The sequence below is a fragment of the Exiguobacterium sp. SH1S1 genome (assembly GCF_004337245.1).
In the GTDB taxonomy this organism is placed as follows: Bacteria; Bacillota; Bacilli; order Exiguobacteriales; family Exiguobacteriaceae; genus Exiguobacterium; species Exiguobacterium aurantiacum_A.
The window spans coordinates 171,609-227,690 of record NZ_SJUZ01000003.1; the positions used below are offsets into that span (position 1 = coordinate 171,609).

The 56,082-nt window shown below is 53.2% G+C and carries 60 protein-coding genes, 1 pseudogene and 1 other annotated feature (2 of these 62 running past the window's edge); of the genes and pseudogenes, 4 read left to right on the plus strand and 57 right to left on the minus strand.

The window, feature by feature from the left end:
• The 9 genes and pseudogenes from EVJ23_RS08565 to gmk form a co-directional block, all read right to left on the minus strand.
• Positions 1–62, minus strand: the 5' end (the start) of a protein-coding gene (locus EVJ23_RS08565) for a Stp1/IreP family PP2C-type Ser/Thr phosphatase (RefSeq protein ID WP_070327528.1). The gene continues 673 nt to the left of window position 1, outside the view; 62 of the gene's 735 nt are visible here — the first part of the coding sequence; it begins with the start codon at positions 60–62; its stop codon lies beyond the left edge, outside the window.
• Between the two features lie 8 nt (positions 63–70).
• Positions 71–1,156, minus strand: coding sequence for a dual-specificity RNA methyltransferase RlmN (gene rlmN / locus EVJ23_RS08570; RefSeq protein ID WP_131465304.1), 1,086 nt, complete (start codon positions 1,154–1,156; stop codon positions 71–73).
• A 2-nt stretch (positions 1,157–1,158) separates the two neighbouring features.
• On the minus strand, positions 1,159–2,487 hold the full coding sequence (gene rsmB, locus EVJ23_RS08575) for a 16S rRNA (cytosine(967)-C(5))-methyltransferase RsmB (RefSeq protein WP_131465306.1): 1,329 nt from the start codon (positions 2,485–2,487) through the stop codon (positions 1,159–1,161).
• Between the two features lies 1 nt (position 2,488).
• Entirely contained in the window at positions 2,489–3,460 is a 972-nt protein-coding gene (fmt, locus tag EVJ23_RS08580; RefSeq protein WP_255417542.1) for a methionyl-tRNA formyltransferase, read from the minus strand.
• Positions 3,446–3,874, minus strand: a pseudogene (def, locus tag EVJ23_RS15340) (peptide deformylase); the annotation flags it as partial. The pseudogene def and the gene fmt, both read right to left, overlap by 15 nt.
• Before the next feature lie 11 nt (positions 3,875–3,885).
• Positions 3,886–6,210 carry a primosomal protein N' gene (gene priA, locus EVJ23_RS08585; protein ID WP_131465308.1) on the minus strand — a complete coding sequence of 775 codons (2,325 nt, stop codon included), beginning with the start codon at positions 6,208–6,210 and terminating at the stop codon, positions 3,886–3,888.
• Positions 6,207–7,397 (minus strand): bifunctional phosphopantothenoylcysteine decarboxylase/phosphopantothenate--cysteine ligase CoaBC, encoded by a 1,191-nt coding sequence (gene coaBC, locus EVJ23_RS08590; protein WP_131465310.1) that lies wholly within the window; start codon positions 7,395–7,397, stop codon positions 6,207–6,209. Before coaBC ends, priA begins: the two co-directional genes overlap by 4 nt.
• A gap of 59 nt (positions 7,398–7,456) precedes the next feature.
• Positions 7,457–7,666 (minus strand): DNA-directed RNA polymerase subunit omega, encoded by a 210-nt coding sequence (rpoZ, locus tag EVJ23_RS08595; protein ID WP_070327533.1) that lies wholly within the window; start codon positions 7,664–7,666, stop codon positions 7,457–7,459.
• Positions 7,666–8,313: a guanylate kinase gene (gene gmk / locus EVJ23_RS08600; protein ID WP_070327534.1), complete on the minus strand. Its 648-nt coding sequence runs from the start codon at positions 8,311–8,313 to the stop codon at positions 7,666–7,668. The genes rpoZ and gmk overlap by 1 nt, the downstream gene beginning before the upstream one ends.
• A gap of 131 nt (positions 8,314–8,444) precedes the next feature.
• On the opposite strand from gmk, the gene EVJ23_RS08605 reads away from it, so the two are divergent.
• Positions 8,445–10,133, plus strand: coding sequence for an Rqc2 family fibronectin-binding protein (locus EVJ23_RS08605; protein ID WP_131465312.1), 1,689 nt, complete (start codon positions 8,445–8,447; stop codon positions 10,131–10,133).
• Positions 10,134–10,165: 32 nt separating this feature from the next.
• Here the strand turns inward: EVJ23_RS08605 and EVJ23_RS08610 are convergent, their stop codons facing one another.
• The 36 genes from EVJ23_RS08610 to EVJ23_RS08785 form a co-directional block, all read right to left on the minus strand.
• Positions 10,166–11,101: an FUSC family protein gene (locus EVJ23_RS08610; RefSeq protein WP_070327536.1), complete on the minus strand. Its 936-nt coding sequence runs from the start codon at positions 11,099–11,101 to the stop codon at positions 10,166–10,168.
• Positions 11,098–11,928 (minus strand): DUF4097 family beta strand repeat-containing protein, encoded by an 831-nt coding sequence (locus EVJ23_RS08615; protein WP_070327537.1) that lies wholly within the window; start codon positions 11,926–11,928, stop codon positions 11,098–11,100. Before EVJ23_RS08615 ends, EVJ23_RS08610 begins: the two co-directional genes overlap by 4 nt.
• Positions 11,929–12,020: 92 nt before the next feature.
• Complete coding sequence (gene pyrE / locus EVJ23_RS08620; RefSeq protein ID WP_071399571.1) at positions 12,021–12,647, minus strand: orotate phosphoribosyltransferase; 627 nt, start codon at positions 12,645–12,647, stop codon at positions 12,021–12,023.
• A complete protein-coding gene (gene pyrF / locus EVJ23_RS08625; protein WP_070327539.1) occupies positions 12,631–13,335 on the minus strand; it encodes an orotidine-5'-phosphate decarboxylase in 705 nt (234 codons plus the stop codon). The genes pyrE and pyrF overlap by 17 nt, the downstream gene beginning before the upstream one ends.
• Positions 13,310–14,236 (minus strand): dihydroorotate dehydrogenase, encoded by a 927-nt coding sequence (locus EVJ23_RS08630; protein ID WP_071399570.1) that lies wholly within the window; start codon positions 14,234–14,236, stop codon positions 13,310–13,312. Before EVJ23_RS08630 ends, pyrF begins: the two co-directional genes overlap by 26 nt.
• Positions 14,233–14,952 (minus strand): dihydroorotate dehydrogenase electron transfer subunit, encoded by a 720-nt coding sequence (locus EVJ23_RS08635; protein ID WP_071399569.1) that lies wholly within the window; start codon positions 14,950–14,952, stop codon positions 14,233–14,235. The genes EVJ23_RS08630 and EVJ23_RS08635 overlap by 4 nt, the downstream gene beginning before the upstream one ends.
• Entirely contained in the window at positions 14,949–18,152 is a 3,204-nt protein-coding gene (gene carB / locus EVJ23_RS08640; RefSeq protein WP_131440321.1) for a carbamoyl-phosphate synthase large subunit, read from the minus strand. Before carB ends, EVJ23_RS08635 begins: the two co-directional genes overlap by 4 nt.
• Before the next feature lies 1 nt (position 18,153).
• Positions 18,154–19,236, minus strand: coding sequence for a carbamoyl phosphate synthase small subunit (locus EVJ23_RS08645; protein ID WP_071399567.1), 1,083 nt, complete (start codon positions 19,234–19,236; stop codon positions 18,154–18,156).
• The gene (locus EVJ23_RS08650) at positions 19,214–20,494 is read right to left on the minus strand and encodes a dihydroorotase (RefSeq protein WP_131465314.1); all 1,281 of its coding nucleotides are present in this window, start codon (positions 20,492–20,494) and stop codon (positions 19,214–19,216) included. Before EVJ23_RS08650 ends, EVJ23_RS08645 begins: the two co-directional genes overlap by 23 nt.
• A complete protein-coding gene (locus EVJ23_RS08655) occupies positions 20,491–21,396 on the minus strand; it encodes an aspartate carbamoyltransferase catalytic subunit (protein ID WP_131465316.1) in 906 nt (301 codons plus the stop codon). Before EVJ23_RS08655 ends, EVJ23_RS08650 begins: the two co-directional genes overlap by 4 nt.
• Before the next feature lie 130 nt (positions 21,397–21,526).
• The gene (locus EVJ23_RS08660) at positions 21,527–22,828 is read right to left on the minus strand and encodes a uracil-xanthine permease family protein (protein ID WP_131465318.1); all 1,302 of its coding nucleotides are present in this window, start codon (positions 22,826–22,828) and stop codon (positions 21,527–21,529) included.
• A gap of 49 nt (positions 22,829–22,877) precedes the next feature.
• On the minus strand, positions 22,878–23,411 hold the full coding sequence (pyrR, locus tag EVJ23_RS08665; RefSeq protein ID WP_070327547.1) for a bifunctional pyr operon transcriptional regulator/uracil phosphoribosyltransferase PyrR: 534 nt from the start codon (positions 23,409–23,411) through the stop codon (positions 22,878–22,880).
• A gap of 192 nt (positions 23,412–23,603) precedes the next feature.
• The gene (locus EVJ23_RS08670; protein WP_070327548.1) at positions 23,604–24,515 is read right to left on the minus strand and encodes an RluA family pseudouridine synthase; all 912 of its coding nucleotides are present in this window, start codon (positions 24,513–24,515) and stop codon (positions 23,604–23,606) included.
• Positions 24,515–24,988 carry a signal peptidase II gene (gene lspA, locus EVJ23_RS08675; RefSeq protein WP_131465320.1) on the minus strand — a complete coding sequence of 158 codons (474 nt, stop codon included), beginning with the start codon at positions 24,986–24,988 and terminating at the stop codon, positions 24,515–24,517. Before lspA ends, EVJ23_RS08670 begins: the two co-directional genes overlap by 1 nt.
• A 59-nt stretch (positions 24,989–25,047) precedes the next feature.
• A complete protein-coding gene (gene ileS, locus EVJ23_RS08680; RefSeq protein WP_131465322.1) occupies positions 25,048–27,774 on the minus strand; it encodes an isoleucine--tRNA ligase in 2,727 nt (908 codons plus the stop codon).
• Positions 27,775–27,822: 48 nt separating this feature from the next.
• Positions 27,823–28,043: a binding site (T-box leader), on the minus strand.
• A gap of 2 nt (positions 28,044–28,045) precedes the next feature.
• Positions 28,046–28,591 (minus strand): DivIVA domain-containing protein, encoded by a 546-nt coding sequence (locus tag EVJ23_RS08685; RefSeq protein ID WP_016509011.1) that lies wholly within the window; start codon positions 28,589–28,591, stop codon positions 28,046–28,048.
• An 18-nt stretch (positions 28,592–28,609) separates the two neighbouring features.
• Positions 28,610–29,380, minus strand: a complete 771-nt coding sequence (locus EVJ23_RS08690) for a YlmH family RNA-binding protein (protein WP_070327551.1) — start codon at positions 29,378–29,380, stop codon at positions 28,610–28,612.
• Positions 29,381–29,653: a YggT family protein gene (locus tag EVJ23_RS08695; RefSeq protein ID WP_070327552.1), complete on the minus strand. Its 273-nt coding sequence runs from the start codon at positions 29,651–29,653 to the stop codon at positions 29,381–29,383.
• Positions 29,654–29,657: 4 nt separating this feature from the next.
• Positions 29,658–30,125 carry a cell division protein SepF gene (locus tag EVJ23_RS08700; RefSeq protein WP_070327553.1) on the minus strand — a complete coding sequence of 156 codons (468 nt, stop codon included), beginning with the start codon at positions 30,123–30,125 and terminating at the stop codon, positions 29,658–29,660.
• Positions 30,126–30,148: 23 nt separating this feature from the next.
• Positions 30,149–30,802, minus strand: coding sequence for a YggS family pyridoxal phosphate-dependent enzyme (locus EVJ23_RS08705; RefSeq protein WP_070327554.1), 654 nt, complete (start codon positions 30,800–30,802; stop codon positions 30,149–30,151).
• Positions 30,799–31,560, minus strand: coding sequence for a peptidoglycan editing factor PgeF (pgeF, locus tag EVJ23_RS08710; protein ID WP_131465324.1), 762 nt, complete (start codon positions 31,558–31,560; stop codon positions 30,799–30,801). The genes EVJ23_RS08705 and pgeF overlap by 4 nt, the downstream gene beginning before the upstream one ends.
• 55 nt (positions 31,561–31,615) lie before the next feature.
• Complete coding sequence (gene ftsZ / locus EVJ23_RS08715; protein WP_070327556.1) at positions 31,616–32,761, minus strand: cell division protein FtsZ; 1,146 nt, start codon at positions 32,759–32,761, stop codon at positions 31,616–31,618.
• A 47-nt stretch (positions 32,762–32,808) separates the two neighbouring features.
• Complete coding sequence (gene ftsA, locus EVJ23_RS08720) at positions 32,809–34,098, minus strand: cell division protein FtsA (protein WP_070327557.1); 1,290 nt, start codon at positions 34,096–34,098, stop codon at positions 32,809–32,811.
• Between the two features lie 228 nt (positions 34,099–34,326).
• The gene (locus EVJ23_RS08725) at positions 34,327–35,097 is read right to left on the minus strand and encodes a cell division protein FtsQ/DivIB (protein WP_131465326.1); all 771 of its coding nucleotides are present in this window, start codon (positions 35,095–35,097) and stop codon (positions 34,327–34,329) included.
• 13 nt (positions 35,098–35,110) lie between these two features.
• The gene (gene murG / locus EVJ23_RS08730; protein ID WP_131465328.1) at positions 35,111–36,187 is read right to left on the minus strand and encodes an undecaprenyldiphospho-muramoylpentapeptide beta-N-acetylglucosaminyltransferase; all 1,077 of its coding nucleotides are present in this window, start codon (positions 36,185–36,187) and stop codon (positions 35,111–35,113) included.
• Positions 36,184–37,521 carry a UDP-N-acetylmuramoyl-L-alanine--D-glutamate ligase gene (murD, locus tag EVJ23_RS08735; protein ID WP_236633737.1) on the minus strand — a complete coding sequence of 446 codons (1,338 nt, stop codon included), beginning with the start codon at positions 37,519–37,521 and terminating at the stop codon, positions 36,184–36,186. The genes murG and murD overlap by 4 nt, the downstream gene beginning before the upstream one ends.
• A 15-nt stretch (positions 37,522–37,536) precedes the next feature.
• Positions 37,537–38,496 carry a phospho-N-acetylmuramoyl-pentapeptide-transferase gene (gene mraY / locus EVJ23_RS08740; RefSeq protein WP_131465332.1) on the minus strand — a complete coding sequence of 320 codons (960 nt, stop codon included), beginning with the start codon at positions 38,494–38,496 and terminating at the stop codon, positions 37,537–37,539.
• A gap of 21 nt (positions 38,497–38,517) precedes the next feature.
• On the minus strand, positions 38,518–39,822 hold the full coding sequence (locus EVJ23_RS08745) for a UDP-N-acetylmuramoyl-tripeptide--D-alanyl-D-alanine ligase (RefSeq protein ID WP_201739231.1): 1,305 nt from the start codon (positions 39,820–39,822) through the stop codon (positions 38,518–38,520).
• A 58-nt stretch (positions 39,823–39,880) separates the two neighbouring features.
• Complete coding sequence (locus tag EVJ23_RS08750; protein ID WP_236633738.1) at positions 39,881–41,989, minus strand: penicillin-binding transpeptidase domain-containing protein; 2,109 nt, start codon at positions 41,987–41,989, stop codon at positions 39,881–39,883.
• Between the two features lie 38 nt (positions 41,990–42,027).
• Positions 42,028–42,390 carry a cell division protein FtsL gene (gene ftsL / locus EVJ23_RS08755; protein ID WP_084813098.1) on the minus strand — a complete coding sequence of 121 codons (363 nt, stop codon included), beginning with the start codon at positions 42,388–42,390 and terminating at the stop codon, positions 42,028–42,030.
• Positions 42,391–42,413: 23 nt separating this feature from the next.
• Positions 42,414–43,346: a 16S rRNA (cytosine(1402)-N(4))-methyltransferase RsmH gene (gene rsmH, locus EVJ23_RS08760; RefSeq protein WP_131465336.1), complete on the minus strand. Its 933-nt coding sequence runs from the start codon at positions 43,344–43,346 to the stop codon at positions 42,414–42,416.
• Positions 43,347–43,514: 168 nt separating this feature from the next.
• Entirely contained in the window at positions 43,515–45,047 is a 1,533-nt protein-coding gene (gene bshC / locus EVJ23_RS08765; protein ID WP_236641227.1) for a bacillithiol biosynthesis cysteine-adding enzyme BshC, read from the minus strand.
• Positions 45,048–45,095: 48 nt separating this feature from the next.
• Positions 45,096–45,455, minus strand: a complete 360-nt coding sequence (locus EVJ23_RS08770; protein WP_131465340.1) for a DUF3397 domain-containing protein — start codon at positions 45,453–45,455, stop codon at positions 45,096–45,098.
• Positions 45,449–46,288, minus strand: coding sequence for a ketopantoate reductase family protein (locus tag EVJ23_RS08775; RefSeq protein WP_131465342.1), 840 nt, complete (start codon positions 46,286–46,288; stop codon positions 45,449–45,451). Before EVJ23_RS08775 ends, EVJ23_RS08770 begins: the two co-directional genes overlap by 7 nt.
• Positions 46,289–46,397: 109 nt before the next feature.
• Positions 46,398–46,571 carry a 50S ribosomal protein L32 gene (gene rpmF / locus EVJ23_RS08780; RefSeq protein ID WP_081338944.1) on the minus strand — a complete coding sequence of 58 codons (174 nt, stop codon included), beginning with the start codon at positions 46,569–46,571 and terminating at the stop codon, positions 46,398–46,400.
• Positions 46,572–46,593: 22 nt separating this feature from the next.
• A complete protein-coding gene (locus tag EVJ23_RS08785) occupies positions 46,594–47,121 on the minus strand; it encodes a YceD family protein (RefSeq protein ID WP_070327567.1) in 528 nt (175 codons plus the stop codon).
• A gap of 157 nt (positions 47,122–47,278) precedes the next feature.
• Here EVJ23_RS08785 and EVJ23_RS08790 point away from each other — a divergent pair, with 157 nt between their 5' ends.
• On the plus strand, positions 47,279–48,409 hold the full coding sequence (locus tag EVJ23_RS08790; RefSeq protein ID WP_236633740.1) for a tRNA(Met) cytidine acetate ligase: 1,131 nt from the start codon (positions 47,279–47,281) through the stop codon (positions 48,407–48,409).
• Here the strand turns inward: EVJ23_RS08790 and EVJ23_RS08795 are convergent.
• The 5 genes from EVJ23_RS08795 to EVJ23_RS08815 are packed head-to-tail and all read right to left on the minus strand — an operon-like array spanning position 48,388 to position 51,195.
• Positions 48,388–49,380, minus strand: a complete 993-nt coding sequence (locus EVJ23_RS08795; protein WP_131465346.1) for a SepM family pheromone-processing serine protease — start codon at positions 49,378–49,380, stop codon at positions 48,388–48,390. The genes EVJ23_RS08790 and EVJ23_RS08795 overlap by 22 nt on opposite strands.
• Complete coding sequence (coaD, locus tag EVJ23_RS08800) at positions 49,377–49,871, minus strand: pantetheine-phosphate adenylyltransferase (RefSeq protein WP_016509015.1); 495 nt, start codon at positions 49,869–49,871, stop codon at positions 49,377–49,379. The genes EVJ23_RS08795 and coaD overlap by 4 nt, the downstream gene beginning before the upstream one ends.
• Before the next feature lie 4 nt (positions 49,872–49,875).
• Complete coding sequence (gene rsmD, locus EVJ23_RS08805) at positions 49,876–50,442, minus strand: 16S rRNA (guanine(966)-N(2))-methyltransferase RsmD (RefSeq protein WP_070327570.1); 567 nt, start codon at positions 50,440–50,442, stop codon at positions 49,876–49,878.
• A gap of 53 nt (positions 50,443–50,495) precedes the next feature.
• Positions 50,496–50,759, minus strand: coding sequence for a YlbG family protein (locus tag EVJ23_RS08810; protein ID WP_016508973.1), 264 nt, complete (start codon positions 50,757–50,759; stop codon positions 50,496–50,498).
• Positions 50,743–51,195, minus strand: coding sequence for a YlbF/YmcA family competence regulator (locus tag EVJ23_RS08815; RefSeq protein WP_070327571.1), 453 nt, complete (start codon positions 51,193–51,195; stop codon positions 50,743–50,745). Before EVJ23_RS08815 ends, EVJ23_RS08810 begins: the two co-directional genes overlap by 17 nt.
• A gap of 121 nt (positions 51,196–51,316) precedes the next feature.
• Between EVJ23_RS08815 and EVJ23_RS08820 the strand changes: the two genes are divergently transcribed.
• Positions 51,317–52,072: an ATP-grasp domain-containing protein gene (locus EVJ23_RS08820; RefSeq protein ID WP_201738980.1), complete on the plus strand. Its 756-nt coding sequence runs from the start codon at positions 51,317–51,319 to the stop codon at positions 52,070–52,072.
• Between the two features lie 102 nt (positions 52,073–52,174).
• A complete protein-coding gene (locus EVJ23_RS08825) occupies positions 52,175–52,534 on the plus strand; it encodes a YugN family protein (RefSeq protein WP_070327573.1) in 360 nt (119 codons plus the stop codon).
• A gap of 76 nt (positions 52,535–52,610) precedes the next feature.
• On the opposite strand, the gene EVJ23_RS08830 is transcribed toward EVJ23_RS08825, so the two are convergent.
• From EVJ23_RS08830 to EVJ23_RS08860, 7 genes are all read right to left on the minus strand, one after another.
• Complete coding sequence (locus tag EVJ23_RS08830) at positions 52,611–53,102, minus strand: cysteine hydrolase family protein (protein WP_131465350.1); 492 nt, start codon at positions 53,100–53,102, stop codon at positions 52,611–52,613.
• Between the two features lie 145 nt (positions 53,103–53,247).
• The gene (locus tag EVJ23_RS08835) at positions 53,248–53,520 is read right to left on the minus strand and encodes a hypothetical protein (protein WP_035386138.1); all 273 of its coding nucleotides are present in this window, start codon (positions 53,518–53,520) and stop codon (positions 53,248–53,250) included.
• Positions 53,521–53,525: 5 nt separating this feature from the next.
• A complete protein-coding gene (locus EVJ23_RS08840; RefSeq protein WP_131440363.1) occupies positions 53,526–54,140 on the minus strand; it encodes an SCO family protein in 615 nt (204 codons plus the stop codon).
• 20 nt (positions 54,141–54,160) lie between these two features.
• On the minus strand, positions 54,161–54,622 hold the full coding sequence (locus EVJ23_RS08845) for a DUF420 domain-containing protein (protein ID WP_016509532.1): 462 nt from the start codon (positions 54,620–54,622) through the stop codon (positions 54,161–54,163).
• A 23-nt stretch (positions 54,623–54,645) separates the two neighbouring features.
• A complete protein-coding gene (locus tag EVJ23_RS08850) occupies positions 54,646–55,569 on the minus strand; it encodes a cytochrome c oxidase assembly protein (protein ID WP_070327576.1) in 924 nt (307 codons plus the stop codon).
• 136 nt (positions 55,570–55,705) lie between these two features.
• A complete protein-coding gene (locus EVJ23_RS08855) occupies positions 55,706–56,035 on the minus strand; it encodes a cytochrome C oxidase subunit IV family protein (RefSeq protein WP_083273975.1) in 330 nt (109 codons plus the stop codon).
• 1 nt (position 56,036) lies between these two features.
• Positions 56,037–56,082: the 3' portion of a cytochrome (ubi)quinol oxidase subunit III gene (locus EVJ23_RS08860; RefSeq protein ID WP_070327577.1), read on the minus strand. 581 nt of this gene lie beyond the right edge of the window; 46 of the gene's 627 nt are visible here — the last part of the coding sequence; its start codon lies beyond the right edge, outside the window — the gene reads right to left on this strand; it ends in the stop codon at positions 56,037–56,039.

Here is a 56,082-nt window from a genome sequence, read left to right on the forward strand (position 1 = left end):
AAGACGGCATCTTCGTTTTGAGCCCTCACCTGCCCACGGTCGGTTCGGTATGCTAATTCCATCTTCCTGATTACCTCGTTTCTTTTTCGCGCTCCTTCGCTCGAAGCTGCCCACAAGCCGCATCGATATCCGAACCTTGTTCGCGACGAATCGTCACGTTCACTTTTCGATCTTTGAGCACTTTTTCAAAGGCAAAAATTTGGTTACGTGGCGTGCGCACATAGTCGCGCTCAAGCACATGGTTGACTGGAATCAAGTTGACGTGGCATTTGACGCCTTTCAACAAATCGGCAAGCTTGTGTGCATCTTCTTCTGTATCATTGACGCCACCGAACAAACCGTATTCAAACGTGATACGACGTCCACTCTTCTCCGTGTAATAGTTGACGGCTTCCATCAACTTGTCCAAGTTGTAGGCACGGTTGATCGGCATGAGACGTGTCCGAACTTCCGTCGACGCCGCATGAAGTGAAATCGCAAAGTTAATGCGCATCCCTTCGTCGGCGAACTTGTAGATTTTCGGCACGATCCCGCTCGTTGAGACGGTGATGTGGCGTGAACCGATGTTCAAACCGTCATCGTGGTTGACCGTGCGCAAGAAACGCATCAATTCGTCATAGTTGTCAAACGGTTCGCCGATTCCCATGACGACGATCGAGTCGACACGTTCACCGCTCACGTCGAGCGCCCGTTGAACATCTAATACTTGAGCCGTGATTTCTCCGGCTTCAAGGTTACGTTTCAACCCGCCGAGCGTCGATGCACAGAACGTACAGCCGATGCGGCAGCCGACTTGTGTCGTGACACAGACCGAGTTGCCGTATTCGTGGCGCATGAGTACCGTCTCGATCGAGTAACCGTCTTGGAGCTCGAACAAGAACTTGATTGTTCCGTCTTGTGATTCCTGGCGGACGAGTTCTTTTAACGTCGTCAACTGGAACGAAGCATCGAGTTTTTCACGAAGCGGTTTCGACAAGTTCGTCATATCATCGAATGACGTCACCCGTTTGACATACATCCAGTCATATAACTGTTTCGCGCGGAACGCCTTTTCTCCTGCATCGATGAGCCATTGTTCGAGTTCAGGGTATGTGAGCGAATATAAAGACGGCTTGGCGCCGACTAATGGGGTTTTTTCAACTGCTTTTGGATTCATGTTTATACCTCTTTCTTAAATGCGGCGATGTAGAAGCCGTCAGTTCCGAACGTCGTCGGAAGTAGTTTGAGTTCGGCGCGGTCCGATGACACCATCGGGCGTAACACTTCAGGAAGACGATCTCGGAGTGTTTCATCCCACGTCAATCCGTTCGACAATATATAGTCGGCCTGCCGTTCATTTTCAGACGGGTCGATTGTACATGTCGAGTACACTAGCGTACCACCTTGCTTCAGTAGTGGCAAGACAGCGTCAATAATTTCACGTTGGATGATCGGCAGTCCAGAAAGGGATTCTTTGTCCTTCGTCCATTTAATATCTGGCTTGCGGCGAATGACACCTAGACCCGAGCACGGGACATCGAGCAAGATGCGGTCAAAGCTCTCACGTTCGAACTCATCTCCGGCGTCTCTTGCATCGAGGGCTAGTGCGGTCACTCCATCGATTTGCAATCGCTTCACTTGTCGTTCGATCAGTTTTGCCTTATGAGGGTGAAGGTCGAGCGCCACGAGCGTCCCGCCGTCCATCCGTTCGGCGGTGTGCATCGCTTTACCGCCTGGCGCGGCACACGCGTCGAGCACGCGTTCGGTCTTCTCGGCACTGAGCGCGTCGGCGACGATCATCGAGCTCTCGTCTTGAATCGACAAAAGTCCTGCGTCGATAAACGGCGTCGTATGAACGTTTCCGGACTCGATGACGAGACCGTCTGACGATAGCTCAGAACGTGACGCTTGTATGCCTGACTCGGCGAGGCGTTCGATCATCTCCTCGACCGTGATTTGTTTGCGGTTGACGCGAACTGTCACCGGGGCCGGCTCGTTGTTCAACTTGCACATCGCCTCGGTCGCCTCAATCCCGTACGTGTTGATCCAATCCGCGACGAGCCAGTCGGGATGACTGTGCTCGATCGCGATCCGTTCGGCGTCAGGAAGCCCACTCAAATCTGGGAACCCGTCACGAGTGACGTTGCGCAACACGCCGTTGACGAACTTGCCGATGCCGGAGTGCCCACGTTTTTTGGCGATCTCGACCGCCTCGTGTAAGACGGCCCGGTCCGGCACTTTGTCTAAATAGAACAGTTGATACACGCTCATCCGCAGGAGCGGTAAGACGAAACTGTCTAGTTTTTTCGGGTTTTGGACACGCTTCTCCAATATATAATCAAGCGTTCGCTTCCGCCCGAGCGTTCCGTAGACGAGCTCTGTGTAAAGTCCCACGTCTTTTGAAGCTAGCTTTTTTTGGTTTAATAAATCGTTGACCGCGATCGTCGAATAGGCTCCGCCTTGTTCGATTTTGATCAGCGTATCAAGCGCTGCTTGTCTTACGTTCATGTCACCCTCCTAATTGGTCGCCCACTTGCAGCTTTTGTCCGGCACCGCGCATGAACGTGGCACCGTCCATCCGTTTTTTTCCGGCCGGCTGTAACTCTGTCACTTTGATGGCGACGTCATTTCCAGTCGCGACCACAAACCCATCCTCTTCAAGCCGGACGATTGTGCCCGCCTCACCGCTCCCGCTCGTCTTCTCGCTCGCGAACACTTTCACCCGCTCGCCTGCGATCAATGTATACGCCGTCGGGAACGGGTTCATGCCACGAATGTGGTTGAAGATCGATGCACCCGGCTGCGACCAGTCCAGCTGTTCGCGGTCCCGGCTAATGTTCGGTGCGAACGTGACGTCACGTTCGTCTTGCGGTACCGCTTCGATCCAGCCTTCTAAAAAGGCTGGCAACGTCTTGATCAACAGATCAGACCCTGCGACGGCAAGTTTGTCGAACAGCGTACCGACCGTGTCTGTCTCTTCGATCGGGACGATCGTGTTCGCGATCATGTCACCTGCATCCAATTTATCGACCATGTACATGATCGTGACGCCCGTTTCTGTCTCTCCGTCCAAAATCGCTTGATGGATCGGTGCGCCCCCCCGGTATTTTGGAAGGAGCGAGGCGTGCACGTTGATCGCGCCATATGTCGGCGCCTCTAACAGTTCACTCGGCACGATTTGCCCGTAAGCCGCCGTCACAATCAAATCCGGTTCAAGCGCCAAAATATCCTCGTAATCGGTGCGGACTTTGATCGGCTGCAATACCGGGATGTTATGACGGAGCGCACACTCTTTGACCGGTGTCGGTTTGAGCTCGCGCTTGCGACCGACCGGTTTGTCCGGCTGCGAGACAACACCTACGACATTGTATCCTTCTTCGAGCAAGCGCTCAAGTACGGATACGGCAAACGCCGGTGTGCCCATGAAGACGATGCGCTTGTCGGTTCCTGGCTTAGGAACGGCGAGTTTATCGGTGAACAGGACGCCGTCTAAATGGTCGATCTCGTGTTGGATGGCACGCGCGAAGAAGCCGCTTGCCTTCACTTCTTGAAAGCGCCCTTTCATGTCTTGCGTCTTGACGACGATCGACTCATGTCGTTCGACGAATCCGAACTCACCCGGGATGCTCAAGCAACCTTCTAATCCGACGGCTTTGCCTGCGGTCGAAATGATCTCTGGATTGATCAATACGAGCGGACCTGTTTCGTCGTCAGTATGGACGACGGCAAGGCGCTGGTTCAAATTGACTTGCGGCGCGGCCACACCGACGCCATCATACTCATACATCGTGTCAAACAGCCGGTCGACCGTCTGGCGCAACTTCTTGTCAAACTTTGTCACCGGGTCACAGTTGACCCGCAAAATCTCATTTGGAATTTCGACTACTTTATACATTTCGTTCCACCTCACATGAAGACGTATGGATTTACATCTATACTCAATTGATATTCTTTTTTGCTGATTGCTTTCGCCCGCGCTTGTTGCAGCATGGCGAGAACGGGATATAACGCTTCCGGTTGTTTCGTCTTGATAAACAGCTGGTAGCGATACAAGTTTTTAAGTTTCGATAACGGTGCCGGCATCGGTCCGTTCAGCCGGGACTGCTCGACGTGCGCTGCCGCGAAATCGGCGGCGAACAGGTCGGCCTCGGCTTGCGCGACGAGCGGATTTTCAGCCGCGAACGTGACGAGCGTCACGTACCAGTAAGGCGGATGGTTGCCGACTTGTCTGAGTTTCATCTCGCGCTCGAAAAACGACTCATAATCATGCCCACTCGCCGTCTCGATGACATAATGGTCCGGATTGTACGTCTGGACGTACGCCTCACCCGGTAAACTTCCACGTCCGGCTCGTCCGGCGACTTGGGTGACGAGTTGGAACGTGCGTTCGGTCGCCCGAAAGTCGGGCATGCCGAGCGTCGCATCGGCCGCGAGCACGCCGACGAGCGTGACGTTCGGAAAATCGAGCCCTTTGGCAATCATCTGGGTACCGAGCAGAATGTCGGCCTCGCCGTCCTCAAACCGTTTCAACAGCTGTTCGTGCGACCCTTTACGCGACGTCGTATCCTGGTCCATGCGAATGATCCGTGCTTCCGGGATTCGGTTCAACAGCTCGGTCTCGATCTTTTGCGTGCCGGTGCCGAACTGTTTGATTTTTTTACTGTCGCACGTCGGGCATTTCGGCGGCATTCCGATCTCATAGCCACAATAGTGGCATTTGAGCCGGTCGCCGTGCTGATGATACGTCAAGTTGACGGCGCAATGCGGGCAGGTCAGCCCTTCCCCACAATCACGGCACATGACGAACGTCGTGAACCCGCGGCGATTGAGCAAGATGACACATTGTTCTTTTTTCGCAATCCGGTCATTGATGGCCAGAAATAAATCTTCCGAGAACATCGTCGTGTTCCCTTTCGCGAGTTCGCGACGCATATCGACAATATGGACGGGCGGCATCTTGCCACCGTAGCGTTCACTCAAATGCAAATAGCGATAGACGCCTTTTTGGGCGCGGGCGAATGACTCGAGCGACGGTGTCGCGCTTCCGAGCACGACCGGACAGCCGTGATAACGGGCGCGCCAAATTGCGACGTCGCGCGCATGATAGCGCGGGTTCTCTTCTTGTTTATACGTCGTCTCATGCTCTTCGTCTAGGATGAGCAGGCCGATGTGTTCGAGCGGAGCAAAGATGGCCGATCGGGCACCGACGACGACGTCGACTTCTCGTCGCTTGATTTTCCGCCACTCATCGTACTTCTCGCCTTGCGACAAGGCGCTATGGAGTACGGCGACGCGGTCGCCAAAACGGCGTTTGAACCGTTTGACCATCATCGGTGTCAAGCTGATCTCTGGGACGAGCAAGACGGCTTGCTTCCCGTCATCGACGACTTGGCCGATCGACTCGAGATACACTTCGGTCTTTCCGCTTCCGGTCACGCCGTGGAGCAACAACGTCTCACCGGCTTCGGCCTCGCGAATCGCGCGCACTGCTTCCGTTTGACTGTCATTCAGTTGGACATCATCGATCACTTGTTCGATTGAAGCGTACGGGTCTCGATTCAATTCGACTTCGGTCACTTTGACGGCACCGAGCGTCTCGAGCTTTTGCAGCTGGGACCGCGTCAATCCGATTTGACGGAGCGACGACCAGTACATACGAGGCACGTCTTCAAGTAGACGGACCGCCTCGAGCTGTTTTTTGGCACGCGCCGGGACGACGCTCGCATCCTTCAACTCGATCAACAAGTCGGTTTTGACCGTTCGTTTCTCTTTTAGCACCGGTGAAAGCGACAAGTCCCCTTTTTTGGCCATGGCCAAAATCAACGACTGGACTTCTTTTGGGTACTCGGACAAGTGTGTGCCGGCCCGAACACCCTCAGGAAGTGACTCCCCTTTGATCGCTTTATCGTAACTGACTTTCAGCGCCGCCGGCAACATGGCGAGCAGTGCCGACGAGCGGAAGCAAAGCGTTGTCTGTTTCACGTGCGTCGACAGTTCGAGCAACTCTTCGGTCAAAGACGACTCTTCGTCAAGAAGTGCTTCGAGCGGTTTTAACCCTTCACGTGTTCCGTCCGATACCCCTGTCACGATGCCGAGTAACCGTCTCGATCCGAACGGTACCGATACGCGCATACCTGGCTCGATCAACGACTCGAACTGGACCGGGACCTCATAGTCAAACGGTCGGTCGATCGTGATGACCGGAGCATCGACGTGGACGTGGGCAATCATCGTAAACCTTCCTTAAAGTAGGCGAGTAACTCGTGGGCGAGACGTTGTTTACTCTGCCGTGGCAGACGGACAGATGAGCCATCCGCTCGGAATAAGACGACTTCGTTGTCGTCAGACCGGAAACCGATGTCTCGCTTCGACACGTCATTCGCGACCAAGAAGTCGACGTTTTTACGCTCGAGTTTAGCCCGGGCATGGTCTTCAAGCTGCTCTGTCTCGGCAGCGAATCCGACGAGGAGCTGATGCGTCTTCTTCGTTCCGAGCTCTTTTAAAATATCGGTCGTCTCCTCGAGCTCGATCGTCAACGGGCCGTGGACTTTTTTATGTTTCTCGATGTGGACCGTCTTCGGACGATAGTCAGCGACCGCCGCCGACTTGATGACGATGTCTTGCGTCGCAAATCGCTCGAGCACGGTCTCGAGCATCTGTTGTCCCGACTCGACCGCGATCGCGGTCACCCCGTCTGGGACCGGGACTTGGAGCGGGCCGTGGACGAGTGTCACATTCGCGCCCATATCTCGCGCCGCCTCAGCAAGGGCGACTCCCATCTTCCCGGATGAATCGTTGGATAAAAACCGGACCGGGTCGATACGTTCGACCGTCGGACCAGCCGTGATCAAGACGTGCTTTTCAAGCAAGTGTTTCGGGACGAACTGGCTCGCGATGATGCGGACGAGATCTTCCGGTTCGGGCAGACGTCCGCCGCCAATCCAGCCGCAGGCCAGATTGCCGATACCCGGCTCGATGATTTGATAGCCGTATGATTTGAGCGTCTCGATATTTCGGCGGGTCGCCGGATGTTCGAGCATATTGACGTTCATCGCCGGAGATACGATGACGGGACATTTCGCTGCTAAGATCGAGGTCGTGATGAAGTCGTCGGCGATTCCGTTAGCAAGTTTAGCGATGATATTCGCCGTCGCCGGGGCGACGACGATTAAATCACTCGTATCAACGACATCGATGTGGGCGATCTTCGTCGGGTCGTGCTCTTCGAACACGTCCGAATAGATCGGATTGCGACTGAGTGCTTGAAACGTCGCCTTTCCGACGAACTGCTCAGCTGATGCTGTCATCGCCACGCGGACGTTCGCGCCTGCTTGAACGAGTTTTGACGTGAGTGCGCACGCCTTATATGCAGCGATACCGCCGCTCACACAAAGCAAGATGTTCCGGTCGTTCACCATTCACATTTCTCCCCTTTATAGACAATGAGACCCAAGTCGTATCCGACTTGGGTCACACTTCATCCGTTGTTCTTTTCGTTCACGATGATTGTCGTGTCACCCGAGAATATTTCTTCTAGCGCTTGACCGACCGGTTTATACGATTTTGGCGCAGCGATTTTTGGTGCTTTTCCGTCTTGGATTTGGCGGGCACGCTTGGCGGCCACCGTCACGATTGTGTATTTCGACGGGATGATACGTTGTAAGGCATCAATCGAAGGGTATAACATTAAATGACCTCCATCATAGCTTTTTTATAGAGAGACGCGACACGTTCACGTTTACAATGCTCGGCCGTCACGATCGCTTTGATCCGGTCGATCGCTTTATCGACTTCGTCGTTTGTGACGACGTAATCGTAAGCATCCATCAACTCGATTTCTTCACGGGCGACGAGCAAGCGTTGCTTGATGACTTCTTCCGATTCAGTGCCTCGACCGACTAAACGGTTTCGAAGTTCTTGCAGGCTCGGCGGTGCGAGGAATAAAAAGACGGCTTCTGGGAAGCGTTCCTTTACTTGGAAAGCTCCTTGGACTTCAATCTCTAAAATGACGTCCTTGCCACTTTCAAGCGTCTCGCGCACCCATTCGACCGGTGTCCCATAATAGTTGCCGACGAATTCTGCATGCTCAAGCAGTTGATCGTGTTCAATCATGTCTTCAAATTGCTCTCTCGTCTTAAAGAAGTAATGCACTCCCTCAACTTCGCCTTCACGTGGTTTTCGAGTCGTTGCCGACACCGAATACTGAAGGTTGTTGTCCGCCTCTTCACGGAGCACTCGGCAAACAGTACCTTTGCCGACACCGCTTGGACCAGACAAGACGATTAATAATCCTCGTTCTTTAAAATTCAATGCAAGCCCTCCATCTTCTAACATCACATTACATTATAATAGCAGTCCTTTAATTGTTACGGCAAGAAGAAGTTCGGATTTCCTACTTCATCGTACCATATTTTCTGTGAATCTGATAACGTAGAGACAGAAAAAGGACAAAGGTGATGAGACTAATGGCATATGATGGATTAATGACATATCGTGTCGTAAAAGAACTACAACCGCTCGTTGGCGGTCGAATCAATAAAGTGCATCAACCGTATGCGCTCGACTTGATGATTCAAGTCAGATCGAACCGACAAAGCGTCTCGTTGCTCGTTTCAGCGAACGCGATGTATGCGCGACTTCAATTGACGGACACCCCGATCAAGAACCCGCAAGAGCCTCCGATGTTTTGTATGATGCTGCGGAAGCATATCGAGGGCGGCTTTATCACAGCGATCGAACAAGTCGGCCGCGACCGCGTCATCGTCTTCTCGGTCAGATCGCGTAACGAGCTCGGTGATGAAGAAAACAAACGCGTCTATGTCGAACTGATGGGACGTCACTCGAACGTCGTCTTGACGAACGAAGACGGCAAGATTTTAGACGCGATCAAACACCTTCCCCCGTCTCAAAACACGTATCGGACGATCATGCCAGGCAGCGAGTACATCTTGCCGCCGGCGCAACAAAAGTCCGATCCGTTGACGGAACGGGAAGCGGGATTGAAACGAATCGATTGGAACGCAGGTATGCTCGACAAGCAGCTCGTCGCTCACTTTTCCGGGATGAGCCCGCAGATCGCCCAAGAGATTATGTATCGGGCCAAGACGCCGAACCGTACGAACTTAGAGGCGGCGTTTGACAGCGTGATGGCGGATCTTGACGGCGCTTATGTATTCCAACAGCTCGCCTCCGGGAAGGAACGGTTCAGTCCGATCGCGCTCACGTCAGGCGATATCGTTTCTGAAGAACGCTACGACTCGAGCCGGGAAGTGCTCGACCGCTTTTACTATGAGAAGGCGAACCGTGACCGGGTCAAGCAGCAAGCCCATGACGTCGAGCGTCTGCTCAAGTCAGAGCTCGAGCGCAACCAATTAAAACGGAAACGCCTGCTCGAGGATATGAAAGCGACGGAACGATCGGACGAGCTCCAAAAATACGGTGAGCTGTTGACGACGTATTTGTTCCAACTCGAGAAAGGGATGAAAGTCGCCCACGTCGTCGACTATTATGATGAGGACGGCGCCATGATCGATATCCCGCTCGATCCGCTCAAAACACCGAACGAGAATGCGCAACGTTACTATAAGAAATACAACAAACTAAAAGTTGCCAAAATCGAGGTTCAAAAGCAAATTGAACTGAACGAGACCGAAATCAGCTATTTAGAGACGCTCGTTGCCCAACTCGACGTCGCCGCGCCGCGCGATATCGTCGAGATTCGCGAAGAGCTGGCCGAAGGCGGATACATCCGACAAAAACGTCAGAAGAAGAAACAAACGGCCAAAGTCGCGCTCGAAGGCTACACATCTTCGACCGGTGTCGAGTTTTACGTCGGCAAAAACAATACGCAAAACGACTACTTGACGTTCAAGTTCGCGCGTCGCGACGAAGTTTGGCTTCACGTGAAAGATATCCCCGGTTCACACGTCATCATCCGGTCAACCGAACCGGACGAGACGACGCTCCTCGAAGCAGCGACCGTCGCCGCCTACTTCTCGAAGGCACGTGCCTCGAGCGGGGTGCCGGTCGACTATACGAAAGCCCGTTACGTGAAAAAACCGAGCGGCGCCAAGCCGGGATTCGTCATCTACACCGATCAGCAGACGGTATACGTGACTCCGGACGAGCAGCTCGTCAAATCGCTTAAACAATGAACGAAGGCCACGTCATTCGACGTGGCCTTTGTTTATTTCGGATTATGTTTGAACGCCTCGAGCTGTTCATGATAGTCGAGCAGATGTCCGTGTAAAATTTCAGAAACAGATAAGTCTTCATGCTTCAATTGGAAGAGCGAGTACGGTTTGTCACACGTGTAGAGAATGTCGTGATGGTGGGCGAGCAGGAATAAAAACTCGGACTCGAACGCGTGGCGTTCGTCCTCGGTCATCATGAGTAACGCTTCCCGGTGCTCAGCGAGACTCTCGAGCAGCAAGACCAATTTATCCTCTAAATGAATCAATAACCGATATTGCTTGATCGTCAAATGCTTCAACTTAACCTTCGTCACTTGCATATCCTCTTGCAACATCATATGGAGCTCTTGATGGCCGAGGATACGGGCGCGCGTCTCGAGCAGTTCTGCCGGGGAGCCGATCAGTTCGCGCCAATGATGGAACATATACGCCGACGTCTTCCGAATCTCGCCAAGCAGACGCTCTTCATAACGCGGTGGCATGAACGCATAGTTGACGCCGAGCGAGACGAACACACCGACCGCCGTCAATAGCGAACGCGTCCACGCGTAGTGGAAAAAGTCGGTCGTCGGGTTTTCAAGCATGAGCACAATCGCGAACGCCGCATACGTCGACATGTGCGTCTTATCGAACGTCGTGTTGAGCGTGAGCGCGACGATGACGGCAAGACCGATCGAAATCGGGTTCACCCCGAACGCATAGACGATCAACAAGCCACACATGAGGCCGACAATCGTGCCGAATATACGGCTAAAGACGATTTTCGACGACCGTTTGACGGTCGGTTGCATCGCGACGACGGCGGCGATGGCACCCATCCCCGAATAAATGCCGAAGACGTACCATGACAAGGCGATCGTGATGGCGACGGCGATCCCGGTCTTAAACGTTCGCAGTCCGACTTTAGGAATGTAGCGTTTGTTGATCATTTCAATTCGACCTTCCCTGTCTCAGAGATCAGTTCCACGTTCGGACGATTCGAGTTCGAAAGATGGTACACACCGTTGCTGATTTCTTTAAAGCGCTCAGCCGCCGCGATGTTTCCTGTTGTCGTGACGGTCACTTGTCCGGTCGCGTTTCGCGGCTCATACATGAGCGCCCCGGCCTCTGTCTGGACGGTCAGCGCTTGGTTGACGACGACGTCACGGATTGTCGCGTCCCGATACGACCGGATGTCACCCGTGACGACACGAACCGTCTCAAACGTGGCATCGCTTCTCGTCTCGACTCGAAGCCGGTCGCTTTCAAGTTTCTTCAGATTGACCGCGTTGGCATCGAGAACGATGGTTTTCGCGACCAGGCCTTGTCCGGTCACTTGCTCAGCCGTCACTTCGATCGATGTCATCGAACTTGGCAACGCGACCCGGATTTTATAACGGGACGGCTCCGCGCTTGCCCGACTCCCGAACTGGCTCATCGGTCCATACCGTTCGACGACGGAAATCGTGTCCCCGACCGACTTCACTTTAATGCGACGTTCTTTCGAATTCGTCTGCAGTACTTCGATCTGAACTTTTTCATTCGTGCTCCGGATAAATTCAACATTCCCATGCGCCGTCTCAAGCCGAAGCTTTTTCATCTGATAACGGTCCTCATACTTGTCCCCTAGCGCCAATATGTGGCTGAATACGAATAAATTCACGAAAAATAATAAAGGTAACACCGTGAGGACGAGACCGAATGCGATTTTGCGATGTTTAGGGATGTTTTGAAACCGTGCTTTCAATGACTGTCCTTTAATTCTAGAATACGCCATAGTTCTCTCCTTTTTCGACTACTTTCCCTATTCTAACACGTTCAGTATCACATGTTGCCAAATGAAAAAGAATCCGCCCGGAGGTGGATTCTTCAGCGTGTCACTTGTTTGCTCCAAACGGTTGGGCTTTCTTGCCAAGCTGTGAGCGAGATTGCTTCGTTCTCAGAAATCACGTCTTGGTTCCGAGCAACTTCAATCAGTTCAGCGAACGTCGTCAGTGACGAGGCGGTCAAGTTCGCCTCGGTCAAATTCACGCTCAAGCTGTCTAGACCGTATGAGAAAACGGCTTGAATCAGAACGACTTCGCCTCCGGCCGCTCGAATCGCCTGAGCCGCTTCAATGCTCGATTTTCCAGTCGAGAGCAGGTCTTCGATGACGACGACGCGCGCTCCTTTGTCGAATCGCCCTTCAATCTGGTTGCCTTTCCCATGCCCTTTCGCACCCGACCGGACGTAGACGAGCGGTAGACCGAGTCGGTCGGCTAAGAGCGTCGCATGGGGAATCCCTGCCGTCGCCGTTCCCGCAATGACGTCGGCGTCGAGCGGACGGACGGCGTCGACAAGTGCATCGATAATCTGTGAACGCACTTCTGGATAACTGAGCGTCAGTCGGTTATCACAATAAATCGGGCTTCTTAACCCGCTCGACCATGTGTACGGTTCATTCGGTGATAAAGTGACGGCTTCAATCGATAATAATGCCTCAGCGATTTGTCTCATACGTTTGGCTCCATTCCTTCATAAAGTATTCGTAAGCTGCGTTCGGGTCGGCTGCCCGGGTGATCGGGCGCCCGACGACGATAGCTGACACACCGGCGTCAAAAGCGGCTTGCGGTGTCGCGACCCGGACTTGATCGTCTGTCGTTTCGTTGATTCGGATGCCGGGCGTCACCGTCAAAAACTGTGAACCGAGCGCTTGTCGAATCGCGCGGGCTTCGTGAACGGACGCGACGACCCCGTCGAGTCCTGCTCGTTTGGCAAGTCCCGCTTGGCGCAAGACGGCCTGCTCGAGACTTCCGCCAATTCCGAGTTGTTCTGACAGCATCCGCTCGTCGGTCGATGTCAGTTGGGTCACCCCGATCAATGTGGTCGTGTCGTTCACATCACGCAACCCATCCAATGCGTAGCGCATCATCGTCTCACCGCCGAGCGTATGAACGTTCGTCATTTCAACGCCGAGCCGGCCGATTTGGCGGAGCGTCCGCCTTGCCGTCTCCGGGATGTCATGAACTTTGACGTCTAGAAAGACCGGGTAACCGCTCGCGACGAGTTCTTCGACGAACCGTCCACCTTCACGGTAGAAAAGTTCCATGCCGACTTTGACGGCCGGGCGTTGGTCAATTTTTTTCAAGAGTGAAAACGCTTCGTCACGTGTTTCGACATCAAGCGCGAGATACAACCTGTTCATACGCCTTCCCCCTAACGTCTAAAATATGATCGATGCCGAGTTCATCGAGCCGGCCTGGCAACGCCTCGATGATTTCCTGGCATACGTATGGGTTTTCAAAATTGGCAGTCCCGACCGCGACCGCCGATGCACCCGCATAGATAAATTCGAGCACGTCGTCGACCGTCCGCACACCGCCCATGCCGATAATCGGGATATTGACCGCTTGGGCGACTTCGTACACCATCCGGATGGCGACCGGCTTGATGGCCGGACCGGATAATCCGCCGATTCGGTTCGCTAAGATCGGTTGACCGGTCGCAATGTCAATCCTCATGCCGACGAGCGTATTGATCATCGTGATGCCGTCGGCGCCGGCCGCTTCGACCGCACGTGCCATCTCCGTGATTGACGTGACGTTCGGGGATAGTTTGACGTATACCGGTTTCGTCGACGCCGCCTTGACGAGGCGCGTCAGTTCGGCCGCCATCAAAGGATCGGTCCCGAACTGCATGCCGCCACACTTCACGTTCGGGCACGAGATGTTCAGCTCGAGTGCTTTCACGCACGGGTCGGCGCTCATTTTCCGCGCGACGTGGATGTATTCTTCTGGGGTCGAACCCGCCACGTTGGCAATAATTTCAGTGTCAAACTTGGCGAGGAATGCCAACTTGTCTTCAACAATCGCGTCGACACCCGGATTTTGTAATCCAATCGCATTCAACATTCCTTGCGCCGTCTCGGCGACACGCGGTGTCTCGTTCCCGAACCGCGCCTCCCCGGTCGCCGCTTTGATCATGATGCCCCCGAGGATCGACAAGTCGTACAGCTTGGCGAACTCTTCGCCGAATCCAAAACAACCGGACGCCGGCATGATCGGATTTTTTAACGATAAGCCGGGTAGTTCGATGTGTAATCTCATAACGTCACCTCTTCTGCCCGAAATACCGGTCCGTCACTGCACACTTTCACGTAACCGTCCGGTGCTTTGCACACACAGGCGAAGCACGCCCCGATGCCGCAACCCATCCGGTTCTCGATCGAGATGTAGCGTTCATTAATATGCGACGCGGCGACCGCTTTTAACATCGGCTCCGGACCACAGCTGAACAAGACGTCGGCGTCGATTCTAGCGAGCGGCCCGGTCACGAACCCCGCCTCTCCATACGTTCCGTCGACCGTCGTGATGATCGTCTCGCCGAGTTCGCGGAACTCGTCTTCATAAAATACACTCGCTTCTGAATCAAACCCGAGAATCGCCACCGTTTCGATTCCGCGCGCGGCGAGCATCCGGCGCGTGTAATAGAGTGGCGGCACCCCGATCCCCCCGCCGACGAGAACGACGCGCTTGCCGTCTTTTGCGAGCGGGAACCCGTTACCGAGCGGACCGAGGACGTCAAGTTCGTCCCCGGCTCGTCTCGTCGCGAGTTCGGCCGTCCCGGTCCCGACCACTTTGTACAGAAACGTGACGACGTCTGCTTCGACGTTTGCGACCGACAGTGGCCGGCGCAACAGTTCGGACGTCTTCACATGGAAAAACGTCCCCGGTGCGATTGTTGCATCACCGATTCGCACTTTCATTTCCATTGTCGCTTTCGCGATCTCCAAGTTCGATAAGATGGTCGCCCGTTGTCTCATACAGTCACCCCGAATTCGGTGAACGCCGGCAGGCTCGTCGTCTGGAACGATAGGCTCTCGATGACTTGCAAGAGCGCCTTCACCGTGTCGAGCGACGTCAAGCAGAGCACACCTTGCTCGGCCGCGGCCCGGCGGATAATGAATCCGTCTTTCGTCGCCAAGGCGTCGCGTGTCGTCGTATTCAAGACGATGTCGACATCGCCCCGCTCGATGACGCTCAGCATCGTCTCACCCGCTTCATGGATCTTCCCGACTTGTCGGACCGGCAACTCGGCTGCCGTAAGTGCCGTCGCCGTGCCTGACGTTGCCATCAGGCGGAAGCCGAGCCGGTTGAAGCGACGGGCGATGTCGAGCGCTTCGTCTTTGTCTTGATCGGCGACCGTCAACAAGACGTTTCCTTTCAAGGCGATCGTCATCCCGGCAGCGACGAGTCCTTTATAGAGCGCTTTTTCAAGCGTTCGGTCCGTCGCCATGACTTCCCCCGTCGATTTCATCTCTGGCCCGAGTGACGGGTCGACTTCTTTTAGTTTCGCAAAACTGAACACCGGCACTTTGACCGAGATGGCGTCAGATTCTGGGTGCAAGCCCGTTCCGAGGCCGAGCTGTTTCAACGTCGTCCCGAGAATCGTCTGCGTCGCGATGCGTGCGACCGGCAGTCCCGTCACTTTCGAGATGAACGGCACCGTCCGGCTCGCCCGTGGGTTGACTTCGATGACGTACAAGTCGTCCGCATAGACGAACTGAATGTTGAGCAACCCTTTGATGCGGAACGCTTTGGCGAGTTTGATCGTGTAATCGACGACTTTTTGTTTTAACGCCTCGCTCAGCCGTTGCGGCGGATAGACGGCGATCGAATCGCCAGAGTGGACCCCGGCCCGTTCGATATGTTCCATGATGCCCGGGATGTAGACGTCCGTCCCGTCGCAGATGGCGTCGACTTCGATCTCGATCCCGGTCAAGTAGCGGTCGATGAGGACGGGACGATCTTTCGAGGCGACGACGGCGTGGCGCATATACCGCTCGAGCTCCGAACGCTCATAGACGATCTCCATCGCCCGGCCGCCGAGGACATACGATGGGCGGACGAGTACGGGATAGCCGAGCATGTCGGCACAAGCGACCGCTTCCTCGACCGTGACCGCGGTCTTGCCCGGTGGTTGGGCGAGCCGTTCTTTCGTGAGCGTCGCCTCGAACGCTTTCCGGTTTTCGGCCCGGTCGATGTCTTCAAGTGACGTCCCGAGAATTTGGACGCCGTTCTCTTCGAGCGAGGCGGCCAAATTGATTGCCGTCTGCCCGCCGAACTGGACGATGACCCCGAGCGGTCGTTCATTGCGAACGACTTCTAATACGTCTTCTGTCGTGAGCGGTTCAAAGTAGAGACGGTCTGAGATCGAGAAGTCGGTCGATACCGTCTCCGGGTTGTTGTTGACGATGATCGCCTCATATCCGGCGTCACGGATCGTTTGGATCGAATGGACGGTCGCGTAGTCGAACTCGACGCCTTGCCCGATCCGGATCGGGCCTGAACCGAGTACGAGGATGGACGGTTTATCCGTTTTCACCGCTTCGTTCTCGACTTCGTACGTGCCGTAAAAGTACGGCGTCTCCGAGGCGAACTCGGCGGCACACGTGTCGACCATCTTATACACTGGCCGAACGTTCCACTCATCGCGTAACGACGCGATCGTCTCGACGGCTTGGTCCGTGATGCGGGCGATCATGCGATCACTGAACCCACGTTGCTTCACTTCGCGCAACCGTTCCTCTGTCAACGGCTCGTCGCGCAACGCTTCTTCCTCACGCCAAATCCGATCGAGTTTTGATAAGAAGAACCGGTCGATTTTCGTCAAGCCGTGAAGCTGTTCTGTCGAGTAGCCGCGGCGAAGCGCTTCGTACAGCATCCACAACCGTTCGTCGGTCGGTGTCGTCAGTTCTCGTTCCAGTTGTTCAGCCGTCAATTCGGAAAGGCGTGGTACGTATAAGTCTTCCGTACCGAGTTCGAGCGAACGAACGGCTTTCAAGAGCGCTTCTTCTAAATTCCGACCGATGGCCATGACTTCGCCCGTCGCTTTCATTTGTGTGCCAAGACGACGGTCCGCGGTCTCGAACTTGTCGAACGGGAAGCGCGGGATTTTAGCGACGACGTAGTCGAGCGCCGGCTCGAACGAGGCGTAACTCGTCTCCGTCACCGGGTTTTTTAGTTCCGACAACTTGTAGCCGACCGCGACTTTCGCGGCGAGCTTGGCGATCGGGTATCCCGTCGCTTTTGAGGCGAGAGCCGAACTCCGCGAGACGCGTGGGTTGACCTCGATCACGTAGTACGTGAAGCTGTCCGGGTCGAGCGCGAACTGGATGTTACATCCGCCTTCGATGCCGAGCGCCCGGATGATGTCGAGCGAGACGCTGCGGAGCATTTGATAATCACGGTCAGACAACGTCTGGGTCGGGGCGAACACGATCGAGTCACCGGTATGGACACCGACCGGATCGAAGTTTTCCATGGCGCAGACGATGATGGCCTGGTCGCTCGAGTCGCGCATCACTTCATATTCGACTTCTTTCATGCCGGCAATCGACTCTTCAAGCAGCACTTGCGTCACCGGACTCGCCTTGAGTCCCGATTCGACAATCTGCTCGAACTGTTCCCGGTCGTGGGCGATTCCCCCACCGGTTCCGCCGAGCGTATAAGCCGGACGAATAATGATCGGATAGCCGATCCGGTCAGCGAAGCTCCAGGCGGCGTCGAGTGAATGGACGATATCGCTGTCTGGGACGCCGTGACCGAGCTTGTACATGAGGTCGCGGAACTGTTCCCGGTCTTCTGCCTGCTCAATCGCCGACAATTTCGTTCCGAGCAGTTCGACGCCGCAGTCGCGGAGCACGCCGCGTTTATCGAGCTCGACCGCCAAGTTCAGTCCGGTCTGCCCCCCGAGTGTCGCGAGAAGCGCGTCCGGACGTTCTTGACGGATGATCCGCTCCACAAATTCCGGTTCGAGTGGTTCGATATAGACGCGGTCCGCCGTCGACGGGTCAGTCATGATCGTCGCCGGGTTCGAGTTGACGAGGATGACTTCGTAGCCCTCTTCTTTTAAGGCAAGACACGCCTGGGTACCAGCATAGTCAAATTCTGCCGCTTGTCCGATGACGATCGGGCCGGAGCCGATCACAAGGATTTTCTGAATATCTGGTCGTTTTGGCATGTCACATTCCTACTTTCTGTCTGTTTTCGTTGACGAGTGTCATAAAGCGGTCGAATAAGTCGTTGGCGTCATATGGTCCTGGCGCTGCTTCCGGATGATATTGCACCGAGAACGTCGGATGATGTAAATGTTTGATGCCTTCGATCGTCCCGTCGTTGACGGCGCGATGCGTCACGATGAGCGGCGTCTCAAGGAGCGACGTCTCGTCGACGGCGTAGCCGTGGTTTTGTGACGTGATCGTCACAGCACCGGTCTCAAGCTCGAGGACAGGATGATTGGCACCACGATGCCCGAACGGAAGCTTGAACGTGTTGGCACCGCTCGCGAGCGCAATCAACTGATGGCCGAGACAGATCCCGAACATCGGGAGTTTTGGCATGAGTGCTTCGATCAGCGGGAGCGCTGTCGGTACGTCTTTCGGGTCGCCTGGTCCGTTCGAGAGCATGACCCCGTCCGGCTCATAGCGCATCACTTCTTCAGCCGTCACGTCGTGCGGCAAGACGACGACTTCACAGTCGCGCTTCAACAATTCGCGCATGATCCCGAGTTTGGCCCCGAAATCGATGAGGGCGATCCGGCGGCCGCTCCCGGTGCTGACGTAAGCCCGTTTTGTCGAGACACGTGCCACTTGATCGGTCGGGAAGCTCGCTTCAAAGCGCATCGAAACGTCTGCCCACGTCGACTCACCGTCGATCAACACGCCGCGCATGACGCCGCGTGAACGAAGGTGACGCGTCAACATGCGCGTATCGACACCTTCTAGACCTGGTATTCCGAAGCGTTCGAGCGTCTCCGGCAACGTCGCCGTCGAGCGGAAGTTCGACGGCAGATCACAAGCTTCTTTGACGATGAGCGCTTTTGCCATCGGGACGGTCGTCTCAAAATCTTCACGGTTGACGCCATAATTTCCGATGAGTGGATTCGTCAACACGATGAGCTGGTCACAATAAGACGGGTCCGATAAAATCTCTTGGTAGCCGGTCATTCCCGTTTGAAAGACGACTTCCCCAATCGTCTCGGCGTTCGCGCCGAACGCCTTGCCTACAAATGCTGTCCCGTCTTCAAGCCATAATGTTCGTTTCATCGAATCTCCCCTTATATACGATTTCTCCGGCCACGATCGTCACGACCGGCCAACCTGTGAGTCTTTTCCCAGCGAACGGTGTGTTCTTCCCTTTTGACGCGAACGTCGCCGGGTCGACCGGACGCACCGTCTCCGTATCGATCAGCGCGAGGTCCGCCGCCCGGCCGACTTCAATCACGCCGTAAGGCAGACCGAACACCTCGCTCGGTCGTCTCGTCATCCAGTCGATGAGCGCCGCCTCTTCCATTTGTCCCGTCTTGACGAACGTCGTGTAAAGGAGCGGGAACGCCGTCTCGAATCCGGTGATGCCGAACGGGGCGCGCTCCATCCCTTGTGCTTTCTCTTCAGCCGTGTGCGGGGCGTGATCGGTCGCAATCAAATCGATCGTCCCGTCGAACAGCCCTTCTAAGAGCGCCGCGCGGTCGTCTTGGCTCCGCAGCGGCGGATTCATCTTGAAGTTCGGATCTAACCCCGGGATGTCGTCTTCCGATAAGACGAGGTGGTGCGGTGTCACTTCCGCCGTGACGTGGATTCCGGCCCGTTTGGCGTCACGGATGACACGGACCGATTGACGTGACGACACGTGACAGACGTGATAGTGGCAGCCCGTCTCTTCGGCGATCAACACGTCACGGGCGATATGGATGCTCTCGGCGAGACTCGGGATGCCTTGGATGCCGTGCGTCTCACTAAACTTCCCTTCATGGACCGAACCGGCCTTGAGCGTATTGTCTTCGCAATGGGCCACGACCGCTTTCCCAAGCCGTTTCGCTTCCCTCATCGCTTGACGCATCATCGCCGCCGACTGCACGCCGACTCCGTCGTCTGTGAACGCGAACGCGTCCGCAAGTGACGGCATATCGACTTGTTCGACACCGAGCTGCCGTTTCGTGATCGCCGCATACGGGAGCACGCGGACGCTGGCGTCCCGCTCGATCCGAGCGAGCAAGTCATCGAGCGTCGCCCGGTCGTCCGGGACCGGCCGTGTGTTCGGCATCGCGCAAATCGTCGTGAACCCTCCGGCCGCAGCCGCAGCCGTCCCGGTCTTGATCGTCTCTTTCGCCTCGCCACCCGGCTCGCGCAAATGGACGTGGACGTCGACGAGACCTGGGATCAACAGCTTCCCGTTTGCGTCAATCACTTCGTGTCCTTCGGTCGTCCCGTCGTAATCGACCGAACGGATCGTACCGCCTTCGATCAACAGATTGCTCGTCCGTTTCGTCTTCCCGTCATACCACGTTGCGTGTTGAATAATCATTGTTGTCCCCCTAATGCTCGATTTAAGATGGCCATCCGTGCGTAAACGCCGTTCTTCATCTGTGGAAAGATGCGCGATGACGGATGTTCGATCAAACTGCCGGCGATCTCGACGTCCCGGTTGACCGGGGCCGGATGCATGATGATGGCGCCTTGTTTCATCCGCTCGACCCGCTCGACCGTCAAGCCGTAGCGCGCATGATAGTCTTCTTTAGAAAAGATGTCACCCATAATGTGGCGCTCGTGCTGAACGCGGAGCAACATGACGACGTCGCAGTCCGGTAAGATGTCGTCAAGGTCGCGGTGCGAAAGCCCCATCGAACCATCCCACCACGATTCCGGGCTACAACCGACGACATTCGCCCCGAGCCGTTTCAACACGCCTGCGTTCGAGCGGGCGACCCGGCTATGGACGAGATCGCCGCAGATGGCGATATTCAAGCCTTCGAACGTCTTGAACTCTTCATAAATCGTGACGAGGTCGAGCAGCGACTGTGACGGGTGTTCCCCGCTCCCGTCCCCGCCGTTTAATACTGGGATTGTCAGCTTCTCGACGAGCTCATGGTAGTATCCCGCTTCAGGATGGCGGATGACGAGCGCGTCGACACCGATCGCTTCAAGCGTCTTGCACGTGTCGTATAACGTCTCGCCTTTCGTCACCGATGACGTCGCCACGTCGAACGGGATCTCTTGTATGTTCAAGTGCCGCTCGGCCATTTGAAACGAGTTTTTCGTCCGCGTCGAATTTTCGAAGAACAAGTTCGCGACCGTCTTCCCGTCAAACAGCGGCGGCATGTCCCCTTGTTTGTAGCGGAGCGACTCTTCGATCATCCCCATGATCTCTTCGAGGGTGAGCGTTTCTAAGCTGACAAAATGGTTCGGTTGTTGTTTGATCAAATTCATGTTCGTCTCCTCCTTTTGTTTGGAGGCAAAGAGAAAAGGCGTCTCTTCACCTACGTGAAGGGACGCCTTCATTTGGGTAGACTGCACCCAAATAAACGAGCCTTCACTTTGCCGACCTCACGGGATCGAATTAAAAGTTACTTGCCTGTTTCGTTTCTTCAGTTGTATCGACCGAAGCCGGTTCGACTTCTTCTTTCGGCAACACCGCGTTCAAAAGAATACCGACGACCGTCGCGAGCGCCATCCCTTGGACTGGGAAGCTGCCGAGTTGGACCATCGCCCCGCCGAGGCCGACGACGAGAATGACCGAGGCGATGATGAGGTTGCGTTTCTCGGCGAGGTCGACGTTGCTGTCGACCATCGTCCGCAGTCCGTTCGAGGCGATGACACCGAACAAGAGGATCGAGATACCGCCTTTGACCGGATTCGGGATTGTCGAGATGAACGCCTCGACGTGACCGAGGAAGCCGAAACTGATGGCCATGAGCGCTGCTCCCGCGATGACGTAGACGCTGTACACTCTCGTGATCGCCATGACCCCGTTGTTTTCACCGTACGTCGTACACGGCGGTCCACCGAGCGCTGAGGCGACGGCTTTGCCGACGCCGTCGCCGAGGAGCGTCCGGTGCAGGCCTGGATCTTTCATCGTCTCGCGTCCGATGATTTTCGACGTGACCATTTGGTCGCCGATGTGCTCCGTCATCGTGACGAGCGCGACCGGGACGATGGCGAGGAGTGCCCCGACTTGCCACATCGGCATGTAGTCGACGAACACCATCGTGAAGTCAGGCAGTTGGAACAGGCTCGCTTGACCGATGGCCGAGTAGTCGATGATGCCGAACATGGCGGCGATGGCGTATCCGCCGACGATGCCGAACAAGATTGGAACCGCGCCCCATACTCCTTTTAACTTTGTCATCGCGAGGATCGTGATGCCGAGCGTGAGCAGGGCGACCGTGATGAACGTGCCGTTATACGCTCCGTCGCGGTTCATCGACATGTCGATGGCGACCGGTGCGAGCGATAAGCCGATGACCATGATGACCGGACCGACGACGACCGGCGGCAACAGTCGTAACAACCAACCGACGCCCGTCTTAAAGATGATGAGCGACACGACACCGTAGACCGAACCGGCGATAATACCGCCGAACAGTGCGGCTTCGACGCCCCATTGCTGGCTGACCGCGATGATCGGTGCGATGTAGGCAAAACTTGACCCGAGATACGTCGGGACTTTGAATTGGGTGATGACTAGGAATGAGAGCGTGGCCACACCGGAAGCGACGAGGGCGACGGACGTGTTCAGTCCGGTCAAAATCGGGACTAAGATCGTCGCTCCGAACATGGCGAAGACGTGTTGCAAGCTGAAGAGCAGCCATTGCGGCAAGTGAGCGGGACGCTCGTGGATGTTGAGGATGGGGGTTTTCATAAATAGTTCTCCTTCCTGGCCTCTCTGGACCACCTTAAAGGTTTTGGATTTATTGCTGTTGGATGTACACTTCGTCTGTCGTGTCGACTTCACTGAGTCGGACCACGACTTGTTCTGTTTTCGATGTCGGGACGTTTTTCCCGACAAAGTCCGGGCGAATCGGCAACTCGCGGTGCCCCCGGTCGATCAAGACGGCGAGTTGGATGTAATCGGGCCGACCGTGGTCGACGAGTGCGTCCATGGCGGCTCGGACCGTCCGTCCCGTGTACAAGACGTCATCGACGAGGACGACCGTCTTGCCATTGATATCGTGCGGGAGTTCGGTTGCTTTCACTTCTGGGTCGAGCGACTTCTTCGATAGGTCGTCCCGGTAGAGCGTGATGTCTAAGTTACCGAGCGCGATCGGTTTTCCTTCGATTTCTTCGATGCGATGGGCGAGTCGGTCGCCGAGCGTCTCACCGCGCGTTTTGATCCCGACGAGGACGACGTTGTCCGTTCCTTTGTTGCGTTCAATGATCTCATGGGCGATTCGCGTCAAGGCGCGTCGGATCGCGGCTTCGTCTAGTATGGTCGAGCGTTTCATATGATTCCTCCTCTCGTAATCTATAAAAAAAGAAGACTTCCTCATCCGGCTGGAAAGGAAGTCTTCACGAAGGCAAACGAGTGCCGTATATGATAGACGGTTGTGGCCGCGGCCACGATCCTTTCACAGCCTCTCTGGACTGGGTTTAAAGGTGTTATGCTTTCTAGACTATAAATCTGAATCGGTTGAAAGTCAACGTGTTTTCTCGATTTTGTCCAATTTTGCGAGCTCTGCCTCGAAGTCGGTCGGGAGTGCCGCCTCGAACTCGAGCCATTCGTTCGTCCGCGGATGATGGAAGCCGAGCGTGGCTGCATGGAGCGCTTGCCCGTTCAAATCGATTGTCCGACGCGGTCCGTATTTCGGGTCTCCAGCAAGCGGATGGCCGATATAGCGCATATGGACACGGATTTGATGCGTCCGTCCTGTCTCGAGCTTGCACTCGACGAGCGTGAAGTCTTTATAGCGCTCGAGCAGACGGAAGTGTGTTACCGCTTCTTTCGCATTCTTGTCTGTCACCGTCATGCGCTGACGATCGTTCGTGTCGCGCCCGATCGGCGCCTCGATCGATCCGAGCTCATGGACGAGCTCGCCGTGGACGAGTGCGACGTATTCGCGTTTGATCGTTCTGTCTTTCAACTGTTGCGCGAGTGACTCGTGCGCCATATCGTTTTTCGCGACCATGAGCAGTCCCGTCGTATCTTTATCGATACGATGGACGATACCCGGACGCTTCACACCATTGATGCCTGAGAGGTCGTCACAGTGATATAACAGCGCGTTGACGAGCGTTCCAGACGTATGACCAGCCGCAGGGTGCACGACCATGCCACGTGCTTTGTTGACGACGATGACATCCTCGTCCTCGAACACGACGTCGAGCGGAATATCTTCGGGGAGGACTTGGAGTTCGACGGCTTCTGGCACCGTCACGACGACTTCGTCCCCTTCTTGCAGTTTATAGTTCGGCTTCACGAGTTGACCGTTGACGAGCAGATCCCCTGCCTTAATCCAGTCTTGGATTTGCGAACGTGACCAGTCACTTCGTTCGCTCATCCATTTATCGATCCGTGCCTTTTCTTCGGCGACAAATGTGTAAGTTTCCATTACGATTGTCCCCTTTCTTTGTTTAATTTTTCTTCGAACAAGACGCCGATGATCATAAAGATGACCCCGAACGTGAGTGCCATATCGGCGACGTTAAAGATTGGGAAGTTGTAGCCGAACGGGTACGTGTCGACGAAGTCGACGACCTCGCCCCGGAACAGACGATCGATAAAGTTGCCGATCGCTCCGGCGAGCAGTAAGCCGACACTGTAGCCGAGCAGTTTGAACCCGTTCACTTCTTTATGCAAGAAGTAGATCAGACCGACGACAACGACGGCGGTGACGACGAAGAAGAACACCATCTGTCCTTCGAGCATGCCCCAGGCCGCGCCTCTGTTGCGGTACGATGTCAAATAGAGCCATCCTGGAATCAATTCGACCGATTGACCGATTGTCATCGTCTGGACGACGATCCATTTCGTCACTTGGTCGAGCAAAATGAGAACGACTGCTAATCCGTAATAACGTTTCATCAAATTCTCCTTTCAAGTCATAAGAAACCGGAGTGGACTGTGCGCCACTCCGGTCCGGCTCATGCGATGACTTCTGTACAGCGCGGGCAAAGTTCTGGATGATCTGCGTTCTGACCAAGTTCGGTCGAATACGTCCAACAGCGGGCACAAGCGGCACCGTCTGCTTTCGCGACGCTGATCTTCGCCGTCGCGTAGTCGACGTCGGCCGTATCGACGTAGTCGAGTTGTGACACTTGCAGGAGTTGACGAACGTTATCGATCGTGTCGAGCAGCGCTTTCGTCTCACCCTTCGGTGCGATCTGAAGTTTTGCTTCGAGCGGTTTCCCGATCAACTTCTCGCCGCGGGCGATCTCGATCGCTTTCAAGACGTCGTCGCGGAACGTGAGGAATTTCGACCATTTCGCGAGTAATTCCGTCTCTGCTTCCGTGAGCGGCGCCACTTCTTCAAGGTCCGACAAGAAGACGCTATCCGTCGTCTTGGCCGGGATTTCTTGCCAGACTTCGTCCGCCGTATGCGGGAGGACCGGGGCAAGCAGCTTCGTCAAAGTGATGACTGCATCATACATGACCGTCTGAACGGCACGGCGACGCGCATCATTTTCACGTTCGATGTAGAGGATGTCTTTCGTGAAGTCGAGATAGAACGACGACAATTCGTTGACACAGAAGTTGTGGCTCATGTGGTAAACAGCCATAAAGTCGAACGTATCGTACGCTTTGACGACTTTCGTCTGAAGTTGTTTCAGCTTCGTCGCCATGAAGCGGTCGGCTTCCGGCATATCTTCGAACGCGACGCGCATCGACGGATCGAACCCGTTCAAGTTACCGAGCAAGAAGCGTAACGTGTTACGGATCTTCCGGTATACTTCTGACACTTGTTTAAAGTTGTCATGCGAGGCGCGGACGTCTGACTGATAGTCGACAGACGCGACCCAAAGACGTACGATTTCAGCACCGTACTGTTTCACGAGGTCGTTCGGTGCAATCGTGTTGCCGAGCGATTTCGACATCTTCCGGCCGTCGCCGTCAAGGACGAAGCCGTGACTGAGGACGTTGCGATACGGTGCTTTGCCAGTCGTCGCGACTGCAGTCGACAGTGACGAGTTGAACCAACCACGGTATTGGTCCGAACCTTCTAGGTACAGGTCGGCCGGACGGCGCAAGTTGTCGCGCTGTTCGAGCACACCTGCGTGTGACGAACCTGAATCGAACCAGACGTCCATGATGTCGACTTCTTTACGGAACTCGCCGTTTGGACTGTTCGGATGTGTGAAGCCGGATGGCAACAAGTCTTTCGCCTCGCGCTCGTACCAGACGTTTGATCCGTGCTCATGGAACAAGTTGGCGATATGGTCGATCGTTTCGTTCGTGATGATTTCCGTTCCGTCTTCTGCGTAGAAGATCGGGATCGGCACACCCCATGCCCGCTGACGGCTGATGACCCAGTCGCCACGGTCACGGACCATGTTGAACAGGCGCGTCATGCCCCATTCCGGTACCCAGTTTACTTCTTCGATTTCACGCAACATGTCGCTGCGGAAGTCTTTGATCGAAGCGAACCATTGCGGTGTCGCCCGGAAGATGACCGGCTTTTTCGTACGCCAGTCGTGCGGGTACGAGTGCTTGATGAATTTGAGCTTCAACAAGTTGCCATTTGCTTCGAGCTTCATGCCGATCTCTTTGTTCGCATCTTCATAGAACAGTCCTTCAAAGCCTGGTGCTTCGTCCGTCATATACCCACGGTCGTCGACCGGGCACAACACGTCAAGTCCGTACGCTTGGCCGACACGGTAGTCGTCTTCCCCGTGGCCAGGTGCGATATGGACGCAGCCTGTCGCTTCAGCCGTGACGTGGTCGCCAAGGATGAGGAGTGACGTCCGGTCGTAAAGCGGGTGCTGTACCGTCATGTGTTCGAACTCGCGTCCGTTCCAAGACCCGCTCACTGAGTACTCATCCCAGCCGAGTGCTGTCGTCACTTCTTCGACGAGCGTCTCGGCAACGATATACCCTTTGCCATCGTGTTCGATCCGTGTGTATGTCAGCTCATCGCTGACAGCGATCCCGAGGTTGGCCGGAATCGTCCACGGTGTCGTCGTCCAGATGACGAAATGGTCGGTCGTCCCGAGGACGCCTTTGCCATCGACGACTTGGAACGCCACATAGATGGCTGGTGATTTTTTGTCATAGTACTCGATTTCCGCCTCAGCGAGTGCCGATTCAGAAGACGGTGACCAATAGACCGGTTTTTTCCCTTTATAGATGTATCCTTTTTCAGCCATCGTGCCGAACAGGCGGATTTGCGCCGCTTCATATTCAGGCTGGAGCGTGATGTATGGATTGTCAAAGTCAGCGAGCAGTCCGAGACGCTTGAACTGTTCACGTTGTGAGTTCACTTGCTCCATCGCGTAAGCGGCACATTTTTCGCGGAACTCGGCGACAGTCATCTCTTTACGGTTGACGCCTGCTTTTTGAAGCGCGTTCTCGATCGGAAGACCGTGTGTGTCCCAACCTGGGATCATCGGTGATTGATAGCCGTTCAACGACTTGAAACGGACGATGATGTCTTTTAACACTTTGTTGAGTGCATGGCCCATATGGATGTCACCGTTGGCGTACGGAGGTCCGTCATGTAGAATGTATTGCGGCTTTCCTGCATTCTTCTCTTGGACGCGGTTGTACAAGTCCATCTGCTCCCAAGCCTCGTGCATTGCTGGCTCGCGCTTCGGCAAATTTCCACGCATCGCGAATTCTGTATCAGGCATCAATAATGTGTCTTTGTAGTTCATTGAAACTCCTCCTGCATCTTTTTTGAAAAACAAAAAAACCCGCCCCTAAATAGGGACGAGTTCATCGACTCGCGGTACCACCCTACTAATCTCAAGTAGACCTTGAGACCGCTCTCGGTAACCGATAACGAGGTCAAGCGGTCACGCTTACTCAATTCAGCATGACACTCATAGGGGATACCAAATAAAGTCTTTCTCTTAGGCTTGCACCTTCCCTAAGTCGCTTCGTAGGTGTGACTTTATTGACGTGTCCTAATCAACGTATTGTTTATTATCCGTGATGTTTGTTTGGTGTGACTTCGTCGTCATTATACGCAAGTTCACTCGTATCGTCAAGAACCGTCTGGACAGGCGGCTCTCCGACAATCGTGTCCCATTCGGTACTATTTAGAAGTTCCATCTGTGCGTCGACGAGTACACGGAACCGGGTCCGGTACAGTTCGACTTTTTTCAACATTTGAATGACTTCACGCTCTGCCATCTGCTCTTTACGCGACGCTTCCTCTTCTCGGGCGAGCGCTTCGCGTTCAGCCTGCTTCAAGATGAGGCTGGCTTCTTTGGCCGCATTGGTCTTGACTTCTTCTGCTGCCTCTTGTGCGACGATAATCGATTTATTCAACGTGTCTTCCATCGAGGAGAAGTAGTCAATACGGGCTTGCATATCGTTGACGAGTTCTTCGTACCTTCTATTTTCACGAATCAATAGCTCAAACTCTTTAATGATTTGATCTAAAAATTCATTGACCTCATCGATATCGTACCCGCGAAAACGAGTCGAGAACTCTTTGTTATGAATATCAATCGGTGTCAACGCCATTCGACTTTCCTCCTAAATTCAACGTATGATGCCATACTGGATTTTTATTTTCTCACGCTTTGTCGAGCCGAGGATTGCCGTCAATTTGACACGACCGTAACCCCGGATTGAAACCAAATCGTCTGGTTCGAGTAAAAAGCTCGCGTCCGTGATCGCTTTATGATTGACTTTGCAGTCACCATGTTTGACGAGCGCCTGTGCTTTCTGGCGCGACAGACCGAGCACTTCGCTAACGACCGCATCAAAGCGGAGTGAGGAGACGATGCCAAACTCGTCGCTCCATTTGACTTCTGGGACGGTCAAAATCGATGCGGCCGGCACATCAGACAGCCGCACCCGGGCTTTGCCGACGCGATCCACGTTCATTTCGATGAATCCAGCCGCATCAGCCGTCGTCGCGAACTGAGCGATCCCGTCAGCGAGGACAACGTCGCCAAACTTTTGCCGCTTCAGGCCCGCGTTAAGAAGCGTGCCTGTCACTTGGCGGTGGGTCAAGTCGACAAACTTCGTCGGATAATCGATTTGAAGAATCTTGACTTCAAAGTCGTTCACGTCGAGCTCATAGTAGTCGGGCGTCAATAAAAGCCGTTTCCGCTCAGCTCCAGGGAAACCGCCGTCCTCGTAGATGGCGAGCCGTTTGCCAACGAGTTGCCTGACGATTTGTTGCTCACGTGGGTCTAAAAAATCCGTCAATTTAAACAAGTAGTTGTCCTCGACTTGTCGCACCCAGTCGAGCACTTGCTCGACAAACGGGCGTTCATTCGGTCGATAATGATCGAAGACGCTCATTTACAGACCGAAAATCGCTCGCACTCCTGCTTGCGCCATACGAAGCACGAACAGGGCGACGATTGGAGAAATGTCGAGCATCCCGCCGATTGGCGGGATGATCCGACGGAACGGGTTAAGAAACGGCTCACACAAGTATGTCAAAATCTGTCCGAATTTTGATTCTCTCGCATTCGGGAACCACGATAATAAAATATAGGCAATCAAGACCCAACTATAATATCCAAGAAGCGTAACAATCGTATTGCCTAATGCAGGGATCGCATTTTCCATTCATTTACCACCCTTTACTGTTTAGTTCGTCCTCCGAAATCAAATTCGAAATCGATCCAGTCAATTCGATATTGTTCGGAGCACATAGAATCGTGTTATGTCCAATCGACGTCATCGTTCCTTCTAGGGCGTAAACGACACCCGACAAGAAGTTTACAACTTGACGAGACTGCTCTTTCGACATGCGCTGAAGGTTGACGATGACGGCACGATTTTCTTTCAACTGGTCGCCAATATCTTGTGCCTCGGCAAAGACGCGCGGTTCGGCAAGAACGACTTTCGAACGTTCTTTCTTCTTCGTGTTTAGCGCGACGAGGTTGTTCGATGGTTTCGGACGCTCCTCGGTTTTGACGAGCGCATCAGTCGTCGGTTGAGTGTTCGTCTCTGCGACAGCATACTCTTCCCCTTCATACGCGTGATTCGGATCTTCCTCAAGTCCAAAGAAGTCTTTCATTTTGTTTTTGATTGACATAACGGATTCCTCCTTAGAATATATTATTGCACAAGTACGGTCCCAATACGAACAAACGATGCGCCTTCTTCGATTGCCAACTCGTAGTCGTTAGACATACCCATCGACAATTCGTTGCATGGTGCATGTTCGAAGCGATTTGCCGCGACGCGGTCGCGCAATTCGCGTAAAGCACGGAATGTTTCACGGATCACACCTTCATCTTCTGTGAACGGAGCCATCGTCATCAGTCCGATGACCCGAATATGGCGATACTGTCTACAGTTCTCGATGAACGGGATGACTTCCTCTTTTTCAAGCCCATGTTTTGACGTCTCGCCCGATACGTTCACTTGGACGAAACAATCGATGACACGGTCGGACCGTTTGTCAATCTCTTCGGCGAGCGATAATCGGTCGAGCGAATGGATTGCGGCAACATGATCGATGACTTGTCTCACTTTGCGCGTCTGTAGACTGCCGATAAAATGGAACTTGGCGTCCGACGGCATCGCATTGACTTTCTCGAGCAAGCCTTCCGGACGGTTCTCACCGAAATCACGGACACCTTCTGCGTAAAGCGCGTTCGCGACGTCGACACCGACCGACTTCGTGACCGCGATGAGCGTCACCGCTGTTTCCGATTGAAGGTTCTCAATATTCTGTCTCACTTGTTTGACGTTATCAGCTATGCTCACAATTTCTTCTCCTTGACGAGGACGGCGGCAAATCGACGCTTGGCGTCTCCGTTCCGATAAGAGAAAAAGTCTCGATCGGAAGCGGTCGACAAGTTCGACTGCTTGACGTCCATGTTTCTTTCGACAGCGAGTGTCTCATTGACTCGTTGCAATGACAGATTCGCATGACGTTCTGATTCGTTATACACCGAGGCCGCATATGCTTCGGGCGAGACGGCATTTACGGCATCGAGGACACGGCGGTCGACTTCATAATGCTCGGCCGTGATGGCCGGTCCGACGTACATCTCGATGTCGTGTTCCGGAACCCCGAGCCGAGCGAATTCGTCCGCCATCGAAGACACGATGTTTCCGACCGTCCCTTTCCATCCGGCATGAGCCATGCCGATGATTCCGTGATCTTTCGCACAAAAGAACAACGGGACGCAATCGGCGAACACGAGAGCGAGTGGCAAATCGGTAGCGGTCGTGACGAGTCCGTCAGTCGCTTGAATCGCCTCATCGTATCGATAGGCGCCTTTGCCCTTGTCCGCTTCGTCGACGGTCGCGACACGCGTCCCGTGCACTTGATCGGCCCAAACCGAATCGATGAGCGACAAGTTTGCTTCGGTGAAGAAACGTTCCCGGTTGGCAATGACTTGTTCCGCATCATCGCCGACGTGCAAACCGACATTGCCTTCATTGTGTCCATCCGTCCGAGTCGTCACATAAGCCAGATAGCGATACGCCTCGGTTTCCCATGTATGTATGAGTTGCATACCAGTCTCCTTTTTTTTAGAAAAAGGGGGTGCCGAGAACGGCACCCCCTGTTGTTTAGTTACGGCGTTGTCTTACGAACGCTGGGATGTTGATCGTCTCGTCTGGGACGTCCCCACCATAGACTGGTCTATGGAAGTTCCCTTCTTCTTGTTGAGCAGGTTCAGTCGGTTTCGGTTGAACTTCTTTGTTCGCCTCAGGCTCCGCTTGTTTCTTCGGTTGCTGAAGGAACGGGTTCGTGCCTTGTGACTCTTCCGCAAACTCAGTCGCGATGACAGTGACGATGATCTCCTCGTTCAAGTTTTCGTTGATGACCGAACCAAAGATCAAGTTCACTTCTTCATCAGCGGCGCTTTGAACGATTTGAGCAGCCTCTGTTACTTCATACAAGCTGAGGCTGAGTCCACCTGTAATGTTCATCAAGACACCTTTCGCGCCTTCGATTGAAGACTCGAGCAGTGGAGATGAGATCGCCTTTTTCGCTGCTTCGATGGCACGGTTTTCACCAGTCGCCACACCGACACCCATGAGCGCCGATCCTTTTTCCGTCATGATCGTTTTCACGTCGGCGAAGTCAAGGTTGATCAAACCAGGGATGGCGATCAAGTCTGTGATCCCTTGGACACCTTGGCGAAGCACGTTATCCGCTTCGCGGAACGCTTCGATCATCGGCGTGTTCCGCTCGACGATTTCAAGCAACTTGTCGTTCGGGATGACGATGAGTGTATCGACTTTTTCTTTGAACGCTTGGATTCCGTGTTGCGCATGCTGCATCCGTTTGCGTCCTTCGAACATGAACGGTTTCGTGACGACACCGACTGTGAGCGCTCCGATTTCTTTTGAAATCTCAGCGATGACTGGTGCAGCGCCCGTACCTGTTCCCCCACCCATACCGGCAGTGACGAAGACCATATCGGCACCGTCAAGTGCTTCGATCAATTGCTCACGGCTTTCTTCAGCCGCTTTCTTACCGATGTCCGGGTTCGCACCGGCACCAAGGCCGCGTGTCAATTTAGCGCCAAGCTGAAGCTTGACGTCCGCTTTCGACATATTGAGTGCTTGTGCGTCTGTATTGACCGCGATGAACTCGACACCTTGCACTCCGTGCTCGATCATTCGGTTGACGGCGTTTGAACCACCACCACCGACTCCAATTACTTTAATTTTTGCTACGGCGTCAATCGCCTCATCAAAGTACATCATTTCAGGTATCCCCCTACGTAATTTCCAATTGTTAACACATCATCAGCTTACACGCCAAATAATTTTTCCATTAAACGCCCGAATCCATTTTTAGATTCGCGCTCTGTTGTTTCAGGCTCGTCATCACGATCGATGTCGCGTTCTGTCCCGCCAGTTGGTGTCGGAACAGTCACGCGCTCATCTGGCTTCTCAAGTTGCGACTTCGAGACATGATGGTCGCTCATGAGCACATACTTGAGAACACCGACAGCCGTCGCGTATTTCGGATGTCTGACACCAATCGACGAAGGTTGGTAGAGTCTTGTCTTTTGACCCATGACGCGCGTCGCCAATTCCTGGATGCCAGGCAAGGCAGCCGCTCCGCCACAGAGGAGATAACCTCCGCTGAGCGGTGGAACACCTACCTTTTGCACTCTATTCAACACGAGTGTGAACATTTCCTCTATTCGCGCCTCTAAAACGTAACTAATTTCTGTTTGTGGCTCGAATGCCACTTCCCCATTAATATTCGTAAATGAGAATCCTTCAGAAGCGTCCGCCATTTCTTCGAGCGCGAGTCCGTATTCTTCTTTCGCCACTTTTGCGTCTTGGTACTTACAGTTGAGTTTATATACCAAGTCTCGCGTCATGTGGTCCCCGCCGACTGGGAGGATATACGAGTAGACGAGATCACCGCGATAAAATACAGAGACGGTCGTCTTTTCGTGTCCGATGTCGACGAGGCCGATCCCAAGGTCGATTTCATCGACGGAAGCAGCACTCATTCCGAGCGCCAAGTTACCGAGTACAAATCCTTCTAGCGTAAGGCCTGCCCGTTCAATCGAACGACGGATGCTATGTAGGACCGTTTTTGAACCCGTTACCATTTTTCCGTGCATCTCTAACCGGTAGCCGAGCATACCACGGGGATCGACGACCCCTGTCTGTTGGTCGACTGTGAACGACGTCGGGATGACATCGATGACGCTCATCTCATCCGGCAAACGCATCACTTGCGCCGAATTGATGACTTCGATGACGTCGACGTCCGTGATCTCTTGGTCTTCTCGTTTCACCGATGCGATCCCATGACACGGGGCAATTTGGATATGTTCCCCTTCGATGGCAACATATACCGAACGAACTTGATCACCGAGCGCCGCTTCGGCATGTTCGACGGCTTGCTTAATGGCTTGAACCGTTTTATCGATGTCGACGACGGCGCCACGTTTTACTCCTGCAGACGGGGCGCACCCCTCCGCCAAAATGTTAAGCGTTCCTCCGAGCAATTCGCCCACGACGAGCTTAATTTCTGACGTTCCTATATCCAATGCGGCAACATAACCGTTCGCTTCCAAAAGGGAAACACCTCCGCGCTTAAATTTCTGTTTCTGAATTTCCGTTACATTGTTACAGATATCCAAAAATATTGATAGGTCCGGCAAGATATCTCACGTCTAAGTTTACAACAAATAACATAGTGAGAAAAGGTAGAATCCTACAAATTAAGCGGTTTTGGGGTGTCAATTCGATTACAAACTATAAAAAAACAGTCCTTACGTGTCTAAGGACTGTAAAAAATCAGATTATTCTTTCGTTTTTTCGTAAGGGACGAAATAAAAGCCTCCGTCCATGACGACGGTTCCGCGTTGACCTTTTGGGATGTTTTCAAAGATATCCCCGTATTTTGAGACGGTTTGGCTCAGTTTGAACGTCGGTGTGAGCAACGTGTTTCCATCGTTCATATAAATCTCATACCGGACTGGTTCATCCTTTTTTTTCGAAAAGACGATTTCAGACATCCGGGCCCGCATCGCGTCATCGACTTGCTCGAGTTCACTTGCCACTTTCTCGAGCTCGGCGACGTCCGTGAACTCACGTAAGAGCGGACCATCCTGCAACTTCTCCGGATCATCGATTTGTCCGGTCGGGTGAAGTGATCCGTCCGCGAGCACGACGACTTCTTCTGAGTCGTTTCGCGAGTAGGCGATCATCTTCTCTTCCTCGACGTCCACGGTGACGATGTTATACCAAGACCGATCGACTTTGGCGTCCCGCACTCCCGGGAGTGCGCGAATCGTCTGCTCGATGTCGTTCGGAGAGATGCGAACAATCTTTGAAGACGTGTCGAGATCCGTTCCCTCAAGGACGTAAGCTTCAGTCAACCAGTCGAGTCCGGACACATTCACTGCCTTCACGTCAGAAACCGACGTCTGCATATAGACGACGAGTGCGATGAGCACGGCAAACAAGAATAGAATCGTCGCCAAGCGTCGATTCGCTTTTTTGCGCCGTTGGTCCTTCATATACGGAATGCGATCTTCCAAACTGCGAACGGTATTCTGACGCGTCTCCATTAACTTCTCTCCTTTATCGGCTTACTTCTTCAACAAGATCGGCGAGTGATTCCGCGGCGTGCGGGAATCCTAATCGTTTCGACGCTGCGGCCATCTCGTCATGGTGATTCAAGACGTGACGGATTGACGCGACGAGCGTGGCGCCTGTCAACGCTTGCTCTTTAATCAGCTCAGCGGCACCGCTCTCGACGAGCGCCGACGCATTTTTCGTCTGATGATCCGCTGTCACGTAAGGGCTCGGGATTAAAATGCTCGGCAAACCGAGCGCAGTCAATTCCGAGATTGTCGAAGCACCGGCCCGTGAGACGACGAGACTCGCACAGGCGAGGAGTTCTGGCATATCGTAGACGTAGGGCAAGATTTGGACGTTATCTGAGCTCGGCGCTTTGGCGACGACATCGTCAAAATGCACTTTTCCGGTCACATATAAGACGTTCACAGGTTCAGTCGCGAGTTCCGGGATCGCCTCGATGACCGCTCGATTGATCGCTTCCGCCCCACGGCTGCCGCCATAGATGAGAACAATCGGTCGTTCGTCAATCCCGTACTCGGTGCGCAGTTTCATCTCGTCTGCCGTTGTCTTCAAGACCTCACTACCCCGTGGATTCCCGATGACTTGCACGTTCGCCCCTGGGAAATGTTGTTCAGAACCGGCGAACGACAGCGCCACACGATCCGCTTTTTTAGACAAAAACTTATTCGTCAGTCCCGGGATGCTGTTTTGTTCATGCAAAATCGTCGGAATACCGAGCAGTTGTGCGGTGAAGACGACAGGCCCGGACACGAAACCGCCCGTTCCGATGACGACGTCAGGTCGGAACGTTTTCATGTCTTTTCGCAATGCGAGAACCGATTGGACGAACCGATAACCCGTCTTGACGTTCTCAATCGAAAGCGACCGTTTCAAGCCACTGATTCGAATCGATTTGAACGGGATACCCGCTCGCGGTACGAGATCGGCTTCAAGCCCGTTCTCGGTCCCGATATAGAGCACCTCTAAATCGGTATGCCGCTCTTTCAACGTATCGAGCAGGGCGAGCGCCGGATAGATGTGACCACCCGTCCCTCCACCAGAAATGATGACTCTCATCGGTTTGCCTCCTCATATGCGTTCACGAGCTTGACGAAATGTTCGCCTCGTTCTTCAAACGTCTTATATTGATCCCAGCTCGCACAGGCCGGCGACAGCAAGATCACGTCGCCTGCAACGGACTGTTCAAACGCGAGCGGCACCGCCTCGTCGAGCGTGGCGACGGCTTGCGCCGGAATATTTTCTGATTCACTTAACGTTTTGAACCGTTCAGCCGTCTCGCCGTAAGCGATGACAGCTTTCACCCGTTTCATCGCCGGAACGAGTGATGTCAGGTCGGCTCCACGTTCGAGCCCGCCACATAACCAAACGATCGGTGCTTCGAAACCAGTGAGCGCCGCCTCGGCAGCGACGTTGTTCGTCGCTTTTGAATCGTTGTAGACGTGACGGCCAAGTACACGGCCGAGGCTCTCCGTCCGATGAGCGACGCCACCGAACGTGCGCAAGACGTGCTCGATATGATCACTCGGGATGTCAAATGGCTCGATCAACAAGAGCGCGGCCAATACGTTCTCGACGTTATGGGCGCCTCCAAGCGCAAGTTCTGACACCGGCATGATCCGTGCGCCATGCAAAGTGATCCATCCTGAATCGACATGCGCGTCACCGGCTTCATAGCCAAACGTTTGAGCCGAAAGTCCAGTCGGCACTCGCTTCATGACTTCTCGATCCTCTCCTTTGACGACGACCCGGTCTGAAGGCGTCATGTTTTGGAACAGATTCGCTTTCGCGTCAGCGTACGATTCGAAGTCACCGTGATAGTCAAGATGAGCTTCTGACAAGTTGAGTAGCGCTGCCGAGCGGGGATGGAACGCTTCCACTCCCATCAGCTGAAAACTCGATAGTTCGATCACGATCAGGTCGCCCGGCGCGGCTTGCGTCGCGACTTCGATGGCCGGAAACCCGATATTTCCCGCCACGTGGACGGGGCGTTTGCCACCTTTTAACAGCTCATGGACGAGCGTCGTCGTCGTCGTTTTACCGTTCGACCCGGTGATGGCGACAAAATCTGCCTCTGTTGCCAAATAAGCGAGCTCGACTTCCGTATAAATCGGGATGTGACGCGCAATCGCTTCTTCTAGTAACGGGATCTGATAAGGGATACCCGGATTCTTGACGATCAGTTCAGCTTCGTCTAACAGTTCAAGCGGATGCGAGCCGAAGACAGTTTTTACGTTTAGCGCTTCAATCTTTGCCCGCTCTGCTTCTGTTGGCTCACTGCCCGTATTGATCACTACGTCTGCGCCAACCGCCTTTAAATAGGCGGCAGCTGCGATACCGCTCCGAGCCGCCCCGAGTACGAGGACTCGCTTACCATTCCACTGTTGATTCATGTCTTCCACCATCCATTACATGAGAAGTAACGACAATACTGCCGTGATCAAGCTAATTCCACTGAACGTCAATACGATGCGCCATTCTGACCAGCCGACCATCTCGAAATGGTGGTGGATCGGACTCATCTTAAAGATTCGTTTCCCCGTCGTTTTAAACGAGATGACCTGCAAGATGACACTGAGCGTCTCGATGACAAAAATAATACCGACGAAGACGAGTAATAATTCAAGTTTCAACATGAGGGCGAGACCAGCGACCGCTCCGCCTAAAGCGAGCGAACCCGTGTCACCCATGAAAATTTTCGCCGGGTATTTGTTAAAGACGAGGAACCCAAGGAGTGCTCCGACCGTACTAAACGCAAACCAAGCGATGCCGACTTCGTCTTGTCCTAACGCATAAATTCCAAAGAACGCAAACGTCGGGATGGCCGAGAACGAAACGAGACCGTCCAAACCGTCCGTCAAGTTGACGGCGTTCGAGAAGCCGACGAGCCAGAAGATGACGATGGCGATGTAGAACCAGCCCGTATCAAACGCGATCGATGTGAACGGAATGCTGATTGTTGTGTCGAGCCCGCCGCCAAGCGATAAGAACCAAACGAACAACACCGAGACAATGATTTGACCAATCAACTTTTGAAGCGATGTCAATCCAAGGTTGCGTTTGTTGACGACTTTAATGTAGTCGTCGAGGAATCCGATGATCCCGAACGCGAGCGTGACGAACAAGAGCGTCCCGAACCCGGCGACCGCTTCTCCAAACACGAACGATACGAAGAATCCGACGAGAAGTGCGAGCAGGATGACGATCCCGCCCATCGTCGGTGTCCCTGATTTCTTTTGATGCCAATCCGGACCCTCGTCCCGGATCTCCTGACCAAACTTTAAGTTACGAAGCGCCGGGATGGCCCGCGGCATGACGACCAATACGGTCAATAATGAACTGATTAAGACGATTAAACTGATTAACATATTCGTACCTCACTACTCTATTTATTGGACTAAGCGCTCAAGCGCAAGTCCTCGCGATGCTTTTAACAATATCACAGTCTGTGGCCGTTGATAACTGCTGAGGAGTGCTTTCGCTTCCTCTACCGTTGGGACCATCGTCACATTCACGCGCGGGTCACTGATCCCTTGTGAGATCCATTTCGCTTTGTCGCCGATCAGCACGCAATCGGTCACAGGCGCCGTGATGACGTGGCCGACACTCTCGTGCTGGGCCTGTTCATCTGTTCCGAGCTCATACATATCCCCGAGAACGAGGATACGACGGCTAAAGCCTTCTAACGTCTTCACCGTCTCGATGGCGGCAATCATCGATGTCGGGCTCGCGTTGTAGGCGTCATTGATCAAATGCGCGTCACCGAACATTTGCTTCTCCATCCGCATCGATGTCAATTGAACCCGATTCAGACCGCGTTGGATCGTCTCGTGATCAAGACCTAATTTGAGTCCGCACGCGATCGCATACGCCGCATTCCGGATTTGGTGGGCTCCGAGCACTTTTAACTCATAAAACTCGTTATTGTAGCGGAAAATCGAGGCGTCAAACGTCGATTCGACGACTTCAAGTTTCCCATCCGCCGTCGCGTCGTAACCGACTCGATAACCTTCGTTGGCCAAAAGCGGCTCGTCGGCATCGACGATGAGCACCCCGTCCGGTTTGAGCCCGGCTTTAATCTCAAGTTTTGCTTTAGCGATCCCTGAGCGACCTCCGACTTGTTCGCCGTGCGACTCGCCGATGTTCGTCACGAACGCGACGTCAGGCTTGGCAAGTTTCGATAACAACTCGATTTGTCCGAATCCGTTCATCCCCATCTCGAGCACCGCGACTTCCGTGTCACGAGGCATTCGCAGTACGGTCAGCGGCAAACCGACGTCCGAGTTGAAGTTTCCAGCCGTCTTGTGGGTTTTGAACTTTTCCCCGAGAACGACAGCAACCATGTCTTTCGTCGACGTCTTGCCGTTTGAACCGGTGATCGCGACCACGAACGGATCGATTTCAGCCAAGTATCGTGCCGCCGCTTCTTGCAGCGCCTTTAGCGGTGACTCGACAGGAATCGCCACAATCCCTTCCGGCAGCGGACGCCCCTGCTCCCAAAACGTCACGATTGCGCCTTTTTGGACGGCCGCATCGATGAAGTCGTGCCCATCGACGCGAGCCCCGATGATCGGCACGAACAATCCGTCCTCATTACCGTCTCTCGAGTCGGTCGCGACATGACGGACCTCACGTGTGTCGTCCGTCTCCATCCCAAACCAAGAAGCAAGTGTTTGTATCGTTAACTGTTCCATCCCTATTTCCTCCTGTGACAAAGGAAAAGAGAGCCGAGGCCCTCTTCATCCCTATGCGTTAGTTCGACGGTGCTTGGAGCCTCACTTTGAGTGTCGCCCCATTCTTGACCGGCTTGCCTTTCCCGATTGACTGGGAAGTGACAAAACCCGTTCCGTCTATTTCTAAATTCAATTGATAGAGCGTCGCCAATCGTTTCGCATCACGAAGCGACCAGCCTGATAGGTTCGGCATCGTGAACGAGTCCTCCGTCTTCAACAGGAGGCGCTCCCCGACGACGTACGACTGCCCTTCGACCGGGCTTTGAGCGACGACATCGTCCCCGCTACCGAGTAAGATCGGTTCGAACGAAGCGGCTTTCGCCTGCTTGACCGCCTCATCACGACCAAGCTCGACGTATGTTTCCGTCGTCTTCGTCGACGCATCGATTGTTTTCGTTTGTTTTTCCGGTTCGACGCTTCGATAGCGCAACGCCACGTCCATGACATCCTTGAACAGCGGCGCCATGATGCGCGGACCCGTCGTCGACGAGTCGCCGTTTGGTCGGTCGACCGCAATATACATGACGAGTTCCGGATCATCTTTCGGTGCCATTCCGACGAACGAGTGGATGTACTGACCGCTCAAGTACTTCCCATTTTCGGCAATTTGAGCCGTCCCGGTTTTTCCGATGACGCGATAATTATCGAGCGCATACAGTTGACCGGTTCCGAGATCACTATTGACGACACCGTCGAGTGCTTCGCGTGTCAGCTTGGCCGTTTCTTCCGTGACCGGTTGACCGACAGTTTTCGGATTGGTCGTCCGAATCGTCTCGCCCGTTTCACGGTTGACGACTTTTTTAATCACGTACGGTTGTTTCATCGTCCCGTCGGTCGCGATCGCTGAAGTCGCTTGTAGGATTTGCATCGGTGTCATCGCCGTCGATTGTCCCCATGCTGTGATCAACACGTTCATCGGACTATCGAAGTCATATTGACTGTTCACTTCTCCCGGCAAATCGACGCCCGTTCGTTGGTCGAACTTGAACGCCTTGAAGTAATCTTCGTACCGGCCGAGTCCGAGTCGTTCATTCGCTAAAATCGAGAAGGCGACGTTCGAAGAGTGCCAGACGCCTTCCACCATAGGAATCGTACCCCATCCGGTGACGTTATAATCATTGAACACCGTCTTGCCATACTTGTAAGACCCGGATTTATACAACTCGTTCGGGTTGTAAACACCTTCATTGATCGCTGCGGCGAGTGTGAAGATTTTCATCGTCGAACCCGGCTCAAAGCGAGATGAGACAGAGAAGTTGCTGTAAGACGTGATCTCACGGGTATTCGGATCAAAAGACGGACGATCGGACAAGGCGATGATCTCACCGGTCTTTGGATCCATGATGATCGCCGTCGCATTTTTCGGTTTATATTCTTTATACAGTTCATCCATTTTCGTATCAAGCAGTTGTTGGATGCGATGATCGAGCGTCAACTGGACGTCCGCTCCGTCTTCCGGGTCGATTTTTAGTTGTTCATCGCTCGACACGAGCTGTCGGCCTGCTAAATCTTTCTCGAAACGATATAAACCGTACGATTCACTCAGCACGTCATTGAGCGATTTTTCGATTCCAAGTTCTCCGACGAGTTCGATGCGCCCGTTTTGATCAATCTTTTGGGCGTAGCCGACGACGGATGAAGCAAAGACTTTATTCGGGTAATAGCGTTTCGGTTCTTCGACGAACGTGATGCCCGGAATCTCAAACGCTTCGATCGCTTCTTTTTGTTCGACCGTCAAATCCCGGCCCGGTACCCCGAACTCGATTTGACCGCGATCGACATTTTGTTCGAGCCGTTTCAAAATATCGGCTTCAGTCATCGGGATGACCGTCGCAAGCTCTTTAGACGCGCCCTTAAACTCGTCAGGCAAGAGCGTCTTGTTTTCGACCCGCTCTCCCCCTAGCTTCAAGACCGCGACAATCCGGTAGGACGGGATATTGATCGCAATCGGTTGCCCGAACCGATCAAAAATCTCTCCACGCTCCGCCTTAAGTGTACTGACAGCCTTCCAACGCTCTTCTTCAGCGAAAGCGAGCATGTTCTCCCCTTTGTACGTCTGAAAGACGGACAAGTAGAGGAACCAGCCGACAAAAAATAAAAAGAGCGGTGTGAAGCAAACGATCGCCACCCACGCCACTCTTTTTTTACTCTGTTGTAGAGAATTCATCAGTCGATCACCAAAACGTTCTTTTCATTGAACTGCATGCCGAGCTTTTCAGCAATCGCATAAATTCTCTCAGGTGAGCTTAGTTGGGCAATCTCATACTTCAGTTCTTCATTCTCTTTCGAGATCGTATTCATCTCTTGGCTGATGACAGCCGTATCTCGCATAATATTGTACGCTTCGTTATGTTTCGACACCGTGATGCCACCGAACAAGACGACCGAGAAAATCATCGTCGGGTACAGGATGGATTCGAACAAGGTCAACGTACGTCGTTTCGGAGCTGGTATTGGTCGTTCTTGCGGAATCGGATTTCGATTCGGTGAAATTTGAGGCTGCAGAGCCTTGCGGGCAGCTTCTGGCATCAGGTATCCCTCCTACGTACAATCTATTTTTGTTTTTCAGCGATCCGAAGTTTGGCCGACCGGGCCCGGCGGTTGTCTTCAAGTTCGTTATCTCCGGCAGTGATCGGCTTGCGTGTGATCAGCTTCAATTCCGGTTCGAACTCCTCTGGGATAATCGGCAATCCTTTTGGCAACTGTGGATACTGGCTCTTCTCTTTGAAAACCTGCTTACAGATGCGGTCTTCAAGTGAATGGAACGTGATCACACAAATCCGTCCACCGATGGCGAGAATGTCAATCGCGTCTTGGACGGCACGATCGAACACGTTCAATTCGTCGTTCACAGCGATGCGGATCGCTTGGAACGTCCGTTTCGCCGGATGGCCGCCTTTGCGTCGCGCCGGCGCCGGAATTGCGTCTTTAATCAATTCGACGAGTTCGAACGTCGTCTCAATCGGCTTGACGGCACGGGCTTGTTCGATTTTACGCGCAATCTGTTTCGAGAACTTCTCTTCCCCGTATGTAAAGAAAATGCGGGCGAGGTCCCCGAACGGCCATTCGTTGACGACGTGATACGCCGAAAAATCTCGTGACCGGTCCATTCGCATATCGAGCGGAGCGTCAAAATTATAGCTAAAGCCGCGTTCTGCCTCATCTAACTGTGGTGAAGAGACACCGAGGTCAAATAATACTCCATCGACTTGTGTCACACCTCGTACCGCTAACTCGTCTTTCAGATGGACGAAGTTGCTCTTTATAAACGTAACCCGGTCCTCATATGGAGCCAAACGCTCAGCAGCGTGCGTGAGTGCGACGTCGTCCTGGTCGAAGGCGTAAAGATGGCCCGTCGTCAGGCGTTTCACAATCTCTTCGCTATGACCGGCTCCCCCTAACGTACAATCGACGTAAATTCCGTCCGGTTTGATGTTCAGTCCATCAACAGACTCCATTTTTAAAACCGTTTCATGCTCAAACATACAAAAACCCTCTCAACCTACATTTTTCAACTAGTTTATTACATTTACTTTATCATAAAAATGTCAAGCTACGCATTGGTTTTTAGCGAAAATAGGAAACAAAAAGGTAACAAACAAAAAATGGTTCTCCAAACAAGTGGAGAACCTCTATCATTTACGATTTCACAATCAAATTTTGACTAAACAACGCTCCCATTCCGCCTGTTCATAGGCGGCGCGTAACCGAACGAATAAATCGTCTCCGTGACGATTCATCAGTGGGACCATCGACCAGATCCGCTCTTGCGGTGCGTCCATCGGCAGCAAGCGTGTCGACAGATGGATCCGGCGTCGATTCAAACGATACTGCTCGCGCTTCGCCTCGGCCCGCATCTCGTCAGCGAGACGGTCAAGGATATGTCGCGCGTTCGTCTCAAAGCGATGCCCGCGCTTTCCTGCCTCTTGCCCGATTGCTTCAGACAGCGTGCGGTAGGCATACAGACTTTGGTCAAACGATTCGTCATCGAACGAATGGTCCGGGAGCGGATTCGTCAAGTAATCGACGAGTGTGGTCCCTTCTTGAGCGAGTTTTTTCTCGTCGTTCGTCGACATGACGACAGCGCCAAGTCTCGGGATCAACAACGGCATCTTCCAACCGAATACATGAAACAACGGACGAAGTTGGAGCCAATAGGCGATTTCCCCCGGACCAGCGACGTATGCGAGCGTCGGGAACAAGTAATCTTGCATGAGCGGCCGTGACACGACATTATTCGAGAACCGTTCGGGATGCTCATCAATTTCTTGTAACAGTTCCGCCTCCGTGAAGCGGTGACCGCGTTTCGTCGTGAAGACATCTTGTTCTTTCGTCAACAATTCACGCGTCCCGTCATGATAAAACACGTGGGCCGCATCGCGGTTCAGTTCTACGGTCGGCATGCCGTCCTCAAATGAGTCGCGGAACACTTCGTGCAAGCGGTCGTGTTGCACGATCAACTGTTTGAACGCCTCACGTTCGAGCCGGCGTACGTCAGGCTGATGCGGGTCGAACAGGAGAAAATCGTTCCCGACGAAACGCCGCATCATCTTCCCAAAAAATTGTGCGAACGAGTGACTCGCTTGGAGTAAGACGACAAGCTCATGATAAAGCGTCGCCGTATGGACAGTCTCTGTCTCCGACACGAACAGACGTTGCAACATTTGGACGAGTTCGATTTTGAGACGGTCGAATTCGAGTTCTCCGACCGATGCTTTCCCTGCGAGCGGAACGGTCGACAACGCTTCTTTCCGCAGTTGCCGTGACAACGGCTGGGGGGCGTACACATGGTTGATCTCGGCGAAGTCATGATCCTCGGTCGCCATCCAAAAAATCGGGATGACCGGCTTACCGAGCACGGCTTCCGCCTGTTTCGCTCGTTTGAGCACGGTTAACAGCTTATACACCGCAAACAACGGGCCCCCGAAGACGCCGACTTGCTGTCCGGTCACAATCGTGAACGCCTCGCCTTTCGCGAGCGCGTCGAGTTTTGAGTCAAGCACGTCCGAGAGCGGACCGTGAACCATCTGTTGCGCCCGAAGAATCCCTGCTAACGATTCCAGATGCGGGTATGAGCGTCCTTCAAGCTCGCTCGCTCGAGCTTCGAGCTCGTCCATTCCTTTATAGTCCAGCCACTTCGTATATCCCGCTTCGATTTGAATCATCGGGGAAGATGGACTGTACATGGCGTCTAGCGACTCTATCCTCACGTATAACGACTTCCTTTCAAACGGTCAATGAATCATTTCTTTTGCGACACCGAGCGAGAACAACACGGCGTGTAACGGGACGAGTAGTAAAAATAACAATCGCCAGCCGTGTACGAACATTTTTGTATATAAGACTTCTTCGTGTCGGACTCGCTGCCAAATCGCATTTGCCGGAAAAATAGCGCAGCAGACGGCTAAGAGCAACCAAACGACGTCGTCCCCGACGAGTGTCTCTAATAGGACCGCACACGCATAAAACCAGAGGAACACTCCGGCATCGCAGACAAGTTTAAACGTATTGACCGATTTCGGCATAATTTTTCTAAGTATCATATACACCATAAACCATATGACAAGCGGAAATGAAACGATATACACTAACACGATGCGCTCGCTCCTATTATCAATTTTTGCATGAGTGGGATGACCGTCAGTTTTCGGCCTCTGTCCTCGGCCCGTTTCAAGAGCGGGGTCAAGATGGCATCGACCTCGGTCATACGTCCGGCCTCGATATCTCGAAGCATCGAAGAGCGGTTTTGAGCTGTCTTCTCGATGATCGTCTCAATATATGTATAAGGCACGAACTGATCGAACAGCGGTGTCAGCTCCTCATAGATCGTTTGCGCGACTTCGCGGCAAGGCGGTTCGGCGACGGCTCCGTTCGGGACGCGACAAAGTGCGGTGATCGGATTGATGATCGCGTTCGCAAACAACTTTTCAACGACGACTTGTTCGATATCCGCTTCCCACACGACTTGGAGCGGCGAGGCGATGAACGTGAGCGGCTGTAGGGCATCCAAGCTCCCGATCCGAACTCGGCCGAGGCCGCTATGGTTAATTCGATTTTTGTCTCGCGTCACCCCGTGCTCGATGACGCCTAAGTGGAATCCTCGTTCCCGAGCGTACTCGAGATGGGCAATCCCGTTCGAGCAGATGAACACAGGGACGCCCCCGGTAAGCCGTTCTGTCGCCGCGCGCACTTGGTGCGCTTTCGTCGTCACGAAAAAGACGTCCGCATCCGTCTCGTTGAGTGTATGTACCGGTTTGAGCGGGACAGCGACGGTCCCCTTCGTCATACCGGCTCGTTCGATCATGACGTCTTTCGTTTCTTCGCCTCGACCGTACAAGGTGACGCTATAGTCTTTCGCGAGTAACGACGCCATCAACATCCCGACAGCCCCGTTCCCTATAATCCCAATTCGTTTGATCGGCTTCATTCGCTATCCCTCCACAAACAGTGTGCACAAAGAATTTTACCACAATCTGTTTCCAGGACCACACAATTAAAAAAAGAAGCGATCTCCAAGGAGACCGCTTCTTTTCGCATTATTTGCTTGTTACTTCTTTACCGTTGTAATGTCCGCAAGATTTGCAAACACGGTGTGAAAGTTTCATGTCGCCACAGTTCGGGCACTCGTTCATACCAGGTACGTTAAGTTTGAAGTGAGTACGACGAAGACGTTTGCGAGTTTTCGACGTTCTACGGAATGGTACTGCCATCGTTGTCCACCTCCTTGAAAAGTTAGCCGTTCTCGTCCTCTTTTTTAGAGAACAAGTCAGCAAGGCCCGCGAGGCGCGGGTCGATTTTTGGTTGGTCGTCCGGCTGTTCGTCAATGAGAGACCAGCCTTCCCCTTCAACCTGAGTTTTGTCTGTTTCGTTCCCGAAAATTTGAATCGGGACTTCTAACATGATGAGCTCTTTTACGATCGGTCGCAGATCAATCGTATTTCCTTCTGGCAAATTGACATCATCGAATTGCTCCGTATAACGCCCATTCTCCAAAAAGAAAGGCTCGAGCGATTCAATATCAAATTCAAAGACGACATCTTCTAACGTACGCGCATCTGGCAACGTCAGGTCCCCTTGAACCTTCAAATTGAATGTAACTTGATTAGATGTGAACGACGCATCCCCGTGCACATGCACCGGGCGAATCGAACGGATATCCGGATGGAGCTGAGTAAGCTCTTCGAGTTCAACCATCTCATCGATGGAAAAACTGTCATCCTGGTTTCGTAGCTTAAGTAGCTGTGCAATAGACCACTTCATCCGAATCACCTCAATTGCAACAATATGAATTATAGATAGGCCAACTTGTTTTGTCAATGTTTTTTCTTTACACTAAAATCAGTTGGCGACGGCGCTTTGCCAAAGCGTACTTACCTATCTTACACCAATCCAATCGACAATGCAAAGGAGTAAATTTATGAAAAAGACGGCCATCATCGCGGAGTACAATCCGTTCCATAACGGACATCTCTATCAGGCAAAAACAGCTCGAATCGAAACGGATGCCGACGCCATGATCGCCATCATGAGTGCCCAGTTCACACAGCGCGGTGAACCGGCTGCTTTTGACAAGTGGAGCCGGGCTGCGGCGGCAGTCAAAACAGGGGCGATCGACCTTGTGATCGAACTGCCGACTTGTTACGGCATCCAACGCGCCGACCGGTTCGCGAGCGCGGCTGTCGCCATCGCGGAACAAATCGGATGCCAGACGCTCTCGTTCGGCAGTGAGAGCGGCGACGCCGATGCGATCCTGCGCGCGGCACACGCTGGCATCGAAGCGACACCCGCCTATCATGACGCGCTCCAACACGCCTTAAAAGCAGGCAAGTCATCCGCCAAAGCATCGAGCGAGGCGTTTGCGGCACTTTATCCAACTTTTGACTTGACGCTCCCAAACAACATTCTCGCCTATCATTATGCGAAAGCCGCTCGCACCATCTCACTCCATACCGTAAAGCGTCTTGGGGCCGGCTACCACGATACAGGCGTCTCGGACGTCATGTCGGCAACGGGCGTCCGGGCCCACTATCTCGAGACTGGAAGTGTCCGGGCTGTCCCAGAAGCGACACGGGCGTTATTCCAGCAGACGTCGATGGCCCACTGGTCGCTCTATTGGCCTGTCTTGCAGTTCAAGTTACGGACGATCCCGAAGTCAGAACTCGAACAACTCGTCGGCATTGACGCTTCGTTGTCCCCTCGCTTGATCGAAGCAGGTCTCGCACCGACGTTCGAACAAGCTATGGGCGGCCTGTTGACGCGACGCTATACACGTACGGCCATCCAGCGCGCTCTCGTCTCGGTCCTCATCCATTGGAAACGTGACGAACTTCCGGAACGATTTGACGAAGTCCCGTACGTACGTCCGCTCGCATTCAATGCGATTGGTCGTAGCGTCTTAAAAGACATAAAAAAAACGGTACCGCTCGTCAGCAAGTACCAGTCCGATTTAGCGTTCGAAGCTCGTGTGACCGAGGCGTACCGGTTACCTCTCGGCAACCGGTCACTGCTCGAGCATATGCAAACCCCTCAATTCATCGACTCCAAATAATCGATGGCGTCCTCGACCGTTTCGACCGGAACGACTGCAATATCGCTCTCGAGCCGGTCGAGTGATTCCAGCGCTTCATCATAATTCGAACCGGCCGGCACGAAGAACACCGAGGCACCGGCTCGGTCAGCCGCGACGATTTTTTGCCACGCCCCACCGATCGGACCGACGTTTCCTTCTTCATCGACCGTGCCAGTACCGGCAATCGTCTCACCGCCCGCCAAGTCACCCGGCGTCAACTGATCATAAATCTCTAGCGTGAACATGAGCCCGGCCGAGGGCCCCCCAACGTTCGTCAGTTCAAACGTGACGTCCGGTTCTGTGCGTACATCTTGCACCGGCAGCGGTTCATAAATTCCGAGACCGACACGGTCCCCGCTCCGGTCGAGCGGTTGGACGAGTGTCTTCACGACACGTTCCCGTCCATCCCGTTCGAGCGTGATCGTCACTTCATCCCCCGTCTCGAACGCCGAGACGCGGTTGATGAAATCAAGACGTGACGCGAACGATTGGCCGTCAAGCGCTGTAATGACGTCACCTGGTTTAAGGACGTTCGCCGCGAGCGACCCGGTGATTGGAGCCGAGACGTACATGCCGTCAAACGTGACGGTCACGTCCTCTTCGGCTAGACCGTACGCGTATTGAATGGCCGCTTGCTGCGACGATGACATGAGCAGCTGCTGTCTTCGCTCGTAATCGTCTTCCCCTTCGCCGTCATACAAATAGCGACTAGACGGACTCGCTTCCGTGAACGGCGTGAACCAGCTCCCGACGAGCCAAAGCGGTGTCGCCCGTCGTTGCGAGATCGTGACCATCATCAGTTCACCCGCATCTTTCGTCCCGTCTTCAACCGTCATAAAGGTTTCGATGGTCGTCGCTTCGCCCGGATACGTGATGTAATAAGGTAACGGGGCAAACAGAAAGATGAGCACGGCGACGAGGATACCGAAGCCGATCTTCAGCGACTTCATTGCTGTTGACTCACTTCATATTTTTTCCGAAGTGCCTGTTCGACTTGTTCGGGAACGAGTTCAGCGACCGAGGCGCCGTATTTGGCGACTTCTTTCACGATCGACGAGCTGAGGAACGAGTATTTGCTGTTCGTCATCATAAACAGCGTCTCGACGTCCTCGTTTAACTTCTTGTTGATCGAAGCGATCTGAAGTTCGTATTCGAAGTCAGAGACGGCCCGAAGACCGCGGACGATCGTCGCTGCTTCTCGTTTAGCGGCATACTCGACGAGCAGCCCGCCAAACGCGTCCGCTGACACGTTCGGTAAATGCGATGTCACTTCCCGAATGAGCGTGAGCCGCTCTTCGACGTTGAATAACGGTGCCTTGCTCGAGTTTTCGAGCACCGCGACGATCACTTCATCAAAGATGGCTGCCGCCCGCTCAATAATATCTAAATGTCCGTTCGTAATCGGGTCAAAGCTCCCCGGGCAAATCGCGATCCGTTTCATATGTTCACTCCTCGGTCGTTGCGTACTCGTAAAGGCTGATCGTAATGACAGACGAGTAGCGTTGAACCTTAATTTTTTCGAGCAGACCGACCCGATCCGGCAACGTCGTCTCGCTGCCATGTTCGCAGACGACGACGCCGTTGTCTGTCAACAGTCGGTTCGATTCAATGAGTTGTAAAAACGATTCATGTTCTTCCTCATGGTACGGCGGGTCCATGAAAATGAGTTTAAACGACCGCCCCGTCTCGGCGAGTTGGTCGAGGACGGCCCGCGCGTCTTGTCTTTGAATCGTCGCTTGTGCCTCGTAACGCGTCGCCCGTAGATTGTCCTGTATCGTTTGAATCGCCTTCCCATGACGATCGACGAAGACGGCACGGTCGCACCCCCGTGATAACGCCTCGATCCCGAGACCGCCACTCCCCGCGTAAAGGTCGAGGGCATCCCCCCCGGCGAAGTAAGGGCCGATGATATTAAACAATGATTCTTTTACTTTATCTGCCGTCGGTCGTGTCGTCGACCCTGGGACCGCCTTTAGGCGCGTCCCTTTTCGTTCTCCTGAAATGACTCGCATCGTTGATCCTCCATTAGAAAAGATGAAGGCGTCACCACCTTCATCTCGCCCGTTTATTTCTGCTTTGGCTCGTACGTCTCGGCAATGAAAGGCCGTTCGCTCCGAACGACCGCGTCGACGAATGGCAAGGCACTGATTTTCTCGATGATCGTCTCATGGTCTTCTAAGTCCGTATATAAAAAGGCGTACTTCTCACGCTTCGAGACGTAATATAAGTTTGCGTAGCGACGTAGCGCTTTCACTTGTTTGAGCGACTGCACGTAAACGACGAGTCCGATTCGACCTTTTAACTCGAATGATTCAGCCAGCACATCCACAACTTCCGCCTCCTCCGCCACAGCTTCCGCCACCGGAACAGCCACCCTCATCGAAGAACGGGTTGCCGGTAGGCACTTTGATTTTTGGAGATACCGAGAACGCCAACAGCTCACTCACTTCTCCGAGTAACTTATCCAAGTTACGTTCCGCCTTTTTGAAGGCGGCCACTTCCGGTTGCACGTCGAGACGACGCTTCACGAGATGCATCTCTTTTTTAATACGATCGTGATCTGGGTGATGTTTCCCGAACCGTTGCACGTACTCATAATCTTCTTTCATTCGTAAAAATTCCCGTTCGACTTCCTGGGCTTCTTTCGAGCGAGCGCGAGCTTGTTTTGTCGCGATATATGTTTGGAACGATTCGCTCGTCTCGATCAAGGCAGTCAATGCTTCTGTTTGATCGAGCAAATCAATCGTCTGTTCAGTAATAATCATGGCTTTCACCCTTTCTGACATGATTTTACCACAATTGATTCCCTCTGTGAGCAATCGGACTTATAATTGAACGTGACGTAAATGCAGAAAGGAAGTGAACCACCGCTTCGTGCGGTGTACGATGAAAAAAGTCTCGTTTAACATGATTCGCTCGGCCGGTATGAAAACCGACTATGCGAAACCAGAATATTATTATGATCAGCTCGATAAAGTCCGGGCGGCCGATCTCGTCCTCTTCCCGGAGTACTGGATGGTCAACTCGATCATTTACGGATTGAACAAACCGATCTTCCCGTCTCCGGCAACGTACCACCTCGGGCACGATAAAATCGAGATGACACGCGCTTTCACAGCGACGTTCCCGCATCGCATCCCGAAGACGTTAATTTACGGGAAGAACCCGTACACGATCGAACGCGTCCTTGAAGAGTTCGAATACCCGTTCGTCGCCAAGACCGCCAAGTCCTCGATGGGTCAAGGCGTCTGGCTCATTAAAAATGAACAAGAATGGCTCGAATACGTCGACAAACACGAGACGTTTTACGTCCAACAGTTCATCCCGAACGACCGTGACCTGCGCATCATCGTCATCGGCGAAGAAGTCGTCGGTTCTTATTGGCGCGTCAGTGAGGCCTTTTTAAACAACGTCGCCCAAGGTGCCCACTTCTCGTATGACGATATCCCAGGTCACGTCGTGGAAGAAGTGCTCTCGATCGCGAAGACGCTTCACATCAATCACGCCGCGTTCGACGTCATCGTCTCAGGGGATAATTTTTACATCTTGGAATTCAACGTCTTCTTCGGTTCAGAAGGATTGATGCCGCTCGGCGTGAGACTTATCGACAAGATTGCGGCGTATCTCGAAACGATGTCTTGACCGTTCATCTTTTTTTCACAATTTGAACACACGTTATTCCAAGAACGTTTTCGAATATGATATGATGACATATGAGGTTTATTAGGGAAAAGGGGGATTATGATGAAATTTGAGCAGTTCCACATCGAGGGAAAAGAGATCCGCTTCGGTTTGCTCGAGACGATCATGGATCATCATCATTTCATCCGTGAAGGCGCTTGGGACTATGAGCGTGCGACGTATGATATGAAGTACGAGAAGCAATCGACGGGCGAGACGTTTTACCTGCGCTTGCCGGTTTATGCGATTGAAGGCCAAATCGAGGACCGTCATGCGGTCGTTAAAATGGTGACACCGATTCTCGGGAAACATTACTACCCGCACGGCGTCGAGTACGACGAAGAGTTCCCAGAAGAAATCGTTCGCGACTGTGAGCGTCGTCTCGCGGCTCTTGCGGAAACACTGGAAGTCAAACCCCTCTAAACGAAGGGGTTTTTCTTTTGGCTGAAACGGCGATTCATCTATGTAGAGGGCGGCTGGATTCAGACCGAGGATCCCTTTACGCCGGTAAGTCCTCTGACCGGATGATGGCACACCCTTTACTCTCATAATAGTCGAGCATCCCGTCAATTTTCTTTAAATCATAACTCGTGATACAGTCCGTTAATACGCTGACCGCATAGTCTAATTTGCGTAAGTTATAGCACGTCGATTTCACGCAGGCAATCGCATCCGCGCCGGCAATATAAAAGTGGCCAATCTCATTCGCTTGAATAAACTCGCTGAACGCGTCACTCGTCAAGGCGTTGCCCTTATATTTTGTGAATACATGATCGGACACGCGTTTCAACTCCGGGGCCAGCTCAGCACCGCGCGTACCCGTTTTAAACGTCCTAGTGCCGGGCGATAGATTCTCATGGCGAATATACACGACCGGAATCCCTTGCTCGACCGCCCAATCGATTGAGCGGTTAATGTGATCGATAATCGCCTTATAATTCTTCGTGATATCATTTTGAATATCAATGATGACCAACGCGTTATTCTGCATGTTACGTCCTCCTTCATAATAAGAAACGAACTGTCGTATGACTCATCTCTCATCATACCAGAGGTTGCTTCTGGAAAATATAGACATGTCATTTCAGATAATATGATACACAAAAAGGGAGGCCCTCAATGGGTCCTCCCTTCTCTCATGTAGCAATCACATTGAGTGTCACATCGACTTGTCCGAGCAATAGATCGAACTGGTCGCGGACGTAACGGTACAACCGCTCTGCCTCGCTAAGCGAGACGGGTGCGATCAGTAGATAATCGTACCGCTCTTTCGAGAGCGACACGACTTTCACTTCACGCAATCCGAATTCGATCGCGCTACACGCAATCAAATCCTCGATCGCCCGCTCTGCAATCGTCACATCTCCGTATGAATAATCGTTTCCGATGACAGCCATCGTATCGTTCATCTTCTTCACTCCTTTTCTGCAACGAGCACTTTCACGTCCTCCATAATGGTTTCGATGTCGACTGGTTTTTCTCCTGTCGTCGCCATTTGCGCGACTGCACGAACATCATGGTGACGGTCGATGATATACATCGTCGTCGCGTGGGTGACAAGTCCACTATTCGCTTTCGAATAATAGAACTGAAGCTGACGGGTGATCCGGTCGATGTCGGCTTTGTCACCGGTCAACATCTTCCATCCAGTTGGCTCAGCTTGGAACGCCGCTCCGTAGTTCTCAAGTACCGGGATCGTATCGACTTCCGGGTCGACCGTGATGGCGACGAGTTCGACGTCAGTGCCGTACAAGTCGTTCGCCTTCAAGTCTTGCTCGAGTTTCATGAAGTCGCGTAGCGTGAGCGGACAAATATCGGGACAGTTCGTATAAAAGAACGTGACGATTTTGACTTTTCCGTTATCTGAGTCGTACGGTTGGCCATCGAGCGCGTTCGTCAACGTGAACGGGGTCGGCTCTTGGATGACCGGCAAATCATCTTCTTTGAAGAAGAGGAAATACGAGGCCGCTCCGATAGCGATCAAAATGACGACCGTCAACCCGACCGTCAAGTAACTATTCCGTTTCATGCTCATCCCCCTCTCTTCGGTCATCCTCCGATGATGGCCCGGAAGACGTTCGTCGTCTCACCCGGTTCAAACGCCACATAGAGAAGAACATAGACCATCACACCTGTAATGGCTGTGAAAAACCAGACGACTGATGCTTTCGGTCCGATTTTACGATGTTTCTCGATCTTGTTTTTATAGCCAAGATAGAGTGTGATCAATCCGAGGATACCACCTGTCGTCGCCAGGATGATGTGGAAAATCATGAAAGCGAGATAGTACGGCTTCACCGAGTCCGGACCTCCAAATGCGGTATTCCCAACAAAGATCGTCCGCGAGACGTAAAGGATAAAGAACGTCGTCGCCGCGACGGCAGCTGCTGTCATGACTTTTTTATGCTTTTCAATATTGCGGCGGTCGCGCGCGATAATCGTCCAGCCGATGGCGACCAAAATCGCACTGATTACAATGAATGTCACACTAATTAAGGCAAGATAGTTCATCGATGTTTCCCCTTTGACTTAGTTCATTTTTTCTCTTTCGGTTCGTTCGGTGTGAATGACATGCCTTCGTCAAGCGCGAGCGATTTCGTCCGGCGTACCCAACCGAAGAACGTCCAGCCGAAGAAGAAACCGTACACGACTTCCTGTCCAAGCTTCATCAATACCCCGCCGAAGCGCTGGTCTTCGAGGGCGCTGTTCGTCGCACCCATCAAGGCGTTTAAGTCGAGACCGGATACGTCTCCGTTCGGCATACAGTATCCGAGCACCGTCGCGAACGTCTCAACGTCCGTATAGGCGTCATAGAGAATTCCTTGACTGAAGATGATGAACGCACAAGCAGGCGTCAATAGCACACCGTTTGCGATGATGTACACCATCCGTTTCAAATCGGACATCCCCTCTTCTTCATCCGAGAGGAACGGGGCGATGACCGGATACCACATCGTCAAACTGAAGACGACGAGAGCCCCGTGAAAGATGCGATGCACCCCGTAGTTCGTTAACACGTAATCAAAGATGAATGGCATGTGGTAAAACGTAAATAACGCGTTGAACAACACGAGCGCAATCAGCGGTTTCGTCATAAACTTAAGCGTCGGCCCGATTACTTTATAACTAAATAATTTTTCAAATACCCAATACGGCAATCCGTAAATGACGAGCGCCGGCGCTAACACGTAGACGAGCACCATCTGCAACATATGCACCGAGAAGATGATGTGCGCGAGCACGTCGACTGGACTACCAAATCCGATGTAATAGAGCACGATCGCAAACAACATGCTGAACTTTTGTAGCAACGTGGTCGACTCGTACCCTCGTTTCGCCATTCTCTCTGTGACGAACGCATAGAGGACGTACAACCCTACCATCAACAATCCGAACAACGGACTCCAAAGCGTTGTCCATTCGAACTGTTTGAGTAGCTCTGATGTATTCCAGAGCATCCCTTCACCCCTTTTCTTTCTCTCCCAAACCAATGAAACCGTTCACTTCAAGATTACTATTCCTTTATTTTTGAAGTAAAGCAAAAAGGACTGAATCATCTATGTTTCCACAGATGTTCAATCCTTTGTCACATTTTTACCAAATGAGCAAACGAAGTGCCGCGACAGTGATGATGGCGACGAAAATACCAAGCCACATCATTCCGACGATCCACGTGTTGCCACGGTTGTTCATATGCATGAAGATGTACAGCTGCAAGAACACTTGGATGATGGCGAGGATGATCAAGAAGCCACCCGCCGCCCATACCGGCATGAGCTCCGCGTAGACCGCGCCGAACGCGACAAACGTGAGCAAAATCATCATCGCGAAACTGATCAACTGAAGTTGATACTCGCGTCTCGACTCTGCCTTCACTTCAAGCTCTAACTGTTTGTGTGTTTCGTTCATTGGATTTTTTTCCATGTCAGCTCACCATCCCTAAGAGATAGACGATCGAGAAAATGAAGACC

What these genes read in the sequence shown, in the direction of transcription:
- EVJ23_RS08840 (WP_131440363.1), bottom strand. Translation starts at nt 54,140, where the DNA reads ATGAAACGGAATAGTTACTTGACGGTCGGGTTGACGGTCGTCATTTTG.
- bshC (WP_236641227.1), bottom strand. Translation starts at nt 45,047, where the DNA reads ATGTACAGTCCATCTTCCCCGATGATTCAAATCGAAGCGGGATATACG.
- EVJ23_RS08645 (WP_071399567.1), bottom strand. Translation starts at nt 19,236, where the DNA reads ATGAAACGAACATTATGGCTTGAAGACGGGACAGCATTTGTAGGCAAG.
- coaD (WP_016509015.1), bottom strand. Translation starts at nt 49,871, where the DNA reads ATGAAACGGATCGCGATTTGCCCGGGGAGCTTTGACCCGATTACGAAC.
- pyrE (WP_071399571.1), bottom strand. Translation starts at nt 12,647, where the DNA reads ATGAGACAAATCGCTGAGGCATTATTATCGATTGAAGCCGTCACTTTA.
- rpmF (WP_081338944.1), bottom strand. Translation starts at nt 46,571, where the DNA reads ATGGCAGTACCATTCCGTAGAACGTCGAAAACTCGCAAACGTCTTCGT.
- EVJ23_RS08790 (WP_236633740.1), top strand. Translation starts at nt 47,279, where the DNA reads ATGAAAAAGACGGCCATCATCGCGGAGTACAATCCGTTCCATAACGGA.
- ftsL (WP_084813098.1), bottom strand. Translation starts at nt 42,390, where the DNA reads ATGCCAGAAGCTGCCCGCAAGGCTCTGCAGCCTCAAATTTCACCGAAT.
- pyrR (WP_070327547.1), bottom strand. Translation starts at nt 23,411, where the DNA reads ATGAAACGCTCGACCATACTAGACGAAGCCGCGATCCGACGCGCCTTG.
- EVJ23_RS08615 (WP_070327537.1), bottom strand. Translation starts at nt 11,928, where the DNA reads ATGGCGTATTCTAGAATTAAAGGACAGTCATTGAAAGCACGGTTTCAA.
- EVJ23_RS08725 (WP_131465326.1), bottom strand. Translation starts at nt 35,097, where the DNA reads ATGGAGACGCGTCAGAATACCGTTCGCAGTTTGGAAGATCGCATTCCG.
- EVJ23_RS08785 (WP_070327567.1), bottom strand. Translation starts at nt 47,121, where the DNA reads ATGAAGTGGTCTATTGCACAGCTACTTAAGCTACGAAACCAGGATGAC.
- EVJ23_RS08685 (WP_016509011.1), bottom strand. Translation starts at nt 28,591, where the DNA reads ATGGCGTTGACACCGATTGATATTCATAACAAAGAGTTCTCGACTCGT.
- murG (WP_131465328.1), bottom strand. Translation starts at nt 36,187, where the DNA reads ATGAGAGTCATCATTTCTGGTGGAGGGACGGGTGGTCACATCTATCCG.
- EVJ23_RS08670 (WP_070327548.1), bottom strand. Translation starts at nt 24,515, where the DNA reads ATGGAAACTTACACATTTGTCGCCGAAGAAAAGGCACGGATCGATAAA.
- EVJ23_RS08830 (WP_131465350.1), bottom strand. Translation starts at nt 53,102, where the DNA reads ATGCAGAATAACGCGTTGGTCATCATTGATATTCAAAATGATATCACG.
- EVJ23_RS08630 (WP_071399570.1), bottom strand. Translation starts at nt 14,236, where the DNA reads ATGAGATTACACATCGAACTACCCGGCTTATCGTTAAAAAATCCGATC.
- EVJ23_RS08635 (WP_071399569.1), bottom strand. Translation starts at nt 14,952, where the DNA reads ATGAGACAACGGGCGACCATCTTATCGAACTTGGAGATCGCGAAAGCG.
- rpoZ (WP_070327533.1), bottom strand. Translation starts at nt 7,666, where the DNA reads ATGTTATACCCTTCGATTGATGCCTTACAACGTATCATCCCGTCGAAA.
- rsmD (WP_070327570.1), bottom strand. Translation starts at nt 50,442, where the DNA reads ATGCGAGTCATTTCAGGAGAACGAAAAGGGACGCGCCTAAAGGCGGTC.
- EVJ23_RS08825 (WP_070327573.1), top strand. Translation starts at nt 52,175, where the DNA reads ATGAAATTTGAGCAGTTCCACATCGAGGGAAAAGAGATCCGCTTCGGT.
- EVJ23_RS08850 (WP_070327576.1), bottom strand. Translation starts at nt 55,569, where the DNA reads ATGCTCTGGAATACATCAGAGCTACTCAAACAGTTCGAATGGACAACG.
- mraY (WP_131465332.1), bottom strand. Translation starts at nt 38,496, where the DNA reads ATGTTAATCAGTTTAATCGTCTTAATCAGTTCATTATTGACCGTATTG.
- priA (WP_131465308.1), bottom strand. Translation starts at nt 6,210, where the DNA reads ATGATTGCCCACGTCCACGTCGATGCTCCGGTCATCACGATCGACCGA.
- ileS (WP_131465322.1), bottom strand. Translation starts at nt 27,774, where the DNA reads ATGAACTACAAAGACACATTATTGATGCCTGATACAGAATTCGCGATG.
- EVJ23_RS08605 (WP_131465312.1), top strand. Translation starts at nt 8,445, where the DNA reads ATGGCATATGATGGATTAATGACATATCGTGTCGTAAAAGAACTACAA.
- carB (WP_131440321.1), bottom strand. Translation starts at nt 18,152, where the DNA reads ATGCCAAAACGACCAGATATTCAGAAAATCCTTGTGATCGGCTCCGGC.
- rsmH (WP_131465336.1), bottom strand. Translation starts at nt 43,346, where the DNA reads ATGTTTGAGCATGAAACGGTTTTAAAAATGGAGTCTGTTGATGGACTG.
- coaBC (WP_131465310.1), bottom strand. Translation starts at nt 7,397, where the DNA reads ATGGTGAACGACCGGAACATCTTGCTTTGTGTGAGCGGCGGTATCGCT.
- EVJ23_RS08700 (WP_070327553.1), bottom strand. Translation starts at nt 30,125, where the DNA reads ATGTCAATCAAAAACAAAATGAAAGACTTCTTTGGACTTGAGGAAGAT.
- EVJ23_RS08695 (WP_070327552.1), bottom strand. Translation starts at nt 29,653, where the DNA reads ATGGAAAATGCGATCCCTGCATTAGGCAATACGATTGTTACGCTTCTT.
- EVJ23_RS08775 (WP_131465342.1), bottom strand. Translation starts at nt 46,288, where the DNA reads ATGAAGCCGATCAAACGAATTGGGATTATAGGGAACGGGGCTGTCGGG.
- EVJ23_RS08690 (WP_070327551.1), bottom strand. Translation starts at nt 29,380, where the DNA reads ATGAGCGTCTTCGATCATTATCGACCGAATGAACGCCCGTTTGTCGAG.
- pgeF (WP_131465324.1), bottom strand. Translation starts at nt 31,560, where the DNA reads ATGCAACTCATACATACATGGGAAACCGAGGCGTATCGCTATCTGGCT.
- pyrF (WP_070327539.1), bottom strand. Translation starts at nt 13,335, where the DNA reads ATGAACAGGTTGTATCTCGCGCTTGATGTCGAAACACGTGACGAAGCG.
- EVJ23_RS08835 (WP_035386138.1), bottom strand. Translation starts at nt 53,520, where the DNA reads ATGAACGATACGATGGCTGTCATCGGAAACGATTATTCATACGGAGAT.
- EVJ23_RS08845 (WP_016509532.1), bottom strand. Translation starts at nt 54,622, where the DNA reads ATGAACTATCTTGCCTTAATTAGTGTGACATTCATTGTAATCAGTGCG.
- murD (WP_236633737.1), bottom strand. Translation starts at nt 37,521, where the DNA reads ATGAATCAACAGTGGAATGGTAAGCGAGTCCTCGTACTCGGGGCGGCT.
- EVJ23_RS08795 (WP_131465346.1), bottom strand. Translation starts at nt 49,380, where the DNA reads ATGAAGTCGCTGAAGATCGGCTTCGGTATCCTCGTCGCCGTGCTCATC.
- gmk (WP_070327534.1), bottom strand. Translation starts at nt 8,313, where the DNA reads ATGTTAGAAGATGGAGGGCTTGCATTGAATTTTAAAGAACGAGGATTA.
- rsmB (WP_131465306.1), bottom strand. Translation starts at nt 2,487, where the DNA reads ATGAACGTAAGACAAGCAGCGCTTGATACGCTGATCAAAATCGAACAA.
- EVJ23_RS08655 (WP_131465316.1), bottom strand. Translation starts at nt 21,396, where the DNA reads ATGAATTTGATCAAACAACAACCGAACCATTTTGTCAGCTTAGAAACG.
- EVJ23_RS08650 (WP_131465314.1), bottom strand. Translation starts at nt 20,494, where the DNA reads ATGATTATTCAACACGCAACGTGGTATGACGGGAAGACGAAACGGACG.
- rlmN (WP_131465304.1), bottom strand. Translation starts at nt 1,156, where the DNA reads ATGAATCCAAAAGCAGTTGAAAAAACCCCATTAGTCGGCGCCAAGCCG.
- EVJ23_RS08745 (WP_201739231.1), bottom strand. Translation starts at nt 39,822, where the DNA reads ATGGAACAGTTAACGATACAAACACTTGCTTCTTGGTTTGGGATGGAG.
- EVJ23_RS08855 (WP_083273975.1), bottom strand. Translation starts at nt 56,035, where the DNA reads ATGGAAAAAAATCCAATGAACGAAACACACAAACAGTTAGAGCTTGAA.
- lspA (WP_131465320.1), bottom strand. Translation starts at nt 24,988, where the DNA reads ATGAAACGTTATTACGGATTAGCAGTCGTTCTCATTTTGCTCGACCAA.
- EVJ23_RS08610 (WP_070327536.1), bottom strand. Translation starts at nt 11,101, where the DNA reads ATGATCAACAAACGCTACATTCCTAAAGTCGGACTGCGAACGTTTAAG.
- EVJ23_RS08820 (WP_201738980.1), top strand. Translation starts at nt 51,317, where the DNA reads ATGAAAAAAGTCTCGTTTAACATGATTCGCTCGGCCGGTATGAAAACC.
- ftsZ (WP_070327556.1), bottom strand. Translation starts at nt 32,761, where the DNA reads ATGATGTACTTTGATGAGGCGATTGACGCCGTAGCAAAAATTAAAGTA.
- EVJ23_RS08815 (WP_070327571.1), bottom strand. Translation starts at nt 51,195, where the DNA reads ATGATTATTACTGAACAGACGATTGATTTGCTCGATCAAACAGAAGCA.
- EVJ23_RS08660 (WP_131465318.1), bottom strand. Translation starts at nt 22,828, where the DNA reads ATGAAAACCCCCATCCTCAACATCCACGAGCGTCCCGCTCACTTGCCG.